This is a genomic window from Enterobacter mori LMG 25706, assembly GCF_000211415.1.
GTDB lineage: Bacteria > Pseudomonadota > Gammaproteobacteria > Enterobacterales > Enterobacteriaceae > Enterobacter > Enterobacter mori.
The window spans coordinates 219,068-262,692 of the sequence record NZ_GL890778.1 but is presented as its reverse complement, the minus strand read 5'-3'; the positions used below and the strand labels follow the sequence as shown (position 1 = coordinate 262,692).

The 43,625-nt window shown below is 57.0% G+C and carries 36 protein-coding genes and 1 riboswitch; of the genes, 21 read left to right on the top strand and 15 right to left on the bottom strand.

What is annotated here, in order from left to right; all coding sequences use genetic code 11:
- The 8 genes from ENTMO_RS24275 to trhP form a co-directional block, all read left to right on the top strand.
- The coding region (locus tag ENTMO_RS24275; RefSeq protein WP_010433724.1) for an MdtA/MuxA family multidrug efflux RND transporter periplasmic adaptor subunit at window positions 1–1,010 on the top strand (1,010 nt) is incomplete at its 5' end.
- Complete coding sequence (locus tag ENTMO_RS0117385; RefSeq protein ID WP_010433721.1) at window positions 1,010–4,132, top strand: MdtB/MuxB family multidrug efflux RND transporter permease subunit; 3,123 nt, start codon at window positions 1,010–1,012, stop codon at window positions 4,130–4,132. The genes ENTMO_RS24275 and ENTMO_RS0117385, both read left to right, overlap by 1 nt.
- The gene (gene mdtC / locus ENTMO_RS0117380; RefSeq protein WP_010433719.1) at window positions 4,133–7,210 is read left to right on the top strand and encodes a multidrug efflux RND transporter permease subunit MdtC; all 3,078 of its coding nucleotides are present in this window, start codon (window positions 4,133–4,135) and stop codon (window positions 7,208–7,210) included.
- Window positions 7,211–8,626 carry an MFS transporter gene (gene mdtD / locus ENTMO_RS0117375; RefSeq protein WP_010433717.1) on the top strand — a complete coding sequence of 472 codons (1,416 nt, stop codon included), beginning with the start codon at window positions 7,211–7,213 and terminating at the stop codon, window positions 8,624–8,626.
- Entirely contained in the window at window positions 8,623–10,026 is a 1,404-nt protein-coding gene (gene baeS / locus ENTMO_RS0117370) for an envelope stress sensor histidine kinase BaeS (protein ID WP_010433715.1), read from the top strand. The genes mdtD and baeS overlap by 4 nt, the downstream gene beginning before the upstream one ends.
- Window positions 10,023–10,745 carry an envelope stress response regulator BaeR gene (gene baeR, locus ENTMO_RS0117365; RefSeq protein WP_010433713.1) on the top strand — a complete coding sequence of 241 codons (723 nt, stop codon included), beginning with the start codon at window positions 10,023–10,025 and terminating at the stop codon, window positions 10,743–10,745. Before baeS ends, baeR begins: the two co-directional genes overlap by 4 nt.
- A 134-nt stretch (window positions 10,746–10,879) precedes the next feature.
- Window positions 10,880–11,212 (top strand): YegP family protein, encoded by a 333-nt coding sequence (locus ENTMO_RS0117360; protein ID WP_010433711.1) that lies wholly within the window; start codon window positions 10,880–10,882, stop codon window positions 11,210–11,212.
- 154 nt (window positions 11,213–11,366) lie between these two features.
- A complete protein-coding gene (trhP, locus tag ENTMO_RS0117355; protein WP_010433709.1) occupies window positions 11,367–12,728 on the top strand; it encodes a prephenate-dependent tRNA uridine(34) hydroxylase TrhP in 1,362 nt (453 codons plus the stop codon).
- A 162-nt stretch (window positions 12,729–12,890) separates the two neighbouring features.
- On the opposite strand, the gene ENTMO_RS0117350 is transcribed toward trhP, so the two are convergent.
- Window positions 12,891–13,391, bottom strand: a complete 501-nt coding sequence (locus tag ENTMO_RS0117350; protein WP_010433706.1) for a 2-thiouracil desulfurase family protein — start codon at window positions 13,389–13,391, stop codon at window positions 12,891–12,893.
- 141 nt (window positions 13,392–13,532) lie between these two features.
- Here ENTMO_RS0117350 and yegS point away from each other — a divergent pair, with 141 nt between their 5' ends.
- Complete coding sequence (gene yegS / locus ENTMO_RS0117345; RefSeq protein WP_010433703.1) at window positions 13,533–14,432, top strand: lipid kinase YegS; 900 nt, start codon at window positions 13,533–13,535, stop codon at window positions 14,430–14,432.
- A gap of 71 nt (window positions 14,433–14,503) precedes the next feature.
- Here yegS and ENTMO_RS0117340 read toward each other — a convergent pair whose 3' ends face one another.
- The 7 genes from ENTMO_RS0117340 to fbaB all read right to left on the bottom strand — a co-directional run bounded on the left by ENTMO_RS0117340 (window position 14,504) and on the right by fbaB (window position 22,255).
- Window positions 14,504–15,277 (bottom strand): ABC transporter ATP-binding protein, encoded by a 774-nt coding sequence (locus tag ENTMO_RS0117340; protein ID WP_010433701.1) that lies wholly within the window; start codon window positions 15,275–15,277, stop codon window positions 14,504–14,506.
- Between the two features lie 9 nt (window positions 15,278–15,286).
- Window positions 15,287–16,147, bottom strand: a complete 861-nt coding sequence (locus ENTMO_RS0117335) for an ABC transporter ATP-binding protein (RefSeq protein ID WP_010433699.1) — start codon at window positions 16,145–16,147, stop codon at window positions 15,287–15,289.
- Window positions 16,119–17,024: an ABC transporter permease gene (locus tag ENTMO_RS0117330; RefSeq protein ID WP_010433697.1), complete on the bottom strand. Its 906-nt coding sequence runs from the start codon at window positions 17,022–17,024 to the stop codon at window positions 16,119–16,121. Before ENTMO_RS0117330 ends, ENTMO_RS0117335 begins: the two co-directional genes overlap by 29 nt.
- On the bottom strand, window positions 17,021–18,058 hold the full coding sequence (locus ENTMO_RS0117325) for an ABC transporter permease (RefSeq protein ID WP_010433695.1): 1,038 nt from the start codon (window positions 18,056–18,058) through the stop codon (window positions 17,021–17,023). The genes ENTMO_RS0117330 and ENTMO_RS0117325 overlap by 4 nt, the downstream gene beginning before the upstream one ends.
- Window positions 18,055–19,671: an ABC transporter substrate-binding protein gene (locus ENTMO_RS0117320; protein ID WP_010433693.1), complete on the bottom strand. Its 1,617-nt coding sequence runs from the start codon at window positions 19,669–19,671 to the stop codon at window positions 18,055–18,057. The genes ENTMO_RS0117325 and ENTMO_RS0117320 overlap by 4 nt, the downstream gene beginning before the upstream one ends.
- A gap of 33 nt (window positions 19,672–19,704) precedes the next feature.
- Window positions 19,705–20,859: a mandelate racemase family protein gene (locus tag ENTMO_RS0117315; RefSeq protein ID WP_010433690.1), complete on the bottom strand. Its 1,155-nt coding sequence runs from the start codon at window positions 20,857–20,859 to the stop codon at window positions 19,705–19,707.
- 343 nt (window positions 20,860–21,202) lie between these two features.
- A complete protein-coding gene (fbaB, locus tag ENTMO_RS0117310) occupies window positions 21,203–22,255 on the bottom strand; it encodes a class I fructose-bisphosphate aldolase (RefSeq protein WP_010433688.1) in 1,053 nt (350 codons plus the stop codon).
- Window positions 22,256–22,506: 251 nt separating this feature from the next.
- Between fbaB and ENTMO_RS0117305 the strand changes: the two genes are divergently transcribed.
- From ENTMO_RS0117305 to ENTMO_RS0117295, 3 genes are read left to right on the top strand one after another with little or no spacing between them, the layout of a single operon-like run.
- A complete protein-coding gene (locus tag ENTMO_RS0117305) occupies window positions 22,507–23,784 on the top strand; it encodes a nucleoside permease (protein WP_010433685.1) in 1,278 nt (425 codons plus the stop codon).
- A complete protein-coding gene (locus tag ENTMO_RS0117300) occupies window positions 23,781–24,785 on the top strand; it encodes an ADP-ribosylglycohydrolase family protein (protein WP_010433681.1) in 1,005 nt (334 codons plus the stop codon). The genes ENTMO_RS0117305 and ENTMO_RS0117300 overlap by 4 nt, the downstream gene beginning before the upstream one ends.
- Complete coding sequence (locus tag ENTMO_RS0117295) at window positions 24,782–25,735, top strand: PfkB family carbohydrate kinase (protein ID WP_010433676.1); 954 nt, start codon at window positions 24,782–24,784, stop codon at window positions 25,733–25,735. Before ENTMO_RS0117300 ends, ENTMO_RS0117295 begins: the two co-directional genes overlap by 4 nt.
- Here ENTMO_RS0117295 and ENTMO_RS0117290 read toward each other — a convergent pair.
- The 3 genes from ENTMO_RS0117290 to thiM are packed head-to-tail and all read right to left on the bottom strand — an operon-like array spanning window position 25,709 to window position 28,065.
- Complete coding sequence (locus ENTMO_RS0117290) at window positions 25,709–26,455, bottom strand: GntR family transcriptional regulator (RefSeq protein ID WP_010433675.1); 747 nt, start codon at window positions 26,453–26,455, stop codon at window positions 25,709–25,711. The genes ENTMO_RS0117295 and ENTMO_RS0117290 overlap by 27 nt on opposite strands.
- 42 nt (window positions 26,456–26,497) lie before the next feature.
- Window positions 26,498–27,298 carry a bifunctional hydroxymethylpyrimidine kinase/phosphomethylpyrimidine kinase gene (thiD, locus tag ENTMO_RS0117285; RefSeq protein WP_010433673.1) on the bottom strand — a complete coding sequence of 267 codons (801 nt, stop codon included), beginning with the start codon at window positions 27,296–27,298 and terminating at the stop codon, window positions 26,498–26,500.
- Entirely contained in the window at window positions 27,295–28,065 is a 771-nt protein-coding gene (thiM, locus tag ENTMO_RS0117280; protein ID WP_010433671.1) for a hydroxyethylthiazole kinase, read from the bottom strand. The genes thiD and thiM overlap by 4 nt, the downstream gene beginning before the upstream one ends.
- Window positions 28,066–28,100: 35 nt before the next feature.
- A riboswitch (TPP riboswitch) is annotated at window positions 28,101–28,197 on the bottom strand.
- 704 nt (window positions 28,198–28,901) lie between these two features.
- Here thiM and ENTMO_RS25795 point away from each other — a divergent pair.
- From ENTMO_RS25795 to ENTMO_RS0117255, 5 genes are all read left to right on the top strand, one after another.
- The gene (locus ENTMO_RS25795; protein WP_010433668.1) at window positions 28,902–30,326 is read left to right on the top strand and encodes a YadA C-terminal domain-containing protein; all 1,425 of its coding nucleotides are present in this window, start codon (window positions 28,902–28,904) and stop codon (window positions 30,324–30,326) included.
- A gap of 180 nt (window positions 30,327–30,506) precedes the next feature.
- Window positions 30,507–30,731, top strand: a complete 225-nt coding sequence (locus ENTMO_RS26185; RefSeq protein ID WP_041951437.1) for a hypothetical protein — start codon at window positions 30,507–30,509, stop codon at window positions 30,729–30,731.
- A 9-nt stretch (window positions 30,732–30,740) separates the two neighbouring features.
- A complete protein-coding gene (locus ENTMO_RS0117265; protein ID WP_010433665.1) occupies window positions 30,741–31,178 on the top strand; it encodes a hypothetical protein in 438 nt (145 codons plus the stop codon).
- 313 nt (window positions 31,179–31,491) lie between these two features.
- Window positions 31,492–32,868, top strand: a complete 1,377-nt coding sequence (locus ENTMO_RS0117260) for a diaminobutyrate--2-oxoglutarate transaminase (RefSeq protein ID WP_010433662.1) — start codon at window positions 31,492–31,494, stop codon at window positions 32,866–32,868.
- A gap of 18 nt (window positions 32,869–32,886) precedes the next feature.
- A complete protein-coding gene (locus ENTMO_RS0117255; RefSeq protein WP_010433659.1) occupies window positions 32,887–34,353 on the top strand; it encodes a pyridoxal phosphate-dependent decarboxylase family protein in 1,467 nt (488 codons plus the stop codon).
- A gap of 50 nt (window positions 34,354–34,403) precedes the next feature.
- Here the strand turns inward: ENTMO_RS0117255 and ENTMO_RS0117250 are convergent, their stop codons facing one another.
- Window positions 34,404–35,324, bottom strand: coding sequence for a LysR family transcriptional regulator (locus ENTMO_RS0117250; RefSeq protein ID WP_029485156.1), 921 nt, complete (start codon window positions 35,322–35,324; stop codon window positions 34,404–34,406).
- Window positions 35,325–35,446: 122 nt separating this feature from the next.
- Here ENTMO_RS0117250 and ENTMO_RS0117245 point away from each other — a divergent pair, with 122 nt between their 5' ends.
- On the top strand, window positions 35,447–37,225 hold the full coding sequence (locus tag ENTMO_RS0117245) for an adenine deaminase (protein ID WP_010433653.1): 1,779 nt from the start codon (window positions 35,447–35,449) through the stop codon (window positions 37,223–37,225).
- 20 nt (window positions 37,226–37,245) lie between these two features.
- Complete coding sequence (locus tag ENTMO_RS0117240) at window positions 37,246–38,589, top strand: NCS2 family permease (protein WP_010433650.1); 1,344 nt, start codon at window positions 37,246–37,248, stop codon at window positions 38,587–38,589.
- On the opposite strand, the gene ENTMO_RS0117235 is transcribed toward ENTMO_RS0117240, so the two are convergent.
- The 3 genes from ENTMO_RS0117235 to ENTMO_RS0117225 are packed head-to-tail and all read right to left on the bottom strand — an operon-like array spanning window position 38,586 to window position 42,371.
- Window positions 38,586–40,784, bottom strand: coding sequence for a polysaccharide biosynthesis tyrosine autokinase (locus ENTMO_RS0117235; RefSeq protein WP_010433647.1), 2,199 nt, complete (start codon window positions 40,782–40,784; stop codon window positions 38,586–38,588). The genes ENTMO_RS0117240 and ENTMO_RS0117235 overlap by 4 nt on opposite strands.
- Window positions 40,785–40,791: 7 nt before the next feature.
- Entirely contained in the window at window positions 40,792–41,232 is a 441-nt protein-coding gene (locus ENTMO_RS0117230) for an arsenate reductase/protein-tyrosine-phosphatase family protein (protein WP_010433643.1), read from the bottom strand.
- Window positions 41,232–42,371 carry a polysaccharide export protein gene (locus ENTMO_RS0117225; RefSeq protein ID WP_029485154.1) on the bottom strand — a complete coding sequence of 380 codons (1,140 nt, stop codon included), beginning with the start codon at window positions 42,369–42,371 and terminating at the stop codon, window positions 41,232–41,234. The genes ENTMO_RS0117230 and ENTMO_RS0117225 overlap by 1 nt, the downstream gene beginning before the upstream one ends.
- A 490-nt stretch (window positions 42,372–42,861) precedes the next feature.
- Here ENTMO_RS0117225 and ENTMO_RS0117220 point away from each other — a divergent pair, with 490 nt between their 5' ends.
- Together ENTMO_RS0117220 and ENTMO_RS0117215 are read left to right on the top strand one after the other, a co-directional pair.
- On the top strand, window positions 42,862–43,194 hold the full coding sequence (locus ENTMO_RS0117220) for an RcnB family protein (RefSeq protein WP_010433637.1): 333 nt from the start codon (window positions 42,862–42,864) through the stop codon (window positions 43,192–43,194).
- On the top strand, window positions 43,145–43,624 hold the full coding sequence (locus tag ENTMO_RS0117215) for a GNAT family N-acetyltransferase (protein ID WP_029485153.1): 480 nt from the start codon (window positions 43,145–43,147) through the stop codon (window positions 43,622–43,624). The genes ENTMO_RS0117220 and ENTMO_RS0117215 overlap by 50 nt, the downstream gene beginning before the upstream one ends.
- Window position 43,625: the final 1 nt, after the last annotated feature.

Sequence of the window (43,625 nt, the reverse complement as noted above, 5' to 3'; positions counted from 1 at the left end):
CAACGGCGGTAAACAAGGCCGTTCCTCGCTATCTTACCGGCCTCGGGACCATTACCGCCGCCAACACCGTGACGGTGCGCAGCCGCGTCGACGGCCAGCTTCAGGCCATTCACTTCCAGGAAGGACAGCAGGTCAAAGCGGGTGATTTACTGGCGGAAATCGACCCGAGCCAGTTCAAGGTTGCCCTCGCCCAGGCGCAGGGCCAGCTCGCGAAAGACAAAGCTACCCTCGCCAACGCTCGCCGCGATTTAGCGCGCTACCAGCAGCTGGTGAAAACCAACCTCGTGTCACGTCAGGAGCTGGACACCCAGCAGTCGCTGGTCAGCGAAACGCAGGGCACCCTCAAAGCCGACGAAGCCGCCGTCGCCAGCGCACAGCTGCAGCTGGACTGGAGCCGCATTACCGCGCCGATTGACGGACGCGTGGGCCTGAAACAGGTCGATATCGGCAACCAGATCTCCAGCGGCGACACCACGGGCATCGTAGTCATCACCCAGACTCACCCTATCGATTTGGTCTTTACCCTGCCGGAAAGCGAAATTGCCACCGTGGTGCAGGCGCAAAAAGCCGGAAAGGGGCTGGTCGTGGAAGCCTGGGACCGCACCAACAAGCAGAAGCTGAGCGAAGGTACTCTGCTCAGCCTGGATAACCAGATCGACAAAACGACCGGCACCATCAAGCTGAAGGCGCGCTTTAACAACCAGGACGATGCTCTCTTCCCGAACCAGTTCGTCAATGCGCGAATGCTGGTCGCGACCGAAGAGAACGCGGTGGTGATCCCAACGGCTGCGCTGCAGATGGGTAACGAAGGTAACTTCGTCTGGGTACTGAACAGCGACAATAAAGTCAGTAAACATCTGGTGAAAACCGGGATTCAGGACAGCCAGACGGTGGTGATCGCCGCCGGGCTTTCCGCTGGCGACCGCGTGGTGACAGACGGCATCGACCGCCTGACCGAAGGTGCGAAAGTGGAAGTGGTTGAACCGGCGAAACAGGGAGCGAAAGCCTGATGCAGGTGATGCCACCAGGCTCTACAGGTGGGCCTTCACGCCTGTTTATTTTGCGACCTGTCGCCACCACGCTGTTGATGGTGGCGATCCTGCTGGCCGGGATTATCGGTTACCGCTTCTTGCCCGTGTCGGCGCTGCCGGAAGTGGATTATCCAACCATTCAGGGGGTAACGCTCTATCCGGGTGCCAGCCCGGACGTGGTGACGTCCGCCATTACCGCACCGCTGGAGCGCCAGTTTGGGCAGATGTCTGGCCTGAAGCAGATGTCCTCGCAAAGCTCCGGTGGGGCATCCATCGTGACGCTGCAGTTCCAGCTGACGCTCTCGCTGGACGTCGCCGAGCAGGAGGTACAGGCCGCCATCAACGCCGCCACCAACCTGCTGCCGTCTGACCTGCCTAACCCGCCGGTCTACAGCAAGGTGAACCCGGCGGATCCGCCGATCATGACGCTCGCCGTCACCTCCTCCGCCATGCCGATGACGCAGGTGGAAGACATGGTTGAAACACGCGTGGCGCAGAAAATTTCGCAGGTCTCGGGCGTGGGCCTCGTTACGCTGGCAGGCGGCCAGCGCCCGGCCGTTCGCGTGAAGCTGAACGCGCAGGCCATTGCCGCGCTGGGCCTGACCAGCGAAACCATCCGCACCGCCATCAGCAATGCTAACGTCAACTCGGCGAAAGGCTCGCTGGACGGCCCAACCCGCGCCGTAACGCTTTCCGCCAACGACCAGATGCAGTCTGCCGATGAATACCGTCAGCTCATTGTAGCCTACCAGAACGGTGCACCGATCCGTCTGGGCGACGTGGCGACCGTAGAGCAAGGGGCGGAAAACAGCTGGCTGGGGGCGTGGGCCAACAAGCAGCAGGCGATCGTGATGAACGTGCAGCGCCAGCCTGGCGCGAACATCATCGACACCGCCGACAGCATTCGCACCATGCTGCCGCAGCTGATCGAAAGCCTGCCGAAATCGGTCAGCGTGAAGGTACTTTCCGACCGCACCACCAACATTCGCGCGTCGGTTACCGACACCCAGTTTGAGCTAATGCTGGCGATTGCGCTGGTCGTCATGATCATCTACCTGTTCCTGCGCAACGTCCCGGCAACCATTATCCCCGCCGTCGCCGTGCCGCTCTCGCTGGTCGGCACCTTCGCGGTGATGGTGTTCCTCGATTTTTCGATCAACAACCTGACGCTGATGGCACTGACCATTGCCACCGGGTTCGTGGTGGATGACGCCATCGTCGTTATCGAGAACATTTCGCGCTATATCGAAAAAGGTGAGAAGCCCTTAGCCGCCGCGCTGAAGGGCGCGGGCGAAATCGGCTTTACCATTATCTCGCTGACTTTCTCGCTGATTGCGGTGCTGATCCCGCTGCTGTTTATGGGTGATATCGTCGGGCGTCTGTTCCGCGAGTTTGCCGTGACGCTGGCGGTCGCCATTTTGATCTCCGCCGTGGTCTCGCTGACCCTGACGCCGATGATGTGCGCCCGCATGCTGAGCCACGAATCGCTGCGCAAACAAAACCGCTTCTCACGCGCCTCCGAGCGCATGTTTGACCGGATCATTGCCGCTTACGGTCGCATGCTGGCGAAAGTCCTGAACCATCCGTGGGCAACGCTCGGCGTGGCGCTGGGTACCCTGGCGCTCAGCGTGATGCTGTGGATTTTCATTCCGAAAGGCTTCTTCCCGATCCAGGACAACGGCATTATTCAGGGCACGCTTCAGGCGCCGCAGTCGGTCTCATTCGCCAATATGGCGCAACGCCAGCAGCAGGTGTCTGAAATCATCATGAAAGATCCGGCGGTGGAGAGCCTGACCGCCTACGTGGGGGTGGATGGCACCAACCCGTCGCTCAACAGCGCGCGTCTGCAGATCAACCTCAAGCCGCTGGATGATCGCGACGACCGCGTCAACGCTGTCATCGAGCGTCTGCAAAACGCCGTCGCGCGGGTGCCGGGCATTGCGCTTTACCTGCAGCCCATTCAGGATTTAACCATCGATACCCAGGTGAGCCGCACGCAGTATCAGTTCACCCTACAGGCGACCACGCTCGATGCCCTCAGCACCTGGGTGCCGCAGCTGGTGGATAAACTGAAAGCGCTGCCGCAGCTCGCGGACGTCAGCAGCGACTGGCAGGACAAAGGGCTGGCGGCCTACGTGAACGTCAACCGCGATACCGCCAGCCGTCTGGGCATTACCATGGCGGACGTGGACAACGCGCTCTATAACGCCTTTGGTCAGCGCCTGATTTCCACCATCTACACCCAGGCGAACCAGTATCGCGTGGTGCTGGAGCACAACACGGATAACACGCCGGGCCTCGCCGCGCTGGACTCGGTGCGCCTGACCAGCAAAGACGGCGGGATCGTGCCGTTAAGCGCCATTGCCAGCGTGGAGGAGCGCTATACCCCGCTGTCGATCAACCACCTGGATCAGTTCCCGTCCACCACCATTTCGTTTAACGTGCCGGACGGATACTCACTGGGCGAAGCGGTAGAGTCCATTCTGAGCGCCGAAAAAGAACTCAGCTTCCCGTCTGACATTCAGACCCAGTTCCAGGGGAGCACGCTGGCGTTCCAGGCCGCGCTGGGTAACACCGTCTGGCTGATCGTCGCGGCGGTGGTCGCGATGTACATCGTGCTCGGCGTGCTGTACGAAAGCTTTATTCACCCGATCACCATCCTCTCTACCCTGCCGACCGCAGGCGTGGGGGCGCTGCTGGCGCTGATGCTGGCGGGCAGCGAGCTGGACGTCATTGCTATTATCGGCATTATCCTGCTTATCGGTATTGTGAAGAAAAACGCCATCATGATGATCGACTTCGCCCTGGCCGCCGAGCGCGAGCAGGGGATGTCGCCACGTGATGCCATCTTCCAGGCCTGTCTGCTGCGTTTTCGTCCGATCCTGATGACGACCCTCGCCGCCCTGCTGGGCGCGCTGCCGCTGATGCTCAGCACCGGCGTCGGTGCTGAGCTGCGCCGCCCGCTGGGGATCGGCATGGTTGGCGGTCTGCTGGTCAGCCAGGTGCTGACGCTTTTTACCACGCCGGTGATCTACCTGCTGTTTGACCGCCTGGCGCTGTGGGCGAAAAGCCGCTTCCCGAAACGTGAAGAGGAGGCGTAAGTGAAGTTTTTCGCCCTCTTCATTTACCGCCCGGTGGCGACAATTTTACTCTCCGTCGCCATCACCCTGTGCGGTGTGCTCGGCTTCCGGCTGCTGCCGGTGGCCCCGCTGCCGCAGGTGGATTTCCCGGTGATCATGGTCAGCGCCTCGCTGCCCGGCGCGTCGCCGGAAACCATGGCCTCGTCGGTCGCCACACCGCTGGAGCGTTCGCTCGGGCGCATTGCAGGGGTCAACGAGATGACCTCCAGCAGCTCGCTGGGCAGCACGCGCATTATTCTGGAATTCAGCTTCGACCGGGATATTAACGGTGCCGCCCGCGACGTGCAGGCAGCGATCAACGCCGCACAAAGCCTGCTTCCGAGCGGTATGCCGAGCCGACCGACCTATCGTAAAGCCAACCCGTCGGACGCGCCGATCATGATCCTGACGCTCACCTCGGACACCTACTCGCAGGGTCAACTGTACGACTTCGCCTCTACGCAGCTGGCGCAGACCATCGCCCAGATTGACGGCGTGGGTGACGTTGACGTCGGCGGCAGCTCCCTGCCTGCCGTGCGCGTGGGGCTGAACCCGCAGGCGCTGTTTAATCAGGGAGTGTCGCTGGACGACGTGCGTTCCGCCATCAGCAATGCCAACGTGCGCAAACCGCAGGGGGCGATTGAGGACGGCAGCCACCGCTGGCAGCTCCAGACCAATGACGAGCTGAAAACCGCCGCGGAATACCAGCCGCTGATTATTCACTACAACAACGGCGCGGCGGTGCGCTTAAGCGACGTTGCCAGCGTCACCGATTCGGTGCAGGACGTGCGTAACGCCGGGATGACCAACGCCAAACCGGCGATCCTGCTGATGATCCGCAAGCTGCCGGAAGCCAACATCATCCAGACGGTCAATAGCATCCGCGAGCGCTTGCCGGAGCTGCAGGAGACCATTCCGGCGGCCATCGATCTGCAGATTGCGCAGGATCGCTCCCCGACCATTCGCGCCTCGCTTGAAGAGGTGGAGCAGACGCTGATCATCTCCGTGGCGCTGGTGATCCTGGTGGTGTTCCTGTTCCTGCGCTCAGGCCGTGCGACGCTGATCCCGGCGGTGGCGGTGCCGGTCTCGCTGATTGGCACCTTTGCCGCCATGTACCTGTGCGGCTTTAGCCTTAACAACCTGTCGCTGATGGCACTGACGATTGCCACCGGCTTCGTGGTGGATGACGCCATCGTGGTGCTGGAGAATATCTCCCGCCATCTGGAAGCGGGCGTGAAGCCGCTGCAGGCGGCGCTGCAAGGGACGCGCGAGGTTGGTTTTACCGTGCTCTCCATGAGCCTGTCGCTGGTGGCGGTGTTCCTGCCGCTGCTGCTGATGGGCGGGCTGCCGGGCAGATTACTGCGCGAGTTTGCCGTCACGCTCTCCGTGGCGATAGGTATCTCGCTGGTTATCTCGCTCACGCTCACGCCGATGATGTGCGGCTGGATGCTCAAGAGCAGCAAGCCCCACACCCAGCCGCGCCGTAAAGGCTTTGGTCGTGTCCTGATGGCGATGCAGGAAGGCTACGGTACATCGCTGAAGTGGGTGCTAAACCATACACGTCTGGTCGGGCTGGTGCTTATCGCCACCATTGGCCTGAACGTCTGGATGTATATCACCATCCCGAAAACCTTCTTCCCGGAGCAGGATACCGGGGTGCTGATGGGCGGTATTCAGGCCGACCAGAGCATTTCGTTCCAGGCGATGCGCGGCAAGCTGCAGGACTTTATGAAGATCATTCGTGAAGACCCGGCGGTAGATAACGTCACCGGCTTTACCGGCGGGTCGCGCGTCAACAGCGGGATGATGTTTATTACCCTCAAGCCCCGCGACGAGCGAAATCTTACCGCGCAGCAGGTGATTGACCGCCTGCGCGTGAAGCTCGCCAAAGAGCCGGGCGCGAATCTGTTTTTGATGGCCGTTCAGGATATCCGCGTCGGCGGTCGTCAGGCCAACGCCAGCTATCAGTACACTCTGCTCTCGGATGATTTAGCCGCCCTGCGCGAGTGGGAGCCGAAGATCCGTAAAGCGCTGGCCGCCCTGCCGGCGCTGGCGGACGTCAACTCGGATCAGCAGGACAACGGCGCGGAGATGGCGCTCACCTACGACCGCGAAACCATGTCGCGGCTGGGCATTGACGTGGCAGCGGCTAACAGCCTGCTGAACAACGCTTTTGGTCAGCGCGAGATTTCTACCATCTATCAGCCGATGAATCAGTACAAGGTGGTGATGGAGGTTGACCCGCGCTACACCCAGGACATCAGCGCGCTGGACAAGATGTTTGTCATCAACAGCGACGGCAAGGCCATCCCGCTGTCGTACTTCGCCAGCTGGCAGCCGTCAAATGCGCCGCTGTCGGTTAACCATCAGGGCCTTTCGGCGGCCTCGACCATTTCGTTTAACCTGCCAACCGGCTCGTCGCTCTCAGAGGCCAGCGATGCTATCAACCGCGCCATGACGCAGCTTGGCGTACCGTCCACCGTGCGCGGCAGCTTTGCAGGCACGGCGCAGGTGTTCCAGGAGACGATGAACTCGCAGGTAATTTTGATTCTGGCGGCGATTGCTACGGTTTATATTGTGCTGGGCGTTCTGTATGAGAGCTACGTTCACCCGCTGACCATTCTCTCGACGCTACCGTCGGCGGGCGTGGGGGCACTGCTGGCGCTGGAGCTGTTCGGCGCGCCGTTCAGCCTCATCGCGCTCATCGGGATTATGCTGTTAATCGGTATTGTGAAGAAAAACGCCATCATGATGGTCGACTTCGCGCTGGACGCCCAGCGCAACGGCAACCTGTCGCCGGAGGAGGCGATCTTCCAGGCCTGCCTGCTGCGTTTTCGTCCGATCATGATGACCACCCTGGCGGCGCTGTTTGGCGCGCTGCCGCTGGTGATTTCGGGCGGCGACGGCTCTGAACTGCGTCAGCCGCTGGGGATCACCATTGTCGGCGGGCTGGTAATGAGCCAGCTGCTGACGCTGTACACCACGCCGGTTGTCTATCTGTTCTTTGACCGCCTGCGGCTGCGCTTTTCACGTAAAAAGAGAACCACGGTGACCGAGTAAATGACCGACCTCCCCAATAACGTTCGCTGGCAGCTGTGGATAGTCGCGTTCGGCTTCTTTATGCAGTCGCTGGATACGACCATCGTTAATACGGCCCTCCCCTCGATGGCGAAAAGCCTGGGTGAGAGCCCGCTGCACATGCATATGGTGATTGTCTCCTACGTGCTGACGGTAGCGGTCATGCTGCCTGCCAGCGGCTGGCTGGCGGACAAAGTGGGCGTGCGCAATATCTTTTTTACCGCCATCGTGCTGTTTACCACCGGATCGCTGTTTTGCGCCCAGGCCAACACCCTCGACCAGCTGGTGATGGCGCGGGTGCTGCAGGGCGTCGGTGGCGCGATGATGGTGCCGGTCGGGCGGCTAACGGTGATGAAGATTGTGCCGCGCGAGCAGTATATGGCGGCGATGACCTTTGTGACGTTACCCGGTCAGGTGGGGCCGCTGCTGGGCCCTGCGCTGGGCGGGATTCTGGTGGAGTACGCCTCCTGGCACTGGATTTTCTTAATCAACCTGCCGGTTGGCATCATCGGCGCCATCCCCACCCTGACGCTGATGCCGAACTACAAAATGCAGACGCGGCGCTTTGATTTCTTCGGCTTTATCCTGCTGGCGGCGGGCATGGCCACGCTCACGCTGGCGCTCGACGGGCAAAAGGGGCTGGGCATTTCGTCCCTGACGCTGGGGATGCTGGTCGTTATCGGCATCACCGCCATTCTGTGGTATCTGTGGCACGCTCGCGAGAATGACAAGGCGCTGTTCAGCCTGAATCTGTTTAAAAACCCCACCTACCGTCTTGGTCTGTTCGGCAGCTTTGCCGGGCGTATTGGCAGCGGGATGCTGCCGTTTATGACGCCCGTGTTTCTGCAAATTGGCATGGGTTTTTCGCCGTTCCACGCGGGCCTGATGATGATCCCGATGGTGCTCGGCAGCATGGGGATGAAGCGTATCGTGGTGCAGGTGGTGAACCGCTTTGGCTACCGCCACGTGCTGGTCGCCGCCACGCTGGGGCTGGCGCTGGTAAGCCTGTTGTTTATGGCCGTGGCGCTGATGGGCTGGTATTACGTCCTGCCGCTGGTGCTGTTTTGCCAGGGGATCATCAACTCCATGCGCTTCTCGTCGATGAACACCCTGACGCTGAAAGATCTGCCGGACGAGCTGGCGAGCAGCGGCAACAGCCTGCTGTCGATGGTCATGCAGCTTTCCATGAGCGTCGGCGTGACCATTGCGGGCTTACTGCTCGGCATGTACGGGCAGCACCATCTCAGCGTGGACACGCCCGTTGCGCATCAGGTCTTTTTATATACCTATCTCAGCATGGCGGTGATTATCGCCCTGCCCGCCGTCATCTTCGCCAGAGTCCCGAATGACACCACTAAGAACGTCGTGATCCGACGCGGCAAAAGGAGTGCACCATGAAATTCTGGCGTCCGGGTATTACCGGCAAACTCTTTGTGGCGATTTTTGCCACCTGTATCGTCCTGCTGATCACCATGCACTGGGCGGTGCGGGTCAGCTTTGAGCGCGGGTTTATTGACTATATCAAACATGGCAACGAACAGCGCCTGCAGGGGTTAAGCGATGCGCTGGGCGAGCAGTATACGCAGCACGGCAACTGGCGGTTCCTGCGCAATAATGACCGATTTATCTTCCAGGTCCTGCGCTCCCTGGAGCACGATAATGACGACGACCGCCCGGGCCCGGGCATGCCGCCACACGGCTGGCGCACCCAGTTTTGGGTGATAGACCAGGACATGCGCACGCTGGTTGGGCCGCGCGCACCGATACCGCCGGACGGCACGCGGCGCGCCATCACCGCTAACGGCGCCACGGTGGGCTGGGTGATCGCCTCGCCGGTGGAACGCCTGACGCGCAATACCGATATTAACTTTGACCGTCAGCAGCGTCAGACCAGCTGGCTGATTGTCGCCCTGTCGACGCTGCTCGCCGCGCTCGCCACCTTCCCGCTGGCGCGCGGTTTGCTCGCCCCGGTGAAACGGCTGGTGGAAGGCACGCACAGGCTGGCCGCCGGGGACTTTACCACCCGCGTCGACACCCGCAGCCAGGACGAACTGGGCAAGCTGGCGCAGGACTTTAACCAGCTCGCCAGCACGCTGGAGAAGAACCAGCAGATGCGCCGCGACTTTATGGCCGATATTTCCCACGAGCTGCGCACCCCGCTGGCGGTGCTGCGCGGCGAGCTGGAGGCGATTCAGGACGGCGTGCGTCAGTTTACGCCCGAATCCGTGGCCTCGCTGCAGGCGGAAGTGGGTACGCTGACCAAGCTGGTGGACGACCTGCATCAGCTCTCCATGTCCGACGAAGGCGCGCTGGCCTACCAGAAAGCGCCGGTCGACGTGATTAACATTCTGGAAGTGATCAGCGGCGCCTTCCGCGAGCGCTTTGCCAGCCGCAACCTGAAAATCGACCTCTCCCTGCCGGACAGCGCGGTGGTATTTGGCGATAAAGACAGACTGATGCAGCTGTTCAACAACCTGCTGGAAAACAGCCTGCGCTACACTGACAGCGGCGGCGGGCTGCATATTTCCGGCAGACAGGAAAACGGACGCTTCGCCCTCACCTTCGCGGATTCCGCCCCCGGCGTGCAGGATGCGCAGCTGGAGAGACTGTTTGAGCGGTTTTATCGCACTGAAGGATCGCGTAACCGCGCCAGCGGCGGCTCCGGGCTGGGGCTGGCGATTTGCGTCAACATCGTCGAAGCCCACAACGGCACCCTCCGCGCCGCCCATTCGCCTTTTGGCGGGGTTAGCATTACAGTAGAGTTACCTCTGGAACGGGATTTATCGAGAGAAGCATGACCGAGTTACCGATTGACGAAAACACGCCACGGATTTTGATTGTGGAAGACGAGCCTAAGCTTGGGCAGTTACTGATCGACTATTTACGCGCGGCAAGCTATGCCCCGTCGCTGATTAACCATGGCGATCGGGTGTTGCCCTACGTACGCCAGACGCCGCCGGACCTGATCCTGCTTGACCTGATGCTGCCGGGTACGGACGGCCTGACCCTGTGCCGTGAAATTCGTCGTTTCTCCGACGTGCCCATCGTGATGGTGACCGCCAAAATAGAAGAAATCGACCGCCTGCTGGGACTTGAAATAGGCGCGGACGATTATATCTGCAAACCTTACAGCCCGCGTGAAGTGGTCGCCCGCGTGAAAACCATTCTGCGCCGCTGCAAGCCGCAGCGCGAGCTTCAGGTGCTCGACGCCGAAAGCCCGCTGATTGTCGACGAAAGCCGCTTCCAGGCAAGCTGGCGCAGCAAGCTGCTGGACCTGACGCCTGCGGAATTCCGCCTGCTGAAAACCCTCTCCCACGAGCCGGGAAAAGTGTTCTCCCGCGAACAGCTGCTGAACCACCTGTATGACGACTACCGCGTCGTGACCGACCGCACCATCGACAGCCATATTAAAAACCTGCGCCGCAAGCTGGAGGCGCTGGATGCCGACCAGTCGTTCATTCGCGCGGTGTATGGCGTGGGGTATCGCTGGGAAGCGGATGCCTGCAGGATTGTGTAACATATCCCCTCTGAAACCCGCCTCTGGCGGGTTTTTCTTTTCTGGAATCAATCCATGAATCAACCATACTCTTTTTACCGGTTCGCTTATTTATAACTGGTGCTGATAATTTTACCTTCGATAAAGGAGTACCTATGTCTGGTTGGTTCGAATTAAGTAAAAGCAGTGATGGTCAGTTCAGGTTTGTGCTGAAAGCTGGCAACGGTGAGATCATTCTCACCAGCGAGCTTTATACCAGCAAAAGCGCGGCTGAAAACGGCATTGCTTCCGTACGCACAAACAGCCCCCTGGACGAACGCTTTGATAAGAAAACGGCCTCGAACGGGAAGTTCCATTTCAATCTAAAGGCGGGCAACCATCAGGTGATTGGCAGCAGCCAGCTTTATGCAACGGAACAATCGCGTGATAAGGGCATAGCCTCGGTCAAAACCAACGGGTCTGCCCAGACGGTAAAAGACAACACCTGACGGCACGAAGCACGCCGGGAGCGCGGTGACGCGACCCGGCGCTTTACCTCCCTGCCCCACAGCGCTACAATGCCCGCCCTTAAAGTGGGGGATCTCCCCTTACCGCTGCACCAGGTGCACGCGGATCTGACCTGTCATCAGAACGAGAACAATCATGTTTAAACCGGAACTCCTTTCCCCGGCGGGAACGCTGCAAAATATGCGTTACGCTTTCGCCTATGGTGCCGATGCGGTATACGCGGGCCAGCCGCGCTACTCGCTGCGCGTGCGCAACAACGAATTCAACCACGAGAACCTGCAGCTCGGCATCAACGAAGCGCATGCCCTGGGCAAAAAATTCTACGTGGTGGTGAACATCGCGCCGCACAACGCCAAGCTGAAAACGTTCATCCGCGATCTAAAGCCGGTCGTGGAGATGGGGCCGGACGCGCTGATCATGTCGGACCCGGGTTTAATCATGCTGGTTCGGGAGCACTTCCCGGAGATGGATATTCACCTCTCCGTGCAGGCCAACGCCGTCAACTGGGCGACGGTGAAGTTCTGGAAGCAGATGGGGCTAACCCGCGTCATTCTGTCTCGCGAGCTTTCCCTCGAAGAGATTGAAGAGATCCGCACCCAGGTGCCGGATATGGAAATCGAGATTTTCGTCCACGGTGCGCTGTGCATGGCCTACTCCGGCCGCTGCCTGCTGTCTGGCTATATCAACAAGCGCGACCCGAACCAGGGCACCTGCACCAACGCCTGCCGCTGGGAATATAACGTCCAGGAAGGCAAAGAGGATGACATCGGCAACATCGTGCACAAGCACGAGCCGATCCCGGTGACCAACGTTGAGCCAACGCTGGGCGTCGGCGCGCCAACCGACAGTGTGTTTATGATTGAAGAAGCCAAGCGTCCGGGCGAGTACATGACCGCCTTTGAAGACGAACACGGCACCTACATCATGAACTCCAAAGACCTGCGCGCCATCGCGCACGTCGAGCGTCTGACCCAGATGGGCGTGCACTCCCTGAAAATCGAAGGCCGCACCAAGTCCTACTACTACTGCGCACGCACCGCGCAGGTGTACCGCAAGGCTATCGACGATGCCGCTGCCGGTAAACCTTTCGATACCACCCTGCTGGAGACGCTGGAAGGTCTGGCGCATCGCGGCTACACCGAAGGCTTCCTGCGCCGTCATACCCACGATGATTATCAGAACTACGAGCACGGCTACTCCATTTCTGAGCGCCAGCAGTTTGTCGGCGATTTCACCGGCGAGCGCAAAGGCGCGCTGGCGGCCGTGGCGGTGAAAAACAAATTCACCAAAGGCGACAGCCTGGAGCTCATGACCCCGCAGGGCAACATGAACTTCCGTCTGGAGCATCTGGAAAACAAAAAGGGTGAAGCGATTGACGTCGCACCGGGCGACGGACACGTCGTCTGGCTGCCGGTTCCTGAAGAGGTCGAGCTGGAGTTCGCACTGCTGATGCGTAATTTTGAAGGTGAAAACACCCGTAATCCGCACAGCAAATAGTCAATCAGCGGGATTTTTTCATATCGGGATAATTCTTAGAATCGGATCACATACCGCTTCGTTCAATACGGGTATTATCCCCAGCGCTGAAAAACATAACCCATAAATGCTAGCTGTACCAGGAACCACCTCCTTAGCCCGCGTAATCTCCCTTACGTGGGCTTATTTTTTGCCTTCTCTTTCCTCAATCCAGGCGATAAGTTCGGCGATTTGCTCCTCTGAAAACACCGCGATGCCATGTTCTGCGAGCAGCGATGCCGCAACCCCCATGCCCGTCTTGCGTATACCGCTGAAAGAACCGTCATAAATAATCTGGCTGCCGCACGTTGGGCTGCCGTCAGTTAACAACGCGGCGCTACAGCCTGATTCCAGAGCGGTACGCAGCGCGAGCCAGGCTGCAAGCTGGTATTGCTCAGTCACATCCAGCCCTGTATTTTCGATTATCCTGGCTTGCCCATGCATCACGTCTTTACCGTCAGCAGAGATAATCTCTGCCGGTGGACGGGGTACAGGCAATCCGGCAGCAAGCTCTGGACAGTGGATAACCAAACGTTCTTCCTGTTGCCAACGAGCGAGTTGCGCGTTCATTCGGGATTTTTCACTACCGTTATAACGGACTTTGAAGCCCATCAAACATGCGCTTACCAGAATTTTATTTATCATCGCTTTTCTGTGATTACATGAATCTCATCGCTGAATTGTAACGCGCTTTCTTGCCTTTTTTGTCCCTTTCATCGTGTTCTTACCCGCTTTTTTCCTCTCTGCTATACACTCTAACTAACGCTAAAAAAGGGAGCAGCGCGGATGGCAACCTATCCAGACAGTTTATTGATTCTCAACGGCAAAAGTGCGGGCAACGATGTGCTTCGCCAGGCCATTACCGAATTACGGGAAGACGGTGCGCGCATTCACGTGCGGGTGACGTTTGAAAAAGGCGACGCGGCACGGTACATCGATGAAGGCATCCGACTGGGCGTCAAAACCATTATTTCCGGCGGCGGAGATGGCACCATCAATGAGATCGCCTCCGCGCTTATCGACCTGTCGACGACAGACCGCCCGGTGATGGGGATTTTGCCGCTTGGAACGGCTAATGATTTTGCCACCAGTGCCGGGATCCCAGAAGACTTCGGGAAAGCGCTACAGCTGGCAATTCTGGGTAAAGCGACCGCCGTAGACATTGCACAGGTGAATGATAAAACCTGCTTTATCAATATGGCGACGGGCGGCTTCGGTACGCGCATTACCAGCGAAACGCCGGAAAAGCTAAAGGCGGCGCTGGGCGGCGTGTCATACCTGATCCACGGCCTGATGCGCATGGACACGCTGAAGCCCGACCGCTGTGAAATCCACGGTGAGAACTTCCACTGGCAGGGCGACGCGCTGGTGATTGGCATCGGCAACGGGCGTCAGGCGGGCGGCGGACAACAGCTTTGCCCGGAAGCGTTGATCAACGACGGCCAGCTCCAGCTGCGGATTTTCACCGGTGACGGCCTGCTACCTGCGCTGTTCACCACGCTGACGCAACCGGAAGAGAGTCCAAATATCATCGCCGGGAAATCGGCATGGTTTGAAGTGAATGCCCCACACGGGATGACCTTTAACCTCGACGGAGAACCGCTGAGCGGGACGCAGTTCCGCATTGAGGTGTTACCCGGTGCGCTGCAGTGCCGTTTGCCGCCGGACTGTGCACTTTTGCGCTGAGGTTTTGTCGGGGCTGTCATTCTCCCTCTCCCTGTGGGAGAGGGTCGGGGTGAGGGCACCAGACCGCCCCCCTAATACACCGCCACCTCTCGCGCCATCTCGCGGGAATACTGCTGGCTGGCGTTGACCAGCATCCGCGTATAGTCGGTTTTGGCCTGTCCGGCCACCAGCGCGTCGACGGTCAGGCTTTCGAGGATTTTGCCGTACTGCATCACCGCCACCTTCTGGCACAGGTGGGCAATCACGCCCAGATCGTGCGTTACCATCAGGTAGGTCAAATTTGACTCACGCTGAAGCTCCGCCAGCAGGTTGAGGATTTCCGCCTGCACGGAGACGTCCAGCGCCGAGGTCGGCTCATCCAGCAGCAGCACCTGCGGCTCCAGAATCAGCGCTCTGGCAATCGCCACGCGCTGGCGCTGGCCGCCGGAAAGCTGGTGCGGATAACGGTCGCGAAAGGCCCGGTTTAACCCCACCTTATCCAGCAACGTATGAATACGTCTGTCGCGATCCATTATGCCGTGGATCTGCAGCGGCTCCTCCAGAATATCCCCGATAGTGTGGCGCGGATGCAGCGAGCCGTACGGGTCCTGAAACACCATCTGCACCCGACGGCACCGTTCCCGGCTGATGCGCTTTTCCAACGGCCTGCCGCCAATCGCCAGCTCACCGTCCCAGTGGGTAAACAGCCCGGCCAGACATTTCAGCACCGTGGTTTTGCCCGAACCGGACTCCCCCACCAGGCCATAAATCTCACCCTCTTTCACGCTGATATTCACATCGTCCAGTACCTGATTGCGCTTCTCGCCTTCGCCGAACGCCAGGTTGAGGTGGTTAATCTCGATCATCTCTGCTCCTTACTCGGTGAGCCGGCTGGCCTGACGCTGTAATACCGGCAGCGTCGGACGGCGATGGTTGATTTCAGGCAGCGCGCTGATTAAACCCTGCGTGTACGGATGCTTCGCGTTGTGCAGATCCTTCGCGGCAATCGACTCCACCACGCGCCCGGCGTACATCACCAGCACCCGGTCGCAGAAGCTGCGCACCAGGTTGATGTCGTGGCTGATAAAGATCAGCCCGAGCCCACGGGACTGCACCAGGTCGTCGAGCAGGCCGAGCACCTGTAAACGCACCGACACGTCCAGCGCCGAGGTCGGTTCGTCGGCAATCACCAGCTCCGGGTCGGTGATCAGCATCATGGCGATCATGATGCGCTGCCCCTGCCCGCCGGAAATCTCGTGCGGATAGAGGTGATACACCCGCCCGGGCTGGCGAATGCGCACCACGTCGAGCATTTCCAGCACTTTGGCTTTCGCTTCCGCCTTGCGCCCCGGATGATGGGTCAGCCAGGCTTCGGCAATTTGATCACCCACGCAAACCACCGGGTTAAGCGAGTATTTCGGGTCCTGCATGATCATCGAGATACGCTTGCCGCGAATGCCGCGCATCTGCGCCTCGCTGACAGAGTGTAAATCGACATCGCCAAACTGCATCCGCGAAGCGCTGATTTGCGCTTTGGCCGGATGCAGGCGCAGCAGCGCCCGCCCAACGGTGGATTTGCCGGAGCCGGACTCGCCGACAATCGCCAGCTTTTCGCGTCCGAGCTGGAAAGAGACGCCGCGCACCGCGTGGGTTACTGCGCCGCCGTTGATGAAATCGACATGGAGGTCGCGCACGTCGAGCAGCGGGTTATTCGCTGCGAGGATCGAGGATGTCACGTAGGCCATCTCCTAAGAAGTTGAACGCCAGGCTGTTGATCAGGATCGCCAGCCCCGGAATAGTCACTACCCACCAGCACTCCATCATGTAGGTGCGACCGCTGGAGATCATTGCACCCCACTCCGGCTCCGGCGGCTGTGCGCCAAGGCCGAGGAAGCCCAATCCGGCAGCGGTGAGAATGATCCCCGCCATGTTCATGGTGATACGGATAATCACCGACGGCAGGCACAGCGGCACAATGTGGCGCCACAGCACGCGCACCGATGACGCCCCCTGCAGACGCACGGCGGAGATAAAATCGGCCTGACGCAGGGAGAGCGTTTCGGCACGCGCCAGACGGGCTATCGGCGGCCAGGCGGTAAGCGTAATGGCAATGACGACGTGCTCCAGCCCCGGCCCCAGCGCCGCCACAAACGCCAGCGCCAGCACCAGGCTCGGGAAGGAGATAAAGATATCGGTCACGCGCATCAGCACGGCATCCACCTTGCCGCCGAAATAACCTGCGGTCACCCCCAGCAGCAGCCCCAGCGGGCCGACGGTCACGGAGACCAGCAGCACGATATAGAGCGTGATGCGCGAGCCGTACACCAGGCGGCTGAAGATGTCGCGGCCAAACTCGTCGGTGCCGAACCAGTGCTGCGCGTTCGGGGCGACCAGCGCGTTATTAAGGTCCTGTACCAGCGGATTGTATGGCGCGATCAGCGGCGCGAAGGCCGCCACAATCAGCAGCAGCATGATAATCCCGCCGCCGATGGCGGTGAGCGGGTTGCGCGCCATCTTGCCGACAAAACCGGCGGCACGGCCCAGCGTACGCTTGATACGCTGGCGGCTTTCTGACGGCCCTGCCCCCAGCGGCGTATCCGGAGAAACGGTCATGATTTCGTCCTCGGGTCAAAGAGTTGATACAGCATGTCGGAGAGCAGGTTGAGCATCACGAAGATAACCCCCACCAGCAGCACGCAGCCCATGACCGCGTTCATGTCCCCGAGCAGCAGGCTGCCGGTGAGGTACGAGCCGAAGCCCGGCCAGGAGAAGACGGTCTCAATCAGCACCGCCCCTTCCAGCAGCGAGCCGTAGGCCAGCGCCACCACCGTCAGCAGTTGTACGAGGATATTGCGAAACGCGTGATTCCAGATCACCTGACGCTCGGTTAAGCCTTTTACTCGCGCGGTGATGATGAACTCCTGCGACAGCTGCGCCAGCATAAAGCTGCGGGTCATGCGGCTGATGTAGGCCAGAGAGTGAAAGCCGAGCAGCGAGGCCGGTAAAACCAGATGGTTAACGGCGTTCCAGAACACCGCGCCGTTCCCGGCCAGCAGCGCATCCACCGTCATCAGTCCGGTGCGGCGTGGGACTAAACCCTCCAGTCCGAGATCCAGACGTCCCGCGCCCCCCACCCAGCCAAGCCAGGCGTAGAACAGCAGCAGCCCCATCATCCCGACCCAGAAAATGGGCGTGGAGTAACCCGCGAGGCTGATGATGCGCACCACGTAGTCGGAAACGCTGTTGCGACGCGCCGCCGCAAGCACTCCCAGCGGGATGCCTAAGCCCGCACCAACGATTATCGCCATCGTCGCCAGCTCAAGCGTCGCCGGGAAAACGCGCAGGATATCGGCGGTCACCGGTTTGCCCGTCAGCAGCGCGTTCCCCAGATCGCCGTGCAGAAGGTTACTGAGGTAAATGCCGAACTGCGTCAGCAGAGATTTATCGAACCCCAGCTGGTGATAGACCTGCTGGTAGGTGCTGTGGTCGGCATCCGGGCCAACAATCGCCAGCACCGGGTCGACGGGCATCACGCGACCGATGAAAAAGGTCAGCAGCAGCAGGCCGAACAGCGTTATCAGCACCTGCGTGAGTCGCGTTGAGAAGCGCCGGGCCCGGGAGCCGGGCGCGAAAATCGCCACGCTCATTTTTCACCTCCGGTTTTGTAGACGTCGCGCAGGAAGGTCGTGGCCGACGGGTGCGACTGAAAGTTCTTCACCTCGTTACGCACCACCACCGAATCCACCATCTGCGACAGGGGGATCATCGCCGGGATCAGCGCGTCGTAGCGCACCTGGATCTGCTGGTAGTCGGCGACCTGTTTCTTCGGAGCGCGCTCCAGCAGGGCCTTGTCGATCATCTCGTTGAGCGGCTTATCGTAAAAACTGGTGCGCCAGCCCTGGAAATTGGTCAGCCGGGCTTCGTCACTGTTGTCCGGGTTATAGACCAGCGCGCGCAAGCTGGAGTGCGGATGTGGCTCTACCCCGCTGCCCCCGCGCCCGACCAGCATGTCGAACCTGCGCTCGCGCATTGCGCCGTAGATCTGGTTCCCGGTGCCGGTGATGATTTTGGCGTTAATCCCCGCCTGCATCAGCGTCGACTGCACCGCAATGGCAATATTCAGGAACGGCTGATCCGCCAGCACCCTCAGGGTCGTATCAAATCCATCCGGATAACCCGCCTCTGCCAGCAGTTTTTTGGCACGAGGGATATCGAGCTTATAGCCCGGGTCCGGCAGCGTTGATGGCATACCCGCCTTGATGGGACGCTGATGCAACACACCGTAGCCCGGCATGAGCGCTTTATTGATGCCCTGATAGTCAATCAGGTAGCGCACCGCTTCGCGCACCTTCGGGTTAGCGAAATGGGCCTCCTTCATGCTCATCGCCACGTAGTAGACCGTGCCTTTTTGCACGGCTTCTACGGTGAGCTGGGGGTCTTTACGCAGGGCGTTGATGTCCGCCACCGCCATATTGTTGGCAATGTCGAGGTCACCCTTTTCAATCATCAGACGCAGGGTTTGCGACTCCTGGAAATGGCGCAGCACCACGCGGCTCATCTTCGGCGCGTCGCGCCAGTAGTGCGGGTTACGCTGCATGCGCAGCACGTCCTTCGCCTGCCAGGTCTCCAGCATAAACGGGCCGGAACCGGCTTCGTTGGTGGTCAGCCAGCGGTTGCCCCAGTCGTTGTTGACCGCATGCTGCTGCACCGTTTTGCTGTCGAGCACGCCGAGGTTGCCGAGCGCGCCAAGGGAGTAAATCACCAGCTGCGGGTCGTTGGCCTTTGGCAGGACAATCTGCACCGTGTTCGCATCGGGTGCGCTAATGTGGCTATCGATGTTTTTCTTTGAAAATCCGTAGGATTTCCACACCGACGCCTGCGCAAGGTTGAGGTGCAGCAGGCGGCGCATCGACCAGACCACGTCCTCCGCCGTGAGCGGGTTGCCGGAGTGAAACTTCACGTCATCGCGCAGATGGAAGGTCAGGGTTTGACGGTCCGGCGAAATATCCCATGACTTTGCCAGCGCGGGCCTGACGTTGGTGAGTTCGTTCGGATCCAGCTCCACCAGCGAATCATAGAGATTGACCACAATGCCGACCACTTCGTTACCGGTCATTGCCGCCGGGTCGAGGGGCAGGAGGTTGTTCATATTCATGCCGATGATGAGCTGGTCGGGCGGCGTTTTTGCGACCGCCGCACCGCTCCCCATCATCAGCGAGAGCGCGAGCAAGCACGCCCCGGCTAAAGGAGATCGTTTCATGTATATATCGCCTGTAGGGTACGTTTTTATCTGTCAGTCGTGGCTGACGGTATTGGCTTCGATATATGCAAAAGTAATGTCTTCGCCCAGTCCCGGGCGGCTCGGCAGGCTGACCATGCCGTGCTCGTCCATCGGGTCGACCAGGCTGTTGAGGTACGCCGCCGGTTTGTCGTAGTCGAGGAACGGGTGCAGCAGGCCGCGCTCGTACCAACGGCAGTTTTTAATGGCGCCAATCACCGCCAGGCTCGCCGCGCCGTTGCCGTGTACTTCGCAATCCATCCCGAAGGCTTCCGCCAGGTTAGCCACCTTCAGCGTCGGAGAGATGCCGCCCACACCGTTGGCGCCCGCGCGCAGGATGTCGCACGCCCCGGCTTTGATCCAGTCCGCGCGGCTGTGGTGTTTTCCGCCCAGGCTTTCCGGGCCGATAATCGGGATCGACAGGTTTTCCGCCAGCCAGGCGTAGGAGGCCATGCTCTCCTCCTCCATCGGCTCTTCGAACCAGGCGAAGTTGAGTTTTTCAAGCTCCTTGCCGATGTACAGCGCCTCGGTGCGGCTGTACCAGTGGTAGCCGTCGATCATGAGATCGATATCCGGGCCAACCGCTTCACGCACGGCGGCGCAGGCTTTGACGTCCATCTTCGGGTTGGGGGCAAAGGAGACCGGCGGCATCCAGGTATGCAGCTTGATGGCCTTGTACCCGCGCGACACCAGCGTCTCGGCAAAGCGGGCGTACTCGTCCGGCGTGGATAGCCCCCCCGGCAGATCGTCACCGCACATGGTGCTGCCGTAGGCCGGGACCTTGTCGCGATAGCCGCCCAGCAGCTTCCAGACCGGCATGTTGAGCTTGCGGCCAATCAGATCCCACAGCGCCTGTTCGACGAAGCCCAGCGCGCGCTCGGTCAACTGATGCGCGCTACCGCGCTGCCAGTGCGCCAGATCCTGCCAGATGCGCTCGCGGTAGAACGCGTCCTGGCCGACCAGCACCTTGCGAAAGAAGGTGTTGACCACAAAGGGGCGCACCACTTCCGGCGGCGCGAAGGAATACCCTTTGGTGCCATCGTCTGCCGTAATAGAAAGCATCGCCATTTTAGCCATGCTCTCAGGCCCCGGATGCGAATGCCCGGCAGCGTCGGAAACCCGACGCGTCGGGTACTGGAAGACGGTGACGTTTACAGATTCAATTTTCATTATCAGTCCTTAAGACGACAGAGGTTCAGCGCGATTCGAATTTTGAAAAGCTGTTTCGAAACTAACTTTAAGCGCAAAATTCGTCCCCTGCCTTAGACAGATCCCGCTAAGCGCTGACCATTTTTTGTGCATATGCACAGGAAGGAGTGACAGTTTTCACAAAAGAAGGGGGAAGTGTGAGGTGGATCGGGAGAGGGGTTCTGGAGAAATGAAATAGCATTTCAAATATAAAGCAGATTCAGGCTGTAGGCCGGGCAAACAACGTGCCGCCCGGCATTAGCGGCTGAGTGGCCTGAGGCCCTCACCCCGGCCCTCTCCCGGAAGGAGAGGGAGAAATAATGTCTTAAGCAATCGTCACTTTACTGTCCAGATAGACGTCCTGAACCGCATTAATCAGCTTCACGCCGTCGGCCATGGTTTTCTTAAACGCCTTACGGCCCAGGATCAGCCCCATGCCGCCCGCGCGTTTGTTGATCACCGCCGTACGCACCGCGTCTGACAGGTCAGTATCACCGCCTGCCGCCCCGCCGGAGTTGATCAGCCCTGCACGGCCCATATAGCAGTTCGCCAGCTGGTAGCGCACGAGATCGATCGGGTTATCGCTGGTCAGTTTGCTGTAAACACGATCATCGGTATAGCCGAAGTTCACCGCCTTATAGCCGCCGTTGTTCTCGGCCATTTTTTGCTTCACGATATCCGCGCCGATGGTCGCCGCCAGATGGTTCGCCTGGCCGGTCAGATCGGCTGACACGTGGTAGTCCACGCCGTCTTTTTTGAACGCGTTGTTTCGCAGATACGCCCATAGCACCGTCACCATCCCCAGCTCGTGCGCGCGTTCGAAGGCGGCAGAGATCTCTTCAATCTGACGACGAGACTGTTCAGAGCCAAAGTAAATGGTCGCTCCCACTGCCACCGCCCCCATATTGAATGCCTGCTCCACGCTGGCGTACAGGGTCTGGTCATATTCCGTCGGGTAGCTCAGGGTTTCGTTATGGTTCAGTTTGACGAGGAACGGAATGCGGTGGGCATAGCGACGCGAGACGGAGGCCAGCACGCCGTAGGTTGATGCCACGCAGTTACAGCCCGCCTCAATCGCCAGTTCGACAATGTTCTTCGGATCGAAATAGAGCGGATTCGCCGCGAAGGAGGCACCAGCAGAGTGCTCAACGCCCTGGTCCACCGGCAGAATAGAGAGATATCCGGTGCCGCCCAGTCGCCCGGTGTTATAGAGCGTCTGCATGTTTCGCAGCACGGCAGGCGGACGGTTGTTGTCCACCATCACGCGGTCCACGTAGTCGTGGCCGGGCAGGTAGAGCTGGTCGGCTGGAATGGTCATACAACGATGCTGTAAGAGGCTGTCGGCGTCTTTGCCAAGCAACTGCGCAATATCAGTCATAGTGATGCTCCCGTAAGTCCGACGTCGAGTCGGAGCGTGTGATCCAAACCCACATTTTTGCAGGCAGACTAAGCCTGGTACCGACTTAACAGATTTTCCACCGTCTGCAACTTTTTTAAGCACAATCTGCTGGCTCGTTTCATGTACAACAATTTTGTTACACTGATCAAACATTCACCTCAAAGGTATTTAAAAGGTATTATTAAGTGGTATGTTAAAGGCGTACCCTCACTGACATGCAGGATTAAAAAATGAAAACGAAAGTCCAACTGTCATTCATGATGTTTGTTGAATGGTTTATCTGGGGCGCCTGGTTTGTGCCGCTGTGGCTTTGGCTGAGCAAAAGCGGTTTTACCGCCGGGGAAATCGGCTGGTCTTATGCCTGTACCGCGATTGCCGCAATCCTTTCACCGATTCTGGTCGGCTCGCTGACGGACCGTTTCTTCGCCGCCCAGAAAGTGCTGGCGGTGCTGATGTTCGCCGGTGCGATTCTGATGTACTTCGCCGCACAGCAAACCCAGTTCAGCACCTTCTTCCCGCTGCTGCTGGCCTACTCCCTGACCTATATGCCGACCATCGCGCTGACCAACAGCATCGCCTTTGCCAACGTGGATGACGTCGAGGCAGACTTTCCGCGCATCCGCGTGATGGGCACCATCGGCTGGATCGCCTCAGGCCTGGCGTGCGGGTTCCTGCCGCAGATGATGGGCTATAGCGACATTTCCGATACCAATATCCCGCTGCTGATGACCGCAGCCAGCTCCGCCCTGCTCGGCGTCTTTGCCCTGTTCCTGCCGAATACGCCGCCGAAGAGCACCGGCAAGCTGGACTTTAAGGTGATGCTCGGGCTGGACGCGCTGATCCTGCTGCGCGACAGAAACTTCCTGGTGTTCTTCTTCTGCTCGTTCCTGTTCGCCATGCCGCTGGCCTTCTACTACATTTTCGCCAACGGCTATCTCACCGAAGTCGGCATGAAAAACGCCACCGGCTGGATGACGCTGGGCCAGTTCTCCGAAATCTTCTTTATGCTGGCGCTGCCGTTCTTTACCAAACGCTTTGGTATTAAGAAGGTCTTGCTGCTGGGGCTTATTACCGCTGCCATCCGCTACGGCTTCTTTGTTTACGGCGGTGCGGAACAGTACTTCACCTACGCCCTGCTGTTCCTCGGCATTTTGTTGCACGGCGTAAGCTACGACTTCTATTACGTGACCGCGTACATCTACGTGGACAAAAAAGCGCCAGCGCACATGCGCACCGCGGCGCAGGGCTTGATCACGCTGTGCTGTCAGGGCTTTGGTAGCCTGCTGGGTTACCGCCTGGGCGGCGTGATGATGGAAAAAATGTTCGCTTACAAAGAGCCGGTGAATGGGCTGACCTTCAACTGGGCCGGAATGTGGACATTTGGTGCAATCATGATTGCCGTGATTGCCGTGCTGTTTATGCTGTTTTTCCGCGAATCGGATAAAGAGATCACCGCAATTGAGGTGGTTGATAGCGATACCGCGCTGACACAAGGGGAAGTTAAATGAAACAAGAACGTGTTCTCGGTGCCCTTTACGGGCAGGCGTTAGGGGATGCGATGGGCATGCCGTCGGAGCTGTGGCCGAGAAAGCGCGTCAAGGCGCACTTCGGCTGGATCGACCGTTTCTTACCCGGCCCGGCAGAGAATAACGCAGCCTGCTATTTCAACCAGGCAGAGTTCACCGACGATACCTCGATGGCGCTCTGTCTGGCGGATGCGATTATCGAGTGCAACGGGCAGATTAACGCGGACGTTATCGGCAAGCATATTCTTCGCTGGGCGCTGGATTTCGACGCGTTTAATAAGAACGTGCTCGGCCCCACCTCGAAAATTGCCCTCAACGCCATTCGCGACGGCAAGCCGGTGAGCGAACTGGAAAACAACGGCGTGACCAACGGGGCGGCGATGCGCGCCTCTCCGCTGGGCTGCCTGCTCCCGGCCACGCGCCTGGAGCATTGTGTTGAGCAGGTGGCGCTGGCCTCCAGCCCGACCCATAAATCCGATCTCGCGATTGCCGGTGCGGTGGTGATTGCCTGGGCGATTTCCCGCGCCGTCGACGGCGAAAGCTGGCAGAACATCGTTGATGCCCTGCCGGGGGTCGCCCGCTTTGCGCAGGAGGCGAAAACCACCACTTTCAGCGCGTCACTCGCGGCGCGTATTGAACTCGCGCTGAAAACCGTACGAGAAGCCAACGGGATTGAGTCCGCCAGCGAGCAGGTGTATCAGCTCGTGGGTGCCGGGACCAGCACCATAGAATCCGTTCCGGCGGCCATTGCGATGGTCGAACTGGCGGGAACCGACCCAAACCGCTGCGCCATTTTATGTGCCAACCTGGGCGGCGATACCGACACCATTGGCGCAATGGCCACAGCAATCTGCGGCGCATTGCACGGCGTGCAGGCCATTGACCCGACGCTGAAGGCCGAACTCGACGCCGTTAACCAGCTCGATTTCGGTCACTACTGCGAAAAACTCCTGCACTATCGGGAGCAACGGGAGGGCATATGACGTCTTTGGCTCAACGCCTTGAAACCTTGCACGCCACGCGCCCGGTGACGGTGCTGGGCGCGGCGGTGATAGACGTCATCGCCGATGCTTACGCCCTGCCCTGGCGCGGGTGCGATATCGAGCTTAAACAGCAGGGCGTCAATATCGGCGGCTGCGCGCTCAATATCGCCATCGCCCTGAAACGGCTCGGCATTGCGGCGCAAAATGCCCTGCCCGTCGGCCACGGTGTGTGGGCGGATATTATTCGCAACGCCATGGCGAAGCAGGATCTGCACAGCGCGGTGGAAGCCGATACGGGTGACAACGGCTGGTGTCTGGCGCTGGTGGAGCCAGACGGCGAGCGCACCTTTATGTCCTTTAGCGGCGTGGAGAACCAGTGGCAGCAGCGTTGGCTGGATGCGCTTCACGTTCCGCAAAACAGCCTGGTCTATTTATCCGGCTATCAGTTGGCCTCACCGAGCGGCGAGCTGCTGACACGCTGGCTGGAGGGGTTGCAGGACGTGACGGCATTTATCGATTTCGGTCCCCGCATCGCGGATATCCCCGATGCGCTGATGGCGCGGATTATGGCCTGCAGACCAATTGTGTCGCTCAATCGCCAGGAGGCGGAGCTTGCCGCAGAAAGACTGGGTGTTGAAGTGGAAACCCTCGGCACGCAGTGGCAGCAGCGTTTCGGTGCCGCGCTGATTGTGCGCCATGATAAAGACGGTGCCGCGTGGTATGAAGGTGACGTCTCGGGCGTCGTTTCGGCATTTCCGGCGACGGTTGTGGATACCATTGGCGCAGGCGACAGCCACGCGGGCGGCACGCTTGCCGGGCTGGCGGCGGGATGGTCGCTGGCAGATGCAGTTCTGCTGGGGAATGCCGTGGCGTCCTGGGTGGTCAGCCACCGCGGCGGCGATTGCGCACCGACTCGCGACGAATTACTCCTCGCACACAAAGACGTATAGATCGCTGCGACAGTAGCTGATGCTGTACTCAATCGGCCGGTGCTGTTGGTCAAGCGCAACCTGCTTGATCACCAGCACCGGTATTTTTTCGTCCATCTTAATGTGCGCCTGAAATTCGCTGTCCGGCATACGGGCGCTTACGCGCGAACGGGTACGCTGCGGGAAGATATTCTGGCTGCGGAAGTAATCGTAAAGCGAGACGCCAATCGCATCAGGGTCGTGGATAAATCCCGTCGGCACCCAGGACTCCTCAATCGAGACGGCGTCATCGTCAACGTAGCGAATACGCTTGAGCAGGAAAACCTCGCTCTCGGGGGGAATTGAAAGATGGTTCGCCACCTCTTCGGGACACTTCACCACCCGCTTGTTGACCCACAGCGTATTGGGTTTTTGACCGCGCAGGACCACCTGTTGAGAGAACCCGCGCGCCTCTTTCAGCGAATACTCGAAGATGTTATTGATTTGCGTGCCATAGCCACGGGAGCGCGTGACCACGCCCTCTTCCTCCAGCGCCTGCATCGCTTTACGCACGGTAATGCGCGACACGCCGGTTAACTGGCTCAGATCGCGCTCGCCGGGCAAAATATTCCCGTGCTCCAGCATGCCGCTTCGCACCGCATTTTTTACCGTTTCGGCAAATTTCAGGTACAGCGGCGTGTTGTCCGGCGCGGCGATCCGTTCATTCAGTTGAGCGATTAACCGGGTATGCGCTTGTTCCATCTCTGTTTTCTCAGGCGTGGTGTTTCCTGCCAGTATACTGGGTTACCACCATGCATGAAAATGATGAACCGGCCCAATACCGTGACCGACTTCCAGAGTATCGGCTTTTGCCAGCGCCGCGGAGAGCCAGATTTTAGCTTCGCCCACCGTATCGGCCCAGCTGTCATGCCGTGGACGCAGCGCAGCAAGCGCGGCAGAGAGCGTGCAGCCCGTACCGTGGGTGTTTTTGGTCTGCACGCGCGGCGCGGTAAAACGCATTTCGCCGTCGCGGGTAAAGAGCCAGTCCGGGCTTTCGGCATCATCAAGATGACCGCCCTTCATCAGCACCGCGCCGCAGCCCATCGCCAGTAGCGCGTTCCCCTGGGCTTTCATTTCACGTTCGTTTTGCGCGTGCGGGGCACCCAACAGCGCGGCGGCTTCCGGCAGATTGGGCGTGATCAGCGCCACCTGCGGCAGCAGCTTTGTGCGCAGCGTCTCCACGGCGGAGGCGGAGAGCAGCGGGTCGCCACTTTTCGCCAGCATGACGGTATCCAGCACCACGTTTTGCACCTGATAACGCTTAAGCCGTTCGGCCACCGCTTCCACAATGTCCGTTTCGGCCAGCATGCCGATCTTGGTGGTATCGATGCGCACGTCTCTGAACACCGAATCCAGCTGCGCGGCAACAAAATCCGGCTCGATACGGTAGACCGACTGCACGCCGCGCGTGTTTTGCGCCACCAGCGCGGTAATGACGGAACAGCCGTATGCGCCAAGCGCGGAGAAGGTTTTCAGGTCAGCCTGGATACCCGCGCCGCCGCTGGGATCGGTACCGGCAATGGTCAGAGCGTTAATCCGCTTCATGCCTGCTCCTCCAGCGTGTAGAGCGCATCCAGAAACGCGCTGGCAAAACTGCCCGGGCCACGAGACTGCGCAATAGCGATTGAGCCAGCTCGCTTCATCCATCCGCAGGCAGCAGCGACGTTATCCAGGCGATCACCCGGCAGCGAGCAGCTCGCCGCCGCGACAGCCGAGAGCGCACACCCGGTGCCCACCACGCGTGTCATAAGCGGGTCACCGCCCGTTACGGTGCGCGTGCGCTGTCCATCGGTGATGTAATCCACTTCTCCCGTGACCACAACAATTGCATTTGTCTGACGCGCCAAAGCCTGCGCGGCAGGTACCGCGCTGGCTGCTGTGTCGGTGGTATCAACGCCGCGCCCGCCCGCGCTCATCCCTGCAAGGGCAAGGATTTCAGAGGCGTTACCGCGGATCGCGGCTGGTTTAAGGGAGAGAATTTGATGGCAAAAGCGGGTGCGGAACGCGAGCGCGCCAACGGCAACCGGGTCGAGCGTCCAGGGCTTACCCGCCGCCACCGCGCGTTCAATCGCCCGACGCATCGACTGGGCGCGCGGTGCGGTCAGCGTGCCAACGTTAATCAGCAGCGCATCGGCGATTTCAGCAAACTGCTCGGCCTCTTCGGCCTCAATCACCATCGCTGGCGATGCACCGAGAGCCAGCAACACGTTGGCCGTGAAGGTCTGTACAACATCGTTGGTCATACAGTGCGTGAGCGGGGAACGGGTTCGGAACTGATGTAAAACGTGTAAATCGAGCAGGTCAGGCTGCATGGGTTCGCTCCTGCCTTGCGTGAAGAAGCGATGACCGGGAAGGCATCTGACTTCCCTACGCTGGCATTATCCAGATCAGGTAATACGGGTATTTCTCAGCCTTCACAAAGAAGGGCACCCCGAGTCAAAATACTTATAAAACAATTAATTACAAATCAATAGTTTGTGAGTATTTAGTGTAACCGGGGCAGTAGGCAGGGTGCAAGATTTTTCGATTTACCGCATCTGGAATAGCTGAATCACGCACGGCAGGAGCAAACACCAAAGACTAATAGTACCGAAAGGTATTAGTTAGAGCGACGATAAGAAGCAACATAGTAGATACGTATAAGAAGTTAACGATTCTCTTTTATCTTTCCAGTTACATCCCTCTCTCATTGGTTATTCCTAAAACGTAAATTTTAATCACCGCGATTAATCAGCGCGCATTTCAATGTTTACTTTCACCTTTAAAAGCTCTTCGTTTCAAATGAAATGAATCATTAAATAACTCCACTACCTAAGCAGTAAAATAAACCACCTAAAAAAGTGAAATAAAATTCCATTCTAATCATAAACTTAACTAAAGCCTTTTTCGTGAAAACCTTAAATCACTGATAAACAAAGAAAAATTAAAGAATCACCGCAACATACCACTTTAGCTATTGGTGCTTTACTTGACCTAAATCAATAATTTTAAGCGCGAATTATCTATAGTTCACCACCGTTACATAAAACAAATAGATGTTTCTTTACAAAATTTGACATACTTGAACTTACTCTTTTGCTCTGCCAAACCAAACGCTGGTAATAACACTATCGTTTATTTTATCTATAGAATATTGCGAGTCTTTACAATGAAATCCCTTAATAAATCAGTGATTGCTGTTGCTGTTTTTGGTGCTCTTTTTGCTGGTTCAATGAATATTGCTTATGCTGCTGATGTTTATGTAAAAGATGAAGGCGGATTTGGTACACAAGGTATTTTTATCCATCTGCAAGGGGAAGATGAAAGCGTTAAGAGCTACGATCTGGATCAGATTGATAACAATACTAACGCTATTATTGGTAACAAAACTGATAGTGAAGATAAAATTAATGCTATGCGTGGTGACCTCACCGCTGAGGCTAACGAGCGAATTAGCAATGATGGTGCACAAAATCTAAACATCACCGCTAATACGACTGCTATTGGTGATAACAGTTTGCGCATCTCACAAACTGATAACCATTTACAATCTGTAGATAATCAGGTTCAAGACCTGAAAATTGACCATATTCAGGATCGCCAAGAGCTAGCTAATCATGATGCAGCCATTAAAACGCTGGATTCTGAAAATACTCGCCAGGAAGCGTATATCCAATCTGTTGATAATTCAGTAACTAAAGAAGTAACGGATCGTAAAGCTGCTGATACTGCCTTACAAAATCAAGTGAATAGTAAGGTTGATACCACTACCTATAACGACGATCAGAAAGCACAGAATGACGCACATCAGCAATTAGTTCAGCGTGTCACACTGGATGAACAATATGATGGAGCGGCAATCAGCCAAAACCGGGCAAACATTGAAACACTTACTGCTCGTCAGCAAGGTCAAGATCTGGAACAAGCTAATCGTGATCGTACCGCTAACCAGCACCCTGCTATGACTAATGGTAAAGACGGTGCTACAGGTGCAACAGGCGTACAGGGGCTACAAGGCTTGAAAGGTGATACAGGCGTTCAAGGTTTAGTAGGTGCTGCGGGTAAAGATGGTGCTGATGGTAAGAATGGTATTGACGGTAAAGCAGGTAAAGACGGCGTTAACGGGTCTAACGGGAAAGAGGGCAAAAACGGTGTGAATGGTAAAGATGGCGCTAACGGCGTTACGACCATCATCACTAAGAAAGAAGTTGATACGAAAACTATCAATCTGGTTAAGTCACTTAATACACAAACTACAGCACAAGCTAAAGATCTGAAAGCTGCTCAACAAGTATTTGCACAAGCACAATCTTCAAGCAATGCTCAATTCAAAAACCTGAAGGATGAAGTCGACGACAACAAGAAAGAAGCGCGTGGTGGAGTAGCCTCTGCCGTTGCGATTGCATCAATGCCACAGGTCGAAAAAGATCAGGCTATGATGTTCTCTGCTGGTGTAGGGTCATTTAAGAATGAGCAAGCTATCAGCGTTGGTGCGTCTTTCCATGCCGGTGAACATACAGTGATCAAAGCTGGCATTAGCGATTCGACAAATAACGATCTTGCGATGGGCGCGGGTATCGGGATCGGTTTTTGAATAAAACACCGCTGATACATATATAACTCGCTCGTTTCTGGTGAGAATATCGATGATAGCAAAAAACATGTCCAGATATATATTCATCTCAGCCGTGCTGTACCTGATGCTAATTGGCGTAGGGATTTGGATAGGCGTGATGTATTTATCCTATTATCTGTGTAGTTTATAAGGTATAAAATGAAAAAATTAATTATTACCGTGGCGAGTATATTTATGCTTGCGGGGTGCGTATCGCCCGATCAGCGCATCGCTAGCTGCACGGCGAAAGGCGTAAGTTATGACACGTGCTATTTGTCCGAACAGCAAAGACAACAAGGCATTAATAACGCTTCGCTCTCTGCCGCTTATGCGAATGCGGCAAGAACGACAGAAAATGCACATAAACATGCTCACCACAATTAAGGTTTAATGATGAAAGCACAGTTAACAGTGATTACTCTGCTGTTCGCAATCGCTGCGACCCCGGCACATGCCATTAACGCCCACTATCGCGCGCAGCTGGAGCGCTCCGGATGCACCCAGATAAGCGATGGCGATGGCTCTTGCGATATCACTAAAACGAAAGCGGAAAACGCGGCGCAACACGACCAAACGACGACCGTTCACGATCCGATGCGCGCGGCCACCTTTTCGTCATCAACCGTTAATGCCACGATTTCCAACGGCTTTTTTAGCGCGACCATTAATGGCAAGAAGGCCACCGTCAAACGTCTGAATGCGGCGTTCTATGAGATTCATGGAAATGGCGTTGTTATATCATTTAGCCTTGATGAGAACGGTATTACCGATGCCTCCTGGAATAAAACCCAGGGTCGCGACCACGGCATTTTGCAGGTTAAGCAGAAATAACGTGTTCAAGGAGGCCTTCCGCCTCCTTTTTCATCAGCGAAAAGCACGATTTGTCACACTCTTTTCTCTATTTTTACAGTTCTGACAAAACCACTATAAGCGGCTGTTTTTATTGTGCATAAAGTGCAATTTTCTTTCTGAAAACGGGGATAACCCTCCCCCTGTGCCCTCTGTCACAAAACAGTAAACAAATTAACCATTGAGCCCCGTGGCAAAAGGCTCTATATTGGCGGCGTTTTTTTCAGGCCCCCATCTGTTTTTTGACTTTTTATTCAATCGTGGCTCATAACGAAGCGGCGGTTGTAGGAGTGATATGATGACGGATAAAGTCCGTATTGACACCGTAGATGCCCACAAAAGCAACGAAACCTATCTGGCCCGTCAGGCCGAGTTTGAATCTAACGTCAGGAGTTATCCGCGCAAACTGCCTTTAGCCATCACTAAAGCAGAAGGCGTGTGGATCACCGATGCAGATAATAAAGAATACCTTGACTGTTTAGCAGGCGCAGGGACCCTTGCGCTTGGCCATAACCATCCTGATGTGCTGAAAAGCATCCAAAATGTCATTACCAGCGGCTTGCCGTTACATACTCTGGATCTGACGACGCCTCTGAAAGACGCGTTTTCTGAATACCTGCTCGCGCTGCTGCCTGGTCAGGGCAAAGAGTACTGCCTGCAGTTCACCGGTCCATCCGGTGCTGACGCCGTTGAAGCGGCGCTGAAGCTGGCGAAAAAAGTGACCGGTCGTAGCGGTATCATCAGCTTCTCTGGTGGTTACCACGGTATGACCCACGGCGCACTGTCCGTGACCGGCAACCTGTCTCCGAAAGAAGCGGTTGACGGTATGATGCCAGAAGTCCAGTTCATGCCTTATCCGCATGAGTACCGTTGCCCGCTGGGTATCGGTGGTGAAGCGGGCGTGAAAGCGCTGACCTACTACTTCGATAACCTGATCAACGACGTTGAAAGCGGCGTGCGTAAACCTGCTGCGGTGATCCTTGAAGCCGTTCAGGGCGAAGGCGGCGTGAACCCGGCTCCGGCTGAGTGGCTGCAGCGCATCCGTAAAGTGACTCAGGAACACGGCATTCTGTTGATCCTCGACGAAGTTCAGGCTGGCTTTGCCCGTACCGGTAAATTCTTCGCCTTCGAACACGCGGGCATTGAGCCAGACATCATCGTGATGTCTAAAGCTGTCGGTGGCGGTCTGCCGCTGGCCGTACTCGGTATCAAAAAGCAGTTCGATGCGTGGGCGCCAGGCCACCACACCGGCACCTTCCGCGGCAACCAGCTGGCGATGGCAACCGGTCTGACGACGCTGAAAATCCTGAAAGACCAGAACATCGCAGGCAAAGTGGCTGCACAGGGCGAATGGCTGAAAGGCCAGCTGAAAGAGATGGCGAAGCGCTACCCGGTTATCGGACACGTGCGCGGCCTGGGCATGATGATCGGTATTGAGATCGTTAAGCCACACGAAGCGGCTGACCACATGGGTTGCTTCCCTGGCGACGGCGAGCTGTCTGCACTGATTCAGAAGAAGTGCTTCGAAGCCGGTCTGATTCTGGAGCGTGGCGGTCGTAACGGTATCGTTCTGCGTCTGCTGCCGTCTCTGCTGATCAGCGATGAAGAGCTGAAAATCTTCCTGGATAAATTCGAGCAGGCACTGCTTGCTGCGGGCGTTCGCCCGGCGTAACCGGAGTTGTTGATTACGATGTCTGATTCAAACCCAATTTTGTTCTCCTCTGCGCAGAGCATTGAAGCTTACCAGCAGGCGATTGAACAAAGCACTCAGGCTGTGATGCAGTGGCTGAAACAGCCTGAGATGTACCAGGGCAAAACGGTCGCGGAACTGCGCGACCGTATTAAGCTGGATTTCAACCCGAAAGGGCTGGGCAACGAAGCGGCGATTGAACGCGCCGTGGAGTTCTTCCTGAAAGACAGTTTGTCCGTTCATCACCCGCAGTGTGTGGCGCACCTGCACTGTCCAAGCCTGGTCGTAAGCCAGGCGGCGGAAGTGCTGATCAACGCCACTAACCAGAGTATGGACTCCTGGGATCAAAGCCCGTCCGCAACCATTATCGAAATCAAACTGATCGAGTGGCTGCGTACCCGCGTGGGTTATCAGGCTGGCGACGCAGGTGTCTTCACCAGCGGCGGCACCCAGAGCAACCTGATGGGCCTGATGCTGGCGCGCGATGCGTTCTTCGCGCGTCTGGGTCACTCCGTTCAGCAGGATGGCCTGGTAGGCGATCTGCGCAAAATTCGCGTGCTGTGCTCCGAGAACGCCCACTTCTCCGTGCAGAAAAACATGGCGCTGATGGGTCTGGGCTACCAGTCCGTGGTGCAGGTGAAAACTGATGAATTCTCCCGCATGGATCTGACCGATCTGGCGGCGAAAATTGAGAAGTGCAACGCGAACGGCGAGCAGATTCTGGCGATCGTCGCGACGGCAGGTACCACCGATGCCGGTGCTATCGACCCGCTGCGTGCGATTGCAGAACTGGCGGCGAAACAGAACATCTGGGTACACGTTGATGCGGCCTGGGGCGGCGCGCTGCTGATGTCCGAGCAGTATCGTCACTACCTGGACGGCATTGAGCTGGTGGATTCCATTACCCTGGACTTCCACAAGCAGTTCTTCCAGACCATCAGCTGCGGCGCGTTCCTGCTGAAAGAAGCGCGTCACTATGAGCTGATGCGCTATCAGGCGGCTTACCTGAACTCTGAGTTCGACGAAGAAGCGGGCGTGCCTAACCTGGTGTCCAAATCTCTGCAGACCACCCGTCGTTTCGACGCGCTGAAGCTGTGGATGAGCCTGGAAGCACTGGGTCAGGAGCAATATGCGGCGATCATCGATCACGGTGTGACCCTGGCACAGCAGGTTGCAGGCTACGTGAAAGAGCAGTCTGCTCTGGAGCTGGTGATGCAGCCACAGCTGGCGAGCGTGCTGTTCCGCTTCCGTCCTCAGGCGCAGATGGATGATGCAGGCATCGCCCTGCTGAACCAGAAGATTGGTGATGCGCTGCTGGAATCTGGCCGTGCTAACGTCGGCGTGACCGAGCATAACGGTATCACCTGCCTGAAGCTGACCCTGCTGAACCCAACCGTGACGCTGGAGGACGTAAAAGTTCTGCTGTCTCTGGTTGAGCGTACCGCACAGGAAGTTCTGGCTAAGTAATGCTTATCCCTCTCCCGTTCGGGAGAGGGTATTTTCCCCTGCCCTATCCCTCAGTGTGTCCTCAAGGTTTCAACCATTAGCGTAAAGCACGATTCGATAAGCGTCGGTAACGGCTGTGGCGCACGCATCAATGCCACCGTTCGGGCAAGTGCCGGTTGCTGAAGATGAACCACCTTAAGCTGCGGATCCTGAAGATGCGTGGTATAGAGTTGCGGCAGTATCGCCACGGCCAGTCGGGAACGCACCAGGCCGTACAGCGTTTCGATATAATCCACCTGATAACGTGTCTGCAACGACAAACGATGGCTTTCAGCGAGCGCGCCAACCAGGCGTTGGATGTTACCTTTTGAAAACACGGCGATATCTCGCCCAACAAGCTGCTTCCAGGGTAAATGCGCCGACGCCGCCAGCGGATCGTCACAATGAATCACCGCAACAAAAGGATCCTCCTGCAGCGGGAAGACGGACAGTTGTTCCGGCACAGAACTGTCCAGTGCGCCAATGCCAAAATCAATCTGCCCTTTCAGCAACTGCGCCACCAGCGCATCATTGGTTTGATCGTGAAACTCAACCTTAAGACGCGGAAAAGCCTGCGCCAGCGTTTGGGGTAACTGCGGGAACAAGAGCGAGCTGACGGATGGCGCCAGCCCAATGCGCACCGTACCGTCACCGCCTGCCTGCACAATCTGCTGCATATCGTCGAAGGCAAGCTGAGCCACGCTAAGCACCCGCTGCGCGTGCGGGAGGATGGCGTTGCCCAACTCCGTCAGCGTCACCGCTGAGGCGGTACGGTTCACCAGCTTGCCGCCGAGCACCGTTTCGATTTGCCGCAATGCGCTGCTGAGCGCAGGCTGGCTGATCGCCAGCTTGCTGGCGGTGTCGGTGAAATGACGCAACTGCGCCAGAGTGACAAAATACTGTAGCTGTCGCAGTGAGAGCGCGGGCAAGCGCTGCCAGGGTTCCATCGTCATTATCGTTTACACGCGTCGCAGAATAAGCCGGGGTTATCGGGTGATAAATTTTATCAGCTGGGCAAACGTTTGCCGCGTGCATAGAGTAACGCCATTATTTTCATGCTGGAACCGTTAATTACATGAGTGCCGAAACCCGACGCCGTGCCGTCCAGGCTGCACGCGGTGAAATGCCGTTCGACCTACTGCTTACACACACCCGCATTGTTGATATGGCCACGGGTGAGATCCGCGACGCCGATGTCGGCATCGTGGGCGGCCTTATCGCCAGCGTTCATCCGCGCGGCAGCCGCAGCGATGCGCGTGAGACGCACGATCTGAACAACCGGTATCTCTCTCCGGGACTGATGGATACGCATGTGCATCTGGAGAGTTCACACCTGCTTCCTGCTCGCTATGCAGAGATTGTGCTGGCACAGGGCACCACCGCCGTATTCTGGGATCCGCATGAGCTGGCGAACGTGCTGGGCATTGCAGGCGTACGTTTTGCCATTGAGGCCAGTCGTAACCTGCCGCTGCAGGTGATGGTCGCTGCGCCATCAAGCGTGCCGTCGACACCGGGGCTGGAGATGTCTGGCGCAGATTTCGCAGGGAAAGAGATGGATACCCTGCTCGGATGGCCGGAAGTGCGCGGCGTGGCGGAAGTGATGGATATGCACGGCGTGCTTAACGGCAGCCAACGCATGCTGGAAATTATGCAGGCCGGGCTGGACAGCGGAAAGTTGATTGAAGGCCACGCGCGCGGGCTTCACGGTGCGGATTTACAGGCTTATCTGGCCGCAGGCGTGACCTCCGATCACGAGCTGACCTCCGCAGACGATGCGCTGGAAAAACTGCGCGCCGGGCTGACGCTGGAGATCCGCGGCTCGCATCCTTATCTGCTGCCCGATATCGTAAGCGCCCTGAAATCCCTGCCCCACCTTTCTTCACAAATTACGGTCTGCACCGACGATGTCCCGCCCGATATACTGCTGGAAAAAGGGGGGATCGTTGCGCTGCTGAACCTGCTGATTGAACACGGATTACCGGCGACGCACGCGCTGCGTTTCGCCACGCTGAACGCCGCCATTCGCCTGCAGCGTAACGATCTGGGGCTGATTGCCGCCGGGCGTCGCGCGGATCTGGTGGCGTTTGACTCGCTTGAAAAGCTGACGGCTCGTCAGGTGTATGTCGCCGGTAAGCTGATTGCGCGCGACGGGGCAATGATTGAACCCATCGTTGACAGGATATTGCCCCTCCCGCGTGATACCGTGCGGCTGTCTGCACTGGCAGACGATGATTTCCGTATGAAAATCGACAACGCGAAACACGGTGTGGCGCGCTTGCGCCATATCAGCGGCGCACGCTTCACGCAGTGGGGTGAAGTTGACGCGCAGGTACGTCACGGCGTAGTAGCGATCCCGGATGGCTTTAGCCTGATCTGGGTTCAGCATCGCCACGCGCGCCATGCGGCGAAACCACAACTCGCCCTGCTCGAAGGCTGGGGTGAACTGCGTGGGGCCATTGCCACCAGCTATTCTCACGACTCTCACAATCTGGTGGTGCTGGGCCGCGATCCGCACGACATGGCGCTGGCTGCCAACATGCTTATCCAGAGCGGCGGCGGGATGGCGCTGGTACAGGATGGCGACGTCATCGCCCACGTCGCCATGCCGATTGCGGGGATGCTTTCGGAACTGCCGCCTGATGAGCTGGCTCGCCAGTTCAGGGAACTGCGCGAGCGTAGCAATTTGATTGCCGACTGGGAACCGCCGTATCGGGTCTTTAAAGCCATAGAGGGCACCTGTCTTGCCTGCAACGCCGGTCCGCATTTGACCGATCTTGGACTGACCGATGGGACGACGCGCCAGATTGTCGATCCGTTAATTTCTTACCGGGAAATCCCGGACAACACACAATAATGCCGAAGGAGAGCCGGATAATGGCCGACAACACCGTTAATTCGCCAGCACCAGGGAGCTGGCTAGAACGCCGTTTTGCACTGCATGCGCGTGGCAGCACCGTACGCACCGAGTGCCTGGCTGGCATCACCGGTTTTCTCGCCGCCGCCTACCTGCTTGTGGTGATCCCGGGGCTACTGGCGGTCGGAGGAATGGATAAAGGCGCGGCAACGACGGGCACCATTCTGGTCTTCGTTGCCGGAACGCTGCTGATGGCTTTCTATGCTAACCTGCCCTTTATCGTCGGGCCCGGTATTGGCGGTTCGGTCCTGGTCGGCGTCACGCTTGCGGGCAGCGAAGGTATTGGCTGGCAAATTGGTCTCGGCATCGCCTGCTGGTCAGGGATTTTATTCTTCCTGCTAACCCGCTTTGGGCTGCGTGAAGTCGTCACCCGCTCGGTCCCGCAATCCATCAAGCTGGGGTTGACGGCCTCCATCGGCCTGTTTGTTGCCGTGCTCGGCTTTCGTAACGCCGGGCTGGTATTGGCAAACGCGAAAACGAATGCCCTGATGCTGGGAGATTTCCTGTCACCGGCGGCGCTGGTCGCGTTAGCGGGTCTCTTCCTCGCCATCGCGTTACAGGCGCGCCGCATTCCAGGGGCAATACTGTGGGCCATTCTATTCGCCACCCTGGTCGGTATTCCGCTGGGCGTGACAAAACTTCCTGGTCAGTTTATTGATATGCCGCATTCTCTGGCCCCGGTTATCGGCCACATTGATATGCTCGGGGCGCTGAACATTGCCTTCCTGCCCTTCCTGTTTGTCTTCTTTGCGTCAGAATTTTTCTCCACCATGGGCACCACGCTGGCTGTTGGTGGTGAGGCGGGATTACTGGATGACGAAGGCAACATGCCGCATATCAACCGTCCGTTTATGGTGGACTCCATTGCCGCTGCGGTAGGTCCGTGGGTCGGTATTCCAGCCGCGACGGCGCTGATCGAATCTTCGGCTGCTGCTGAAGCGGGCGGTAAAACGGGCATGACGGCACTGGCTGCAGCGGTGATGTTCCTGCTGATGTTGCTGTTTACGCCTGTTGCACTTATGATCCCAAAAGAAGCCACCGCACCGGCGCTGATCCTCATTGGACTGAATATGTTTAGCGGCTTACGTAAGGTTGATCTGGCGAACTTCACCGACGGCCTGCCGGTGCTGATGATGGTCATGATAACGCTGATTGCCAACAGCTTCGGGACAGGAATTGCTGGCGGTTTGCTGTTTTACATCGTGATCAAAGCGATCGCCGGGAAATGGCGCGAAATCCCCGTTGGTCTGTGGATCCTTGCCATTCCCCTGGTCTACTACTTCGCTACGCTGGTGAAGCACTAACCCTCACGCTGCTTTTCCTTCGGGGTATAGCCGTAGTCGTAATGGCTGTACCCCGAGTTATAATAGAGCGAGGCGGACTTCACGATATCATTAAGAATAGCGCCATTCACCTGCACGCCCATTTGCTGCAGGCGTTTTAGACAGTGCTCAATCTCTTTCACACTGGTTTTACCAAAGCGTGCAACCAGTAAGGTGATTGCCGCCGCTTTGGCAATCAGTAAGGCATCCGTGACGGCTAGCACCGGCGGGGTGTCAACAATCACGATGTCATAATGCCCGTTCATCTGCGACATGGCGTTGTTAAAGCGCTCCCCCATAAGCAACTCCACAGGAAGCGAAGGCTGTTGACCGCAGGTTAAAACATCAAATCCGCCTTTCTCAAAGCGCTGGATCGCGTCCTGCCATTTAACATCGCCCTCAAGGACTGAGGACAATCCGCAATGGTTGTTCAGTTGACAGATGTTATGCACGTAGCCCTGACGCATATCCGCGTCAATAAAGAGCACCCGCTGGCCGGCCTGAGAAGCCAGCGCTGCCAGTGCGGTACTGACCAGCGTTTTGCCGCAATCCTGTGTGGGGCCAATAAAGACGACAATCTGATTTGTGACGTCCATCATGGTGAAGTGCAGACTGGTACGCAACCCGCGCATTGCTTCGATAAAAATATCTGCTGGCCTTTCGATGGGTAGAAAGGGCACATTCGACGTTTTGTGTCTCCAGCGAGAATCCAGGAAACTCATTTTGCGCAGATGCGTTTTTTTCCAGAGCCATACCGAGCGCGGCAGCGTCGCCAGGACCGGCATCCCCTGCACTTCCAGTTGCTCAGACGAGGTTATTCCCTGTTTAAAGGCAGCAAGAACCAATACAAAGCCGCTGGAGAATATCAGTCCCAACAGCATGCCAAGCACGATAATAATTGCTTTTCGTGGTTTTATGGGTTCAGGTTGCGTAACCGCAGCGTCAATGATCCGCACGTTTCCGATCGCGCTGGAGCGAGAGATATTGAGCTCTTGCTGACGCGTTAATAACTGCAGGTAAATGGCGCGCCCGGATTCAACATCCCGGCTCAAACGCAAAATTTCCTGCTGTGTGGAGGGCATGGTTGATACGCGATCGTTCAGGCGGGCACGCTGCTTCTCAAGGGTTTGGCGCTTTTCGCGTAATGCGCGATAGGTTGGGTGATCCTTTTTGAAAAGCTGTGAGATCTCCGCTTCGCGGAACGTCAGCTCGTTGAGCTGATTCTCCACATTAACAACCTGATCGAGAACGGACTTCGCCTCCAGGGATAAATCGACGGAATCACGCTGCTCACGGTATACATTCAGCCGCGCTTCGGCCTGATCCAGCTCGTGACTGATTTTCGGTAACTGATGCTGTAAAAAGGTCAGGCTGCGGGCATCCCGGGCTTCCTGACGTTCAATATTCTGATTGAGGAAATTTTCTGCAATCGTATTCAGTACCACGGCAATCTTGCCAGGTTCTTCGCCCGTCAGCGTTAACGCGATCATTCCGCTCTGTTTCGCTGATTCCGCAACGGTGAGCCCTTTCTGAAGCGCGTTGATGGCTTCAAGCTTTGTAATGGTTTTGAGCGAAAACTGCGTGCCTGGTGCAGCGCTGAGAGATGTCACCAGAAGAGAGACACCGTCTTTGAGCAGCGTTTTTCCGACCGTGCCCACAGCCTCGAAGCTTTCGCCCTCAAGGTGATACCGTCCCTGCTCCAGCACGGTCAGCATAAGCTCTTGCGGTTTGCCACCCTGTCGGGGGATGGTAAGTTCACCGATGGTCAGGTGACCTGGCTCGCTGGGGCGAAAACGTGCCCACAGATGCCCCACGTATGGGGTAACGCGGCGCTTAACCCCGTACATTAGCCCCAATTCATCCACGGTCTTCCCGAGGATCATTCGCGATTTTATCAGCAAGATTTCCGGTGCAACGTCTGGCGAAAGATCGGATCCGAACTGGCTTAAGCTTTTCAGCAATGAGTTATCCTGCTTCGCTTCTATCTGCACAAGCGCGTCAGCCTGATAGACAGGGGGGACAGAAAATGCATAGAATCCCGCGCACACCGTAAACAGGAGTGTTACCAGGACTATCATCACCCGATGATCGAATATCTCAGCAAGCAGTTGCAGAAGATTAATTTCATTATTTTGCGGTGCCGCTGCACCATATGTCTCTGAAGTATAAGATGGCATTGCTGCTTTATTCCTTTTGACTCAAACGACGAGCCCATTCCTGACTGGCTTTTCCCAACTGCCCGAAAACATATTCGAAAGCATCACGGCTTTTGCGGTAGGGATCGGGAATATCCTTTGTCTCCAGCCATTGTCCAAATAGCAGTGATTTCCCACGGTTCTCCGGAGCCATAGCAGCAATAAAACGAAGATGTTCAGGCTCCATCACCAGAATCAGATCGGATTTTTGCAGCAAACTGCGCGTCAGCTTGCGCCCCACGTGATCGTCTAGCGAGACACCATGATGCCAGGCAACATCCTGAGCAACCGCATCTGCCGGATGTCCCTCAAGACCGAAAATACCTGCTGAGGTCACCTGTTTCCCGGGTAATTGCTGACGCAACAGGCGCTCCCCCATCGGGGAGCGGCAAATATTGCCCGTGCAAACCACTAAGATTGAGTTGAACATTATTGCGGCCAGGATCGGATGTAACGAACCGTTTCGGTCAGGTCATGTACGCCACTGATGGTCGGCACAAGCTGCGTAATAACGCGATTCCAGCGCGACAACGGTGCCGTTGTCACGTAGACAATGTCATACGGCTCGAGCTGGAATTCAGTGCCCAATACCATCGCCGACGCATCTTTCGCATTGAGCTGATAAATTTTCGCGATGATGTCCGTCTGGCTTTTTTGATGCACCGAGCGAATGACAAAAATGCCGGTTGCATCAGCCATGTTCTGGTTCAGGCCGCCCGCATTGCCCAGCGCCTCCGCCAGCGTCATCCCACTGCGATCCATCTTCAGCGTGCTCTGCTTAACCACTTCGCCCATGACAAAGACTTTCAGGGCATCATTACGCGGTACAAACAGGATATCGCCAGGATAGAGCAGTTTGTTTTGTGTTAAATCGCCGAGTTGCATCAGGGCATACAGCGAAAGGCGGGAATCCTGGCCATTGTGGGTGAGAACGACATTGCGCCAGTCGGCGTCCACTGAAAGACCGCCAGCGGCATTGACCGCGTCCATCACGGTCAAGGGGATGTTGGTGATGGATTGTTGGCCAGATTTCGCGACTTCTCCCGTCACGTAGGCTTTTTGCGAACGGAAAGAGGCGATGCTGACATCCACCTGGGGGCTCTCAATGAATTTATCCAGCCGCGCGGTAATCTCTTCACGTACCTCCGAAACCGTTTTTCCTGCCACATGCAGTTTCCCAACGTAGGGATAAAAGAGCGTACCGTCCGCGTTGACCCAGTTTCCCGCGTCACTTGCGCTACGGTACTGCCCTGCTGGCGTCGTCAACTCAGGATGATCCCAGACGGTGACCGTCAGGATGTCACCGGTGCCGATTCGGTATTCCCAGTTTTTAACCTGCTCATCAAGATTAGGATTTGCCTGAGATTTTGATACGGGCGGGCGTAATTGTTCAATCAATACTGGGGTCAGTGGATAAATTTCCACGTGTTTATCAAGCTGATAATCTTTATCTTCTGTTGCAATAACATTTTTTCCGGTCATGGCTAAATCCTGGCCCGGTGAAAATACACAGCCTGTTAACTGGCTTATTGCAAGAAATAAAAAGGAAAATACCGTTGTGTTTTTCATTTATATAAACATATCTTTTATCATTGTGCTTATCGTATGAACGACAATTTTATTTAATATAAATAACCATATAATTCATTAAATTAAATGAATTACAATGTGTTAATAAAGAGTATTGTCAACGCAGTGACCAGATAATGAATCGTCTAAAGCGACCCGCTCTATTGAGCCGGGAATCAGACGTCATAACAAGTCGTGCCGGGCCGATATTAAACGTTCTACTATGGGAAAGCATTCGCTTAACGGTCCAATTTTGAAGTAGTCATGCGTTTTCAGAATTAATTAATAGATCAATAAATACATTAAATATAAAACACAAATATCATTCACGGCCGCTATGTATTTTCTTTGTTGCGACTACACAAAACCGTTCAGTTTTGTTACATTTTTTTTCAAACACACCATGTTTTGATACTTAAAATGGACCGTCTGCCGCGCATACTAAAACCCGCAGACGAAATGTATCTGTAACGATATCACTGGAGAAAAAATGGCTAAGCGTAAATTGCTGCTTCTGGGTGTACTACTGTCTCTGGCGGGCTCCGCACTTTCTGCTCCGCAAACGGCTGCAGCACCTTCTGGCATCAAAGCCTATGAAGAACAAGAGTTCATCGCTGACTTCACAAAATTCAAGATTGGCGACACGGCGCCAGCTCAGTATCAAACGCCCGAGTACACCATCAAACAGTACCAGCTGCGTAACCTGCCAGCGCCGGATGCCGGAACACACTGGACCTACATGGGTGAGAACTACGTGCTGATTGGCGATGCCGATGGAAAAATCCATAAGGCCTATAACGGAGATATCTTCTATCACCGCTAATACGATCCTGGTTCGTGCCTGGCAGGAGAGCGATCGTCCTTTCCTTCGCACGATTTACCTGCATGCCCGGCGCGACGCCTGGCCATGGTTGAACGGTGCGGAATGGCAGCTTGAGGACTTTGACGCCGCAATCCTCGACGAAGAAGTTTGGGTGGCGGTGCAGGACGGGCATCGACTTGGCTTCGCCTCCGTCTGGACGAACGATAATTTTCTGCACAACCTGTTTGTTGCCCCGCAGTATCAAAGCCTCGGGGTCGGGCATGTGCTCCTGGAACATGTGCAGAAAACGTTTACCAGTACGGGTTCGCTTAAGTGTCTGGTCAAGAATGCGCGTGCTGTTGCGTTTTACCAGCGACACGGCTGGCACATCGAGGCGACGGGTGATTCTCCGGACGGAGAGTATTATCTGATGCATTATCGGCTTGGATAAA

Coding starts and splice junctions, on each gene's coding strand:
- ENTMO_RS0117385 (WP_010433721.1), top strand. CDS start 1,010: ATGCAGGTGATGCCACCAGGCTCTACAGGTGGGCCTTCACGCCTGTTT.
- mdtD (WP_010433717.1), top strand. CDS start 7,211: ATGACCGACCTCCCCAATAACGTTCGCTGGCAGCTGTGGATAGTCGCG.
- baeS (WP_010433715.1), top strand. CDS start 8,623: ATGAAATTCTGGCGTCCGGGTATTACCGGCAAACTCTTTGTGGCGATT.
- baeR (WP_010433713.1), top strand. CDS start 10,023: ATGACCGAGTTACCGATTGACGAAAACACGCCACGGATTTTGATTGTG.
- ENTMO_RS0117360 (WP_010433711.1), top strand. CDS start 10,880: ATGTCTGGTTGGTTCGAATTAAGTAAAAGCAGTGATGGTCAGTTCAGG.
- trhP (WP_010433709.1), top strand. CDS start 11,367: ATGTTTAAACCGGAACTCCTTTCCCCGGCGGGAACGCTGCAAAATATG.
- ENTMO_RS0117350 (WP_010433706.1), bottom strand. CDS start 13,391: ATGATAAATAAAATTCTGGTAAGCGCATGTTTGATGGGCTTCAAAGTC.
- yegS (WP_010433703.1), top strand. CDS start 13,533: ATGGCAACCTATCCAGACAGTTTATTGATTCTCAACGGCAAAAGTGCG.
- ENTMO_RS0117340 (WP_010433701.1), bottom strand. CDS start 15,277: ATGATCGAGATTAACCACCTCAACCTGGCGTTCGGCGAAGGCGAGAAG.
- ENTMO_RS0117330 (WP_010433697.1), bottom strand. CDS start 17,024: ATGACCGTTTCTCCGGATACGCCGCTGGGGGCAGGGCCGTCAGAAAGC.
- ENTMO_RS0117325 (WP_010433695.1), bottom strand. CDS start 18,058: ATGAGCGTGGCGATTTTCGCGCCCGGCTCCCGGGCCCGGCGCTTCTCA.
- ENTMO_RS0117320 (WP_010433693.1), bottom strand. CDS start 19,671: ATGAAACGATCTCCTTTAGCCGGGGCGTGCTTGCTCGCGCTCTCGCTG.
- ENTMO_RS0117315 (WP_010433690.1), bottom strand. CDS start 20,859: ATGAAAATTGAATCTGTAAACGTCACCGTCTTCCAGTACCCGACGCGT.
- fbaB (WP_010433688.1), bottom strand. CDS start 22,255: ATGACTGATATTGCGCAGTTGCTTGGCAAAGACGCCGACAGCCTCTTA.
- ENTMO_RS0117305 (WP_010433685.1), top strand. CDS start 22,507: ATGAAAACGAAAGTCCAACTGTCATTCATGATGTTTGTTGAATGGTTT.
- ENTMO_RS0117300 (WP_010433681.1), top strand. CDS start 23,781: ATGAAACAAGAACGTGTTCTCGGTGCCCTTTACGGGCAGGCGTTAGGG.
- ENTMO_RS0117295 (WP_010433676.1), top strand. CDS start 24,782: ATGACGTCTTTGGCTCAACGCCTTGAAACCTTGCACGCCACGCGCCCG.
- ENTMO_RS0117290 (WP_010433675.1), bottom strand. CDS start 26,455: ATGGAACAAGCGCATACCCGGTTAATCGCTCAACTGAATGAACGGATC.
- thiD (WP_010433673.1), bottom strand. CDS start 27,298: ATGAAGCGGATTAACGCTCTGACCATTGCCGGTACCGATCCCAGCGGC.
- thiM (WP_010433671.1), bottom strand. CDS start 28,065: ATGCAGCCTGACCTGCTCGATTTACACGTTTTACATCAGTTCCGAACC.
- ENTMO_RS25795 (WP_010433668.1), top strand. CDS start 28,902: ATGAAATCCCTTAATAAATCAGTGATTGCTGTTGCTGTTTTTGGTGCT.
- ENTMO_RS26185 (WP_041951437.1), top strand. CDS start 30,507: ATGAAAAAATTAATTATTACCGTGGCGAGTATATTTATGCTTGCGGGG.
- ENTMO_RS0117265 (WP_010433665.1), top strand. CDS start 30,741: ATGAAAGCACAGTTAACAGTGATTACTCTGCTGTTCGCAATCGCTGCG.
- ENTMO_RS0117260 (WP_010433662.1), top strand. CDS start 31,492: ATGATGACGGATAAAGTCCGTATTGACACCGTAGATGCCCACAAAAGC.
- ENTMO_RS0117255 (WP_010433659.1), top strand. CDS start 32,887: ATGTCTGATTCAAACCCAATTTTGTTCTCCTCTGCGCAGAGCATTGAA.
- ENTMO_RS0117250 (WP_029485156.1), bottom strand. CDS start 35,324: ATGACGATGGAACCCTGGCAGCGCTTGCCCGCGCTCTCACTGCGACAG.
- ENTMO_RS0117245 (WP_010433653.1), top strand. CDS start 35,447: ATGAGTGCCGAAACCCGACGCCGTGCCGTCCAGGCTGCACGCGGTGAA.
- ENTMO_RS0117240 (WP_010433650.1), top strand. CDS start 37,246: ATGGCCGACAACACCGTTAATTCGCCAGCACCAGGGAGCTGGCTAGAA.
- ENTMO_RS0117235 (WP_010433647.1), bottom strand. CDS start 40,784: ATGCCATCTTATACTTCAGAGACATATGGTGCAGCGGCACCGCAAAAT.
- ENTMO_RS0117230 (WP_010433643.1), bottom strand. CDS start 41,232: ATGTTCAACTCAATCTTAGTGGTTTGCACGGGCAATATTTGCCGCTCC.
- ENTMO_RS0117225 (WP_029485154.1), bottom strand. CDS start 42,371: ATGAAAAACACAACGGTATTTTCCTTTTTATTTCTTGCAATAAGCCAG.
- ENTMO_RS0117220 (WP_010433637.1), top strand. CDS start 42,862: ATGGCTAAGCGTAAATTGCTGCTTCTGGGTGTACTACTGTCTCTGGCG.
- ENTMO_RS0117215 (WP_029485153.1), top strand. CDS start 43,145: ATGGAAAAATCCATAAGGCCTATAACGGAGATATCTTCTATCACCGCT.